The organism is Halonotius pteroides, from assembly GCF_003605635.1.
Lineage (GTDB): Archaea > Halobacteriota > Halobacteria > Halobacteriales > Haloferacaceae > Halonotius > Halonotius pteroides.
The window spans coordinates 1-55,203 of sequence record NZ_QMDW01000004.1 but is presented as its reverse complement, the minus strand read 5'-3'; the positions used below and the strand labels follow the sequence as shown (position 1 = coordinate 55,203).

Below are 55,203 nucleotides of genomic sequence, written 5' to 3'. Positions count from 1 at the left end.
AGCCCGCCTCACCCACGTCAGTAGGCCTCCTCCGGGGTGATCGGGCCGCTGAACGCCGTGTACAACACGACAAAGTAGACGACGACCAGCGGCAACAACAGTCCGGCCCCGATCGTCATCAGATTCAGCGGGAGCGTCGAAACGATGGTGTCGCTCACGGTCGCGCCGGTTGCCGGATCGATCCCCGGATACATGATCCGGGCGACAACGGTGACCAACCCGTAGGTCAGCACGCCCGCGATGCCCAGCGCGATGAGGTTTTGTTCCCGCCGCAGCGCGAGGATGTACCCCGCCGCCAACAGGATGGAGGCAACGACCAAAGCAACGATCAGTGGATCCAACAGCGTCGTGATCCCCTCGGGGAGCCGCACCGCCAACACGGCAAGTGTGGCAACGACCGCCAGCAGGTAGCCGACAACGGCGATCTGCCCGTAGGTCGACACTTCTGGCGGCAGGTCGTGTTGGGCCTTCAGCCGGAGGAACGCCGCGCCCGAAACAACTGTCAACAGCGTTAGCGTCACGCCGACGACGAGACCGATCAGCGAAACCGAGCCCTCGTTGCCGACGAGCCAGTTGCCCGCGAAGACGCCGAGGAAAAACGGCGCGAGAACGCTACCGGCGACGAAGGCGACACTCCAAGCGCGTTGCCACAGGTTGTCGTGTCGCTGTTCGTACATTTCGGGGGCGAGTCCGCGGATGATGAGCGCGCCCAGGATGGCGAACATCAGTAGGTAATGGCGGCTAAACAGCCCGGCGTAGGCCGCGGGAAAGGCTGCAAACAGCGCGCCGCCGAAGACAACAAGCCAGACCTCGTTGCCGTCCCAAAACGGGCCGACAGCGGCGAGTACCGCCTCCCGTTGGCGATCAGTGTCGACGAGCCCGTAGATCGCGCCGGCTCCGAAATCGAAGCCATCGAGGAACAGAAACGTCGCCAGCAGGGCGAACATGAGGCCAAACCAGAGCTCCGGCAGCGGCAGGCCAAACAGCGGCCCCGACGACAGCCCCTCAACGCTAATCATCGTCGGCGACCCCCGTGGCCGGTGCCTCCGGCGGCGTTGGCTCGTGGTTCGTCCGCAGATCGTCACCACTCGGCGGGCCGTTTCGGATGACCCGGGCGATCACGTAGGCATACAGGCCGAGCAAGGCTGCATACAGCCCCACAAAGCCGGCGAATGTGATCGTTGCCTCCGTGCCGGTGAGGCCGGGCGAGACACCCTCTCTTGTTTTCATGATCCCCTGAATCACCCATGGCTGACGGCCCACCTCGGTGACGACCCAGCCGAGCTCAACGGCGACGATCCCGAGTACGGACGACCCCATCAACGCCTTATGCAGCAGAGCGTCCTCAAATAACTCGCCTTTGTACCACCGGTAGCCGCCCCAGAACGACAGCAGAATGAACCAAAAGCCCATCCCAACCATCGCCCGGAACGCCCAAAAGACGATGGCGACGGGTGGTGACTCGGTGTCGAACTCGTTGAGGCCGGTTATTTCGGCTGTCGGATCACCCCCGCTGGCGAGCCACGACGCGCCGCCCGGGATCCCGATCCCGAACAGCTCCTTGGCGCGTGGATCGGTGATCGAATCGAGGCTGGTCGGGAAGGCGACGATGTATTCAGGAACGTAGGAGTCGGTCTCCCAGACGGCCTCCATGGCGGCAAACTTCTGGGGCTGTGTTTCGGCGACGTGGCGGCCGTACATATCGCCGTGGAACGCCTGCAGTGGTGCGGTGATCAACAGTGCGATCAGCGCGATTTTCAGCGTTGTCTCCCAGAAGTCGATGTTCTCGTGATCGAACCCCCAGACGTGGTGCCGCATCACGTAGTAGGCGGCGACACCGGCCATGAACAGTGCGACCGACTCGACGGCGGCGTTCTGCATGTGGACGAACATGTAGCTGAATCGCGGGTTGGCGTACGCCGCGATCGGATCAACCAGATGGACGACCGTTTGGCCGCCTTCGGTGGCGAGTTCGTAGCCACGGGGTGTCTGCATCCAGGAGTTGGCGATCAGAATCCAGACCGCCGAGAGCCACGTGCCAAGACCGACGGCGACACTAGAGATGAAATAGAGCTTGTCGCCGACGCGGTCGCGGCCGAAGACGAAGATGCCGAGGAACGTGGCTTCGAGCATAAACGCCATCATCCCCTCGACGGCGAGTGGGCCGCCGAACAGCTCACCGGCGGCCGTCGAGAAGGCCGCGAAGTTCGTCCCGAACTCGAATTCGAGGACGATGCCGGTGACAGTACCGACAACGAAGGAGATGGCGAAGATCTTGGTCCAAAACCGACGCAACTGTTCGTAGACGGGCTCGGCAGTTCTGATATCCTTCCACGTGAAGTAGATGAGAAAGGGGGCTAACCCCATACTCATCACGGGAAAGATGATATGCACCATTGTGGTGAGGGCGAACTGGGCCCGACTGGCGATGACTGGATCCATGATGACTGACCCCGGAGTCTCACTCCGATGTACAATTGTGCGTTTTACACTCGATTAGTTAAGTGTGTCTCTCCATTTATCACACGCCCCAGACAAACACTAGTTTAATCGACTAAAACGCCTGTTTTCTACGTCCTCGTTCAGGCCAAGATAACGCTGCTTAGATAGTTGAACCACAATTGTTACTAAAACGCACTACTATTCCGATAGAACGACGCAGTACGCATATGGAGACTCGTCACATCGTGCTCGTACTCGTGGTGCTCGTCACCAGTGTGCTTCTCGTCCGTGGTGTGGTTGGGCTGCTCAACGGGGAGATCGGCACTGTGGCCAGACAGGCGGCGATCGGGCTGATCGTTTTCACCTTCGGGATCACGCTCGCCTCCCGTTGGGACGAGGTCGGCTGATCGATCGTCGCTTAGTTCAATACGGCCGTGTTGCCGCGGGTTTCGATGAGATCCGCGTCGACGGCGTCGGCCAACTCGGTTGCCAGCGTCTCGGTATCGTCGCTTCCACGAGCGGCCCGGAGAAACTTCACTTTCACGAGGCGACGATTCTGTAGCTGATCGGCCAACTCATCGGTCACCGACTCGATGCCGTGTTTGCCGACCCAGACCGTGACGTCGAGATTGTGGGCGTCCTTGCGAAGCTCGTCTGAAACCATGGTACGGTATCTATCGGTCGACCGGGTTTCAAGCTTTAGATCGCCGGAACACTCGTCTGAGCGGCCGTGACCGACGCTATCGACCGGAAATAGCCGATCGAAGGGTGGGAGACAACACCCGAAGGGTGTGCCGTTCATCTCGCCGAGTCTGACATAGGTTAATAAACCCAGAGTCCATTCACCCACCAACGTATGGTTTCAGTACTATCTAGTCGGCTTCAGCAGAGTCAACGATGAAACTGGCAACGATCGGCGTGGGCAACGCCGGCAGCAAGGTGATCGACCGGATGGTCGAGTTCGAGCAGGCGACCGGGCGAGATCTCTGCCGGCACACGCTTGTGATCAATACCGCACGAACTGATCTGGCCAAGCCGGAACACGTCCCCGAAGACCGCCGACTGTTGATCGGTGAGACCCACAAGAAGGCGAAGGGCCACGGCGTCGGCGGCGACGCCGCCATTGGCGCGGAGGTGGCACAGACAGAGATCGACGATATCCGTCGCATCTTCGACGATGTGGAGATCCACGAGGTCGACGCGATCCTCGTCGCTGCTGGGCTCGGCGGCGGGACGGGCAGCGGGGCCGCCCCGGTCGTCATCGAGGAACTCCAGAAGATGTACGACGAGCCGGTGTACGGCCTTGGGATGCTGCCGGGCGAATACGAGGGTGGCCGCCCCGCGCTCAACGCCGCACGATCGCTACAGTCGTTTGTCAACAAAGTTGACAACTTCGTCGCCTTCGACAACGACGCCTGGCGATCCCGCGGCCAGACCATCGAGGAGGGCTACGAGGAGATGAACCGCGAGCTGGCAACCCGCATCGTCACGCTGCTTGCGGCCGGCGAGGTCGACGAAAGCGAGGTTGGTGAAAACGCCATGGACTCCAGTGATATCATGCGCACCATGGAGGTCGGCGGCGTCTCCTCGATCGGCTACGCCTCGACCGGCGTCGATACCCCCGACGATGGGCTGCTCTCACGGTTCAGTGAGGAGGAGGTCTCGAATATGGAATCAACCGACGCGGCGAAGATCAAAGGCCTCGTTCGGCGTGCGGTCAACTCTCGGTTGACCGTTCCCTGTGGCGTGGCCAGCGCCGAGCGCGCGCTGATCATCTTCGCCGGGCCACCCGGGGAGATCTCCCGAAAGGGTGTTGAATCCGCCCGCGATTGGCTCGAACAGGAGACCGAAACGGTCGACGTGCTCGCCGGCGACGACCCACGAACCGACTCGGATACCCTCGCGGCCGTTGTGCTGCTGTCGAACGTGACCGACACCCCACGGATTAACGAGATCCAGGATCAGGCTGTCGACGCCCAGGACACGATCCAACAGCAGGAAGCAGTCCGCGAAGAGGAGATCGAGTCGCTAATCACCGACGATGACAATGATCTCGACCCGATCGTCTAACCGCACCTCGCGGGCGACGATCGACAAAGCCGCGCCGGAGGGGCGTGTATGAAGCTGTCGCTGTTCGGGGTCGGCGACGCGGGCACCCGGCTGGTCGACAAGCTGCTGCGGGCGGAAGTCGAGACCGGCCGGAACTTCACCGACGGCAACGTGTTGGCGTTCAACACCGCCGCCGAGGCCTTCGGCGAGACCGACGCCCTCCCCGAAGAGCGACAGATTCTGATCGGCGACACGCATTCGGCGGTCAATCAGTACGTCGAACCGGCTGACGACAGCCCGGATACCGACACCGCCAGCGCGACCGACAGAGACCGCTCACCGGGCGTTGCCGGCGACCCGGAGCTTGGTGCGGAAGTTGCTGACGACGAACTCCCCGAGATCCGTCGCGCCCTTGACCTCGTCGACGACACCGAGGTCGATGCGGCGATGATCGTTGCCGGCTTGGGTGGCGGCACCGGCTGTGGGGTCGGCAGCGTCCTCTTAGCGGAGCTCAAAAGCATCTACGAGATCCCGGTGTACGTACTCGGCGCGTTGCCAGCAGCCGATGAATCAGATGAGCGCGCACACACGGCCGCACGAGCGATCCGAACCTGTGTGCCGCTGGCTGATGCGGTGCTCCCTGTCGATAATGAGGCGTGGGCACGGAGTACGCAGCCACTTACCGAGCAGTACGACGAGATCAACGAGATGGTTGCGACCCGGATGCTTTCACTGTTTGCGGCCGGGGAATCAGAGCCGGCAACGGTTTCGGAGATGCGGATCGATCCGGCCGACGTGATGCGAACGCTGGCTGTCGGCGGGCTCTCCTCGGTCGGCCATGCGACGATCGAGGTCGACACCAGCGACGAGGGGCTGTTTGCCCGACTCATGCAACTGTTGGGCTTGGCGGAGGAGACCCCCGATACGCAAACAGATGCGGCAACGATCAAGCGACTCGTTCGCAGCGCGCTGAACTCGAAGCTGACGCTTCCGTGTGATATCGAATCCACCGATCGGGTGTTGGTGATCCTCTCGGGGCCACCATCAGCTATCTCCAGAAAGGGGTTTGAAACCGGCCGCTACCTGCTTGAAGAAGAGACAGGAACCGTCGAGGTGCTGGCTGGCGATGAACCGCTCCCGAACGCCGGCGAGATCACAGCCACCGTGCTGTTTTCGAATGTAACTGATGTCTCCAGAGTAGACAAACTCCAGAAGCGGGCGGTCGCCTATCAACGCGGGCAGAACGACGAAACAGCCGTGGTCGACACGGCGACATCGACTGATGGGGCGACGACGATCAGTGCCGACGAGAGGGCAACTGACGACGACAGCGACCAACCGTTCGAGTTTCACGAGCCGGAGGCACAGCACGAAAACGGCGATACAAGCGGCGATACCGCAAACACGGCGGATAACAACGTGGCTGGTGAGCCGATGGCGACCGACGACAGTGCGGCCGAGACACCGGCTGACGCCGACACCGATCTGGAGGGCGACGATGCAAACACCGCGGCAGCCACGTCCTCCGACGAACACGAGTAATCGGGTTGCAACTGCGCCCATCACGGGCTGTGTCGTGTTGCTCCGGTAAGCTGATACCCCCGTGGTCGTATTCGCCGGTATGGACGCTCACATCTCGCCGTCGACCGTCTCAGGGACGGCGCGTGCACCCCCCTCGAAAAGCTACACCCATCGAGCGATCTTGGCGGCCGGCTACAGCGACGGGGCGACCGTTTACAATCCGCTTGACAGTGCCGACCCGCGGGCAACCCAGCGGGCGGTCACCGCCTTCGGTGGCGATGTCACACCCGTCGCCGACGGACACGCCCTTGAGATCACCGGCTTTGACGGTATCCCCTATGTGCCCGACGATGTCATCGACTGTGCCAATAGCGGAACGACAATGCGGCTGGTCACCGCAACGGCCGCCCTCGGCGACGGGCTGACAGTGTTGACCGGTGACGACTCGCTGCGCTCCCGGCCACAGGGCCCGCTTTTGACCGCACTGTCGGAGTTAGACGTTCGCGCCGAAAGCACCCGCGGCAACGGACAAGCGCCGCTGGTCGTCGGCGGATCGCTTCCCGGCGGGGCGGTCACAATCCCCGGAGACGTCTCTTCACAGTACATTTCGGCGTTGCTGATGGCCGGTGCGGTCACCAACGAGGGGATCGAGCTTACGCTGACGACCGACCTCAAATCAGCCCCCTACGTCGACATCACGCTGGAAGTACTCGAGGACTTCGGCGTGACAGCCGAGCCGATCGGAACGGCCGGTGAGGGTGGCGTTCGATCGGCTGGTGCCGACGGGTTTGTCGTCGACGGCGGCCAGCAGTATGCGCCAGCGAACGGCGAGTATCACGTCCCCGGTGATTTTTCCTCGATGTCGTATCTGTTGGCCGCAGGGGCGGTCGCCGCGGCTGACGGCGAGTCCGTGGTTGTCGAGGGGGCCCAGCCGAGTGCGCAAGGTGACAGTGCTATCGTTGACGTGCTCAGTCGTATGGGTGCCGATATCACGTGGGATACGGACGCGGGAACGATCACCGTCGGTGCCGCGCCGTTGTCGGGGACGACAGTCGACGTGGGCAACACGCCGGATCTGTTGCCGACGATCGCCGTGCTTGGGGCGGTTGCCGACGGCGATACCGTTATCGACAACTGCGAACACGTTCGCTACAAGGAGACTGATCGGGTGAGCGCGATGGCCACAGAGCTCGAAGCGATGGGGGCCGCGGTCACCGAAGATCAGGCCACGCTGACGATCCACGGCGGGGAGTCAACCCTTGAGGGGGCGTCGGTTGAGGGGTACCACGACCACCGCGTGATCATGTCGCTGGCGGTTGCTGCCCTCGCTGCAACCGGGTCGACGACGATCAGCGGTGCCGAACACGTTGCCGTGTCGTTCCCGAACTTCTTTCGGGTACTGTCGTCGCTGGGTGCCGAGGTCGATCGAACCGAGTAACCCCCGCAGGCTTTTGCCGTCGGTCGTTCTGTGACCTGTATGGCTCGGGCTGTTGTACTGACACCGCTTTCGGTGGGGGTTGACGGAATCCCACAGCCCGCGGATCTCGTTGCGGTCGGCGATATCGTTGTCAGCATCATCGTCGCGATCAGCTATCTGTCGGTCACGCTGTTTGTGGGGGCGATGTTGGTCTCTACTGCCGGTGAGCGAATCCAAACCGTCAGCGACGAGGTACGACAGTACCCGGTCAGATCTGTGGGCTTTGGTCTCGGAGCGGTCATCGCCGGCGTGGGTGGGTATCTCCTCGCGGGCGTCATGGCTGCGGGGCTCGCTGAGCGTGGCGCGCCGCCACAGGTAGGCATTCTTGTGTTGGTACCGCTGGTCGGCGGGGTAATCGGATTGGTTGTTGCGACCGCGCTTGGACAGCTTCTTGTCGGCATCGTCCTGTTAGACCGGGTGAGTGACGATGGGCGACCGAATCTCTGGGCGGCCCTCATCGTCGGCACGGTCGTTCTTGGGGTGGCAGCGATCTTTCCGGCCGGTGATCTGGTTGGCGTCGGCGTCACGGTGGTCGTGATCGGTGGTGTCACCCGCCGGGTGTGGCGAACCAACAGCGACCGCCTTCCGGATCTTCGGGACACGCTGTTGGAGTGATCCCGCAGATGGACTGCAAGGTTCAAATGCTCCGGGGCCCAGAAACCGGTAATGAACGGCAATCAGTTCGGTCGGCTCTTTCAGGTGACGACGTACGGCGAGAGCCACGGGAAGGCGATGGGCGTGACGATCAGCGGCTGTCCAGCCGGTGTTGATCTCGATGCCGAGGCGGTACAAGCGGATCTTGACCGTCGCAAGCCCGGTCAGTCGATGATTACAACCTCTCGTGGGGAGCCCGATGACGTGGTAATCAACTCTGGGCTACAGGAGGGCTTCACGACCGGTACGCCGATCGGGATGGTCATCGAGAACAAGGACGCCCGCTCGGGTAAGTACGAACCCTTTGTCACCGCCCCACGGCCCTCACACGGCGATTACACCTACTCCGCGAAATTCGGCACCCGGAACTGGGGTGGCGGCGGTCGCTCCTCGGCGCGGGAGACGGTCAACTGGGTTGCCGCCGGCGCGGTCGCCAAACAGGTGCTCGCACAAAGTGAGTACGACGTGCAGGTCAAAGCTCACGTCAACCAGGTCGGCGATATCGAGGCTCCCGAAGTCAGCTTTGAGCAGATGCTTAAACACACCGAGACCAACGAGGTACGGTGTGCCCATCCCGACACCGCCGAGGAAATGCGGGAGGCGATCGACGACTACCAGCAGGAAGGTGACTCAATCGGCGGCTCGATCTACTTCGAGTGTCGCGGCGTTCCCCGCGGTCTCGGCGCGCCACGATTTGACTCCTTCGCCTCGCGGCTCGGGCAGGCGATGTTTGCGATTCCGGCGACAACGGCGTTCCAGTTCGGAAAGGGGCGTGACGCCCGAACGATGCGCGGCAGCAACCGCAACGAAGACTGGGCGTTCGACGACGGCGACTCCCACCCAGATACCGTCAGCGACGAGGGCGACCCGGTGCCAGTCGGCAACGACCACGGCGGCCTCCAGGGTGGGATCACAACCGGCGAACCGATCTACGGCGAAGCAACCTGGCACGCCCCAACCAGCATCCCGAAAGAACAGACAACCGCCGACTGGGAGACCGGCGAGCGCAAAGATGTTCAGGTGGTTGGCCGCCACGATCCCGTGTTGATGCCACGGGCCGTGCCGGTCGTCGAGGCGATGCTCAATCTGACGATTCTGGACTTCATGCTACTGGACGGCCGGATCAACCCTGATCGACTCGATGATCAGTCGGGAGAGTATGACACTGATTACCATCCACGTAGCCCGGACAACATGGAGTAATCGACGACGGCTGAAACTATCTGTCTGCTATCAGTAACGCACTTCATGTAAAATGTAGTATGGTATCGGAGCAGTGTCATCCGTGTCGCAGTGAGATTCTCACCGACTCATCTCGCCACGTCGATTCAACAGGCTCCGGCCGCCGAGAAAGGAGGCCGGCGTGATCACGACATCCGGCTTACCGATCGTATAGTGGTAAGTAATACATGTCTGTAAATTGTAAACTATCCCGAATTCAGCTAGCTTATGAACAAATATCCACAATTATAGGTTCTTAATTATCTTTCCTTGCTAATGCATAGCAAACTCTTTTACCCGGGGCTAGCATTTTATTCATACTAGTGGCCCAGTGGGGCCGTGACAGCAACCTATGACTGACAACGAATTCATCTGGCGAATTGCCGGCGGCTCCGGCGACGGGATCGCCTCAACGAGTCAGAACTTTGCCAAAGCGCTGATGCGTTCCGGCTTGGACGTATTCACACACCGACACTATCCCTCCCGGATCCGTGGTGGCCACACCTACACCGAGGTACGTGCCGCAGCGGAACCGGTCAAATCCCGTGGTGACGGCTATAATTTCCTGCTGGCGCTGGGCGACTCCTTCGCTCGCAACCCACAGGAGGATGCCTACTACGGCAACGAGGAGATCAAACCGCTCTCGGAGAACCTCGATGAGCTTCGAGAGGGTGGCGTCATCGTCTACGACTCGGGACTGCTCGATGCCTCCGAGATCGAGGACTTCGACGCCCGTGTCGAGGAAAACAACTGGCACGTCTACGACATCGACCTTCGCAACATGGCCCGCGATGTCGGTCGTGAGGTTATGCGTAACACCGCCGGCGTCGGCGTAACCTGCGCGCTGGCCGGGATCGACCTCCATTGGATCGAGGAGCTCATGTCGGATGCGATGCCCGACAAGATACTTGAACCCAACCTCGATATCCTCAATCAAGCCCACGACATGATGCTTGAGGAGTACGATATCGACGCCGTCGACGTGACGGTGCCGGAGGGCAGCCACGACGAAGAGCAGGTACTCATGTCTGGCTCCGACGCCATCGCCTACGGCTCCCTCGACGAAGGCTGTCGGTTCATCTCCGGATATCCGATGACCCCGTGGACTGAAGTCTTCACGATCCTGAGCCAGAACCTGCCGAAGGTCGGTGGGATCTCCGAACAGGTTGAAGATGAGATCGCCGCCGCGGCACTGGCTGTCGGTGCGAGTCACGCCGGTGCGAAGGCGATGTCGGGCTCTTCCGGCGGCGGCTTCGCGCTGATGAGCGAACCGCTCGGCCTCGCGGAGATGACCGAAACGCCGGTCGTCCTCATCGAGGCGATGCGGGCCGGCCCGTCGACCGGGATGCCGACGAAACCTGAACAGGCGGATCTCGAACACGTCCTCTATACCTCTCAGGGCGACTCTCAGCGTGTTGTCTTCGCGCCCGGGACAGTCGAGGAAGCCTACACCCAGACCCGCAAAGCGTTCAAGATCGCCTACGAGTACCAGATTCCGGCGATCGTCCTCTACGATCAGAAGCTCGGCGGCGAGCTCGTCAGTCTGCCGGCCTCGCATTTCGATGAGGAACCCAACCCCTCGCTTGGCTCGACGCTCACCGAGGCGGAGCTTGCGGAGGCCCCCCACGACGAGAGCGGAAAGTACAGTCGGTTCCAACACGATGTCGAAGACGGCGTCAGTCCGCGGTCGATCCCCGGCCAGAAGGGTGGCCGCTTCCTTGCAACCGGCAACGAGCACACCCCAGAGGGTCATATCGCCGAATCAACAGCAAACCGTGTCGCACAGATGGATCGGCGAACCCAGAAGCTTGAGGCGATTCACGAGGAACTCGCCTCACAGGGCGACACCCATCAGACCCACTACGGCCCGGATGAGGCCACCTACGGTCTCATGACCTTTGGCAGCCAGCAGGGCACCGTTGAGGAAGCTGTCGACATGCTCAACGACCAGGGCTACTCGACAAAGGCCCTTGGTGTCTCGGATATGGCCCCCTACCCGGCCGAGGAGGTGACCGAGTTCATCGAGAGCGTTGACGAGGTGCTTGTCATCGAGATGAACGCGTCCGCACAGTTCCGTGGGTTGACCCAAAAGGAGCTCGGCCAGTACGGTGAGAAGCTGTCGAGCCTCCTGAAGTACAACGGCAACCCCTTCGAGCCACTCGACATCGTCGAGGGGTTCAAAACAACGATCATCGAGGGCAGCGAGCTCTCCGGTGCCGAAACCAAATTCGTTCCAGCAGCAGGTGATTAATCATGAGTGCATTCTCAGCAATCGGTGACGGACAGCCAACTGATCAAGACGATTACACGCCGGAACTCGAACCGCAGGCAACGTGGTGTCCCGGCTGTGGCGACTTCGGTGTCCTCAAGGCACTGAAAGGGGCCGCCGAGGAGCTTGGAAGATCCCCCGAGGAGATGCTGTTGTGTACCGGAATCGGCTGTTCCGGCAAGCTCAACAGCTACTTCGACAGCTACGGGTTCCACACGATCCACGGCCGTTCGCTACCGGTCGCCCGAGCGGCGAAGGTTACCAATCCCGGCGTCGAGGTAATCGCCGCCGGCGGTGACGGCGACGGCTACGGTATCGGTGGCAACCACTTCATGCACACCGCCCGCGAGAACCACGATATGACCTACATCGTGTTCAACAACGAGATCTTCGGGCTGACGAAGGGCCAGACCTCGCCGACGAGCCCGAAAGGGCATAAATCGAAGACACAGCCCTCGGGGAGCGCGAAGGAGCCGCTTCGACCACTGAGTCTCTCGCTGAACGCCGGAGCTTCCTACGTCGCCCGGACGGCCGCCGTTAATCCCAACCAGGCAAAGGAGATCCTCGTTGAAGCGATGGAACACGATGGCTTTGCACACGTTGACTTCCTCACGCAGTGTCCGACGTGGAACAAGGACGCAAAGCAGTACGTTCCGTACATCGATGTCAACGACTCAGACGATTACGAGTTCGATAAAACCGACCGGCGTGAGGCCTCCGATATGATGGCCGAAACCGAAACCGCTCTCCACGAGGGGAAGGTGCTTACCGGTCGCTACTACGTTGACGACAGCCGTCCGTCCTACGGCCAAGAGAAGCGTGCAATCGGCGAGATGCCCGAGGAGCCGTTGGCCGAGCGATACTTCGATGACTCCTACGAGTGGGAGCGATCGGCCGATCTCTTCCTCGATAAACACAAGTAACTGTCACGATAGCCCCGCTGCGGCGTTTACGCAGTCCAAATCGGTTTTTCGGTTCGCAAGGTATTTTTTTATTGGAACAAAAGGTTAGGTATGAGCACGACAGCGACCGAAGACCGGATTCTCTCTGTGTTGGAGGATGATGCCCAGGCCTCCTACGCCGAGATCGCCGATCGGGCCGATGTTTCAAAACCCACGGTACGGAAGTATATCCAGCAGCTCGAAGAGGAAGGGGTGATCGTTGGCTACTCCGCCGAGGTTGATCCGAAAAAGCTCTCCTCACAAAGCATCGCAATGGTCGGCGTTGATGTCGCCAGTGACCTCTATGTGGAGACGACGCGTAATCTCAAAGCATTGGACTCAGTCGAGGCGCTGTACAGCTGCTCCGGCGATCACATGTTGATGGCCGAAGTTCGGGCCCAAGACGGTGACTCCCTTGGCGATGTAATCAGCGACGACATCCTTTGTATCGAGGGTGTCACCGCCGCTCATCCCTCCTTTTTGCAGGAACGACTCAAATAATCGCCTCTCGGATTCTGTTGTTGTCGATCGGTTTCTGGGTAGTGGTATCTCGATAATCTCGTTCAGATATTTGTATAGCAGCATACGATTTACGTGTTTGTGACTGGTCGTATTCGATTACGTTACCTCTCGCATTCCTCGAAATGTTCACATATACACTGTCGCTGAAACCGATATCTCGAAAACGTGGTGATGATACGTTAGTGGGCTTACACAGAGGCTTAGTTCAAACACGCCTCACCGACAGCCATACATTATATTATCATCCGACGTGTCGACGCCGATCATTTGCTGTTGTTGCGTAGTCCTTACTGGATACATCGTTGTGAGCCGTCCAGTTCAAGATATCTCACGGCGTCTGTGTCGCACCTTCGGTCAGTTTGTTCCCCGAGTCACCCCAAATGGACAATGGTCTAGGTAAATGCCATCTGCGACCCATACCGGTCGACATCACATCAAACACAGTCTGACCGTGGCCGAGCCAAATATCTCGCACGTGCTCTGTTATCTTATCGTCGATGCTGCGGTGAAACGGAGCCGCCCGCAAGGGCGTCCGGTCGGATTATAATTAGAAACAGGTTGGTTACTTCAGTTCTTCCCAATAACACACGGGTATACTAATTCCCTTGAGCCACTGAGAGCTGCCAAGCGATCACACTGGCAAAGCGTCATACGGAAATGTACAGACATTTGAGCCCCTAATCATATACTTATACTATTGCTGAAGCCGAGTCCTCTATGCTGCGGGGCGACGAACCGAGGGATGAGCGACGCAGGAAGTGCCATCCAACTACAGTAGCTTCACAATCTTTGGTAGCCCTGGGCAACTAGACGCGACATTGCCTGAGTAATCTTTTCGGCTGTTCTATATACAAAATATATTTTATCGTCTCTCGTATATACACAAATGAGCGAATAAGAGACATAGAACCGAGTATAAGATCCCTTATCAGCTACAGTGTGGGTAGATTCAAGTGGTTGTTTTACCTATCACATTCTATGGCTACCGACGATAAGAACGACCGGGCACGTGTCGTTACCTACGTGTCGACGAATCAAAAAACCGAATGGACGGAACATGCCGACGAGCTCGGTATGAGTCAGGCGGAGTTTGTTCGGACGATGGTGCAAGCTGGGCGGAATGATTTCACACTCGAATCAAGTGCTACTGTGGAACCCGATTCTAACACCGCAGACCCCGGGGGTGGCGACCTCGAAACGCAGGTTCTCGAAGCTCTCGAATCGAACGGCTCGCTGTCCTGGGAACAATTGGTTGACTCGCTATCGGCAGATTTCGAGGAGCGACTCGAAGCCTGTCTTGAGTCACTACAGGCCACCAATCAGATTCGGTACAGTGGTCGAAACGGCGGCTACACAACGATCGACTCATGAGCACGACCGTCGGCACCGACGATCCGGACGACCCGATCGCGTACTTTCTTGAGGATCTCACCTACCACGGCAAAGCCGAGCGGACACGCGACGCCTACGGTCGGGTACTCCGGCGATTTGAGACATTTCTGGCAGATCCGGAGCGAAACCCAAGCGGAAAGACACTGACGCCCTCACAGGCAACCCATCGTGACTGTATGGCGTGGGTTCACACGCTTCGCGGGACGGTCACCGATAGCACCATCGCCAGCTACGCCGCCTATCTACACCGGTTTTACGCGTATATGACACAGGTCGGCGTCTTCGAGTCGAATCCAATGACCCTTGTCGTCGAGGAACTCGATGAAACCATCGAGAAGGATCCCACCCGACGGGAGATCAGTGTTGACCAGATGCGGTCGTTTGTCGGCGATATCAATCATCCGCTTGACCAGGCATTGATCGTCACACTGCTCAAAACCGGCATGCGGGTGGGTGAGCTCTGCAATCTTGATCTGCGTGATCTCGCCGTCGACGACAAGGAGGTGAAAGCCGCATTTGATAGTAGTCCTCGACCGCAGCTTGCAGCGCGACCGAACTCACTGTACATCGACAGCGAGCCCGCAGTTGGCAAGGAGGTCAACGGCGAGAAGCGGACAGCCTCAAATAAACGCAAGCGGGCGACGGTGATTCCGGTCGACGAAGAACTACAGCGCGTACTCAAGCGCTGGCTGGCGATCAGGCCAGACAACCCATCGCCAGCGGAGCCGCTGTTTGTCTACACTGCTGGTGAGTGGGGACACCGACTGACGCCGCGGGCTGTCCGAAACATCGTTACCGAGCATGCCGATGCCGCCGGCTGGTACGACACCGGTGGCGATGCCGCCGACAACGTGACGCCTCACTACTTTCGGCACTTCTTCACAACACACCTCCGAGATCGTACCGGTGACCGTGGCGTGGTAAAATACCTCCGCGGCGACGTAGCTGACGATATCATCGACACCTACACCCACAACTGGGGTGGCCAGGTCAGATCAACCTACGAAACGAATATTTACTCGGTTTTGAAATAAAATAAAGTATTCCACGCATAGGCTGCTGTCTGATTTCGAACGCATAAATCTCATTTTGCTATATGTAATAATTCGGCTGGTTCGGTGACAATGACGGTTTGAACTGGGCCACAGATATTCATGTCTCAAACCCCTCTAATTGTGTGTGAACCAATCATACCGGTGTCTGGACTGTCTCGAAGGGGCGGTCACGCGGAGTTTCGATATCTCGCATCTCAAAACTCAGTGCTCGCGGTGTGGCTCATTCAGCCGGTTCATAAACGAGGCAGTTCTCGACCAATTTCAATCATTTGAGGAGTCACCGCCAGAAACGCTGCAGTGGTCACAGCTCGACCGCAGAGAAAAGCTGATAATCAGCGAACAGGTTGTCCGACGTGGACGGTCGATAGATGAATTTGCTGTTTCGACGTAACTAGCGAGACTGTGCCGGCACTCCGCTGAGTAACAAATCAATTCAAGCCGATTGCGTCCCAACAACGTACCAGATGCTTCCTGCACTGTCAACGGTACCGCCGGTGGTCAGATTTCCGATCGGATTGGTTGCGGCTGGGATTGCCGTCCTCGGCATGGATCGACTGATGGCCCACACGACAGAGGGGATGACCCCGCCGTTTGTCGCAGCAAGTGTACTCACCGAGCGACCGGTGGATGACGCACCGTCTCGCCTCGCGTCGGTGGTACACTACCTCGCTGGGCTTGGCACAGGCCTCCTATTTGCGTATTTTCTCCTTGTCGCAGAGCAACTTACGGGCGTCCTCTCAGCGACGACCATCGTTGGAACAACAGTTGTCCTATACGTCCTGATGGTCGGATTTTTTATACTCATTCCGCTGCCACGAGCAACGGGACTGGATGACACCCGTCGCGCACAGACTGGGATCGCATGGGCGATCGCAGCTGCCGGATACCTGTTTGTGCTGGTACCAGCCACAATCGGGCTTAGTTTGATCGTCGCATAGTGAGTCAGATACGCCCGGGTAGCGTATCCACTGTTGATCCTTCTACACGTTATTGGATGGTCGGACGCTGACGACGATTGTCCCCTCACCCCGAGCGTTATACACTCTCAGCACCATCACGCGATAATGGAGACATACCCGGCGGCGTACAGTCCAACAAGCTACGGGATCCACGATGGCGAGGCGGTGATTCGAACACCCCATGCGACCAAGACGCTACAGGGAGGCGAGCTTGAAGCGATATGTACGCTGCTAGCAACGATGGACGGTACCACAGCGGCCAGCGATCTTATCGCGCAGGTTTCCGAGAGCGACCCTGAGCAGATCGACCGCCTGTATGACGCTGAGTTGGCATACGACGGACAGGCGATGCCGGCTGGACTCTCAGATGCGGGTTGGGAGCGCTATCTTGAGCCGGTTCTGCCAGCGATATCACAACCAACCCAGCAGACGCTTCCCGATCGGTTGTCAGCACACTCGGTCACGGTGTTCGGCGATCACGACCCTGTTTCGGGGGTCTATGACCGACTGCGTGCTGCGGGGGTATCCGTCAACGAGCGGTCTACCACTGATCAACAGAGCTCTCCCGAGGATCCGGACGTAATCCTCCTGAGCGAACAGCTCGAACGAAGCGACTCATGGAGAGCTGCCAACGAGGCGTGGGCCACCTCGTCGGCGACGCTTGTTAAAACGCGGCTCACCGCAACGGGCTGGCGGCTTGGGCCGGTGCTCACAGCGGACGCCCGTGCGTGTCTGAACTGTGTATACACCCGCGTCGATGCGAACAAAGTAGGCGGCCAGCTCTTCGATAAGACTGACACTGGCACCCCTCCATACATGCGAGCGTACACCGACACCGTCACCGAACTCCTGTTTCGCGCGCTGCTTGCACAGCTTCCCCGCTATCTTGACGACCAGTTCGTCGTCTATGACCACTATGGGGGACACAGAGAAACACCACGCGTCTTTGCCAGCCCTCACTGTGAGGTCTGCGACAGTGCGTCGTCTCGACAGGAGAGATTTCGATGACTGATGAGAATGGAATCACTATCACGGCTGCTGAAAGCTCCCCGATTGATGATGCCCCAAGCGACCGTGAACGACTGCAACAGATCAAGGATCCAACGACAGGCATCATTACCGGTGTTCGACGGGTTCCGGTGCCGCCGGGCGAGCCAGCCATCGAGAGCTACATCGTTGAGCGAGAGGATTTCACCCCATTTACCGACGGCAACCAAATGCCTCACGACGAAGGTGGTGCTGCGTTCACCAAGGATGCGGCCCTCGTTGCAACCTACGGTGAGGCGATTGAGCGATACTGTGGCTGTGTCTACGATAACAGTTCATTCCAAACAGCTGCTTACGATGAGCTCACAGAGCCTGCGCTTGATCCGACAGCGGTCGTCAACTTCTCACCTACACAGCGGGACACAATGGCCGACGACACCGACCTCTGCGGCACCGATGACGAACTCACATGGGTTGGCGGTGTCGACCTCAGGTCGGGAGCGACCACACAGATCCCGGCGCAGTTGGTCTATCTGTCGTACCCGCCGACCGCAGACCCATTCATCCGAAATCCGATCTCGACGGGGCTTGCGGCTGGCTCCGATCGGGAGATGGCGATCCACAACGGCCTCGCGGAGTGTCTCGAACGCGACGCGTTCATCATATACTATCTCACGGCGACTGCGTTGCCTGTAATCGATCCCGAGACGCTCCCGCCACGAATCCACCGGTTGGTTGATCGCATCACGGCACAGGGACTTGAACTGACGCTACTAGATGCGACAACCGATTTTGGGGTGCCGATTGCTATCGCGGTGCTGGTTGATCGGACGCGGCGACCGGCCGTAACCGTTGCCGCCGCGGCTGGATCGACGGCGACGGCGGTACTCGAAAGCGCGTTGTCAGAGGTGCTGCAGACGCGATTATCGACGATCCACCGATTGTCATCGACGACCCGCTCGGCCGATGAGATCGACCCCAGCGAAATCGACTCCTTTGTGGATCGCGCACTGCTGTGGGCCGACCATGACCGGCTCGCTGACCTGGATTTCTGGATCGAAAGCAACCGAACAACGACGTTCGATGCGTTCGCCGTCGACGAACAGCCTGATCTCGATCTCGTCGAAGCAGTCACTACCACCGGATACGATGCTTACGCTGTCGATGTCACAACCCGAGATGTTGACTCGGTGGGTGTTACTGTGCAGCGGGTTATCGTGCCGCGGCTCCAGCCACTGTATCTCGTCGAACGTCTCCGCTATCTTGACGGCGACCGGCTGTCGCGCCTCCCGGTCGACATGAGGTATCGAGACACGCCCATCACAGACGCTGCGCTCACCACAGTGCCACACCCGTTCCCATAACCATGACTGAACGGCCTTTCGATGACAGTGTGACCTTCGAGTATCTCTACGAACTGTACCACAAAAATCTCTCATCGGTTGTTTCGGGGTCGGCACTCGAACCCGAGGCATCCTCGGAAGCATCGTCGTCGCCGGCAGATAAGCAGTACCAGCGGGCACCACAGGTGTCACTCCCTCAACCAGACTCCGCAACGGTGCCGACGGCCATCCAGCGGCGAGCATCCTACAGGGAATCCGAGCGGCGGCCGATCACCGCCACCGAGTTGGCGACGCTGCTGACGTATACCTACGGTGAGATCCGTGAGGCCGACGGCGAGCCGCGCCGCCCTGTCGCCTCCGGGGGAGCATGTTATCCATTAGAGCTGTATCCGATCGTGCTTGATTCGCCTGACATCGATGCCGGGATATATCACTACAACGGCGAAGCGGGTGCACTCGAACAGCTTGCTGAGGGCGACTACAGTGACTGGCTCGAAGCGCACTGGACGTGGATCACGTCTGCGGACACCGTTGCTGCGGCCATCGTGATCACGGCACTCCCGGGCCGATCAGCCGACCGCTACGGCGAGATGGGGTATCTCCTCGCCGCCGTTGAAGCTGGCGCAGTCATCCAAAATACCCAACTGCTTGCCACAGAGCTTGATATCGGGAGTCGCCCACACAATGGGATACAGTACCGCGCACTCAGAGAGCAGCTTCGACTCCGCAGCGAGGAATACGTGCTGTCAACTGTCGTATTCGCTGGTACCCCACCGGAGCGCGGGGACTAGCGGTTCATCCACTGTGCGGGTAGTTCCCCAATCGCTTTATTTGAACACACCCAAATATGCACATGGCAAAGGAAACAAACGTTCTCGACGGGATTTCCGAATGGATCCGAAAGCAGATCGGCCCGGAGGCGGCAAACCGAGGTGACGACACCGACGCGAGTGCCGACTCCGAGCCGGACGATGACGACGAGTCATCGAGTGAGTACGACTCGCCGGCTTGTTGTTCAGCCGCCGCCAACAGCGACGTGACGGTGCTTGACCCGTAACTGCTTGCTGTCGGAGTCAACTGCCCCGAAACAGCGATTGTCACGTTCCGATGGGTTTATTCGCAACTGCGGTGTTTTCGGTGGTAGTGAATACTAACTCAGAGCCAAAAATTAATAACTCTGTTATCGGTGGCTCACGGTTCGGATCACTGTCTATCGGCGCGCTGGCTGTCCTCTCGGCAGTCGCGATCGGCGGGATCCGGTATGGGATCGGCGGGATCAACGACTCCGTGTTGAAGGTCGTCGTTATCGGCTGGGTTGCCTGCGGTGCGATGGTCGGCGGCGCGTGGTTTGGCGGTCGCGCGAACGAAACTGACCCCTTCGGACTCGTCTGGGGCTATGGGTTGGCCAGCGGCGCGATGATCATGAGCGCGGCGATGTTTCTGGTACCACAGGCGATCGGGCTTGCAGGGTCGGTTGGAACCCCGCAGTTCGGTGGCATCGGACTTGCAGTCGGTGTGATTCTCGGCTACAGTGCCCACACGATCGGCCACCGGCTGACACATCTTGATCTCTCGATGGATATCACCGCCGCCCAGATCTCGGTGCACGCGCTGTCGGCGGGGGCGATCATCGGGATCGTCTACGGCTCAATGCCGTCGCTCGGCCTGCTGCTCGGTCTCGCTATCGTCTCACACAAAGGGCCGGCCGGCTATGCTGCGGCCCGTCGGCTCCGGCGGGATGGGCGACCGGTGGCAGTGCTCCTGTTTCCAGCAGCGGGCGTCGGGCTCACGGCGATCCCGACTGCCGTGCTACCGATTCCCGAACAGCCGATCATCAACGCGGTTGTGTTCGGTTTTGCGGCCGGGATCTTTCTCCACATCGCCATGGATTTTCTCCCGAAATGTGAGACCGGCAGCGAGATCGATCAGGTGCTCTCGTTGGAAGAAAACTCCCATCACCTCCTTGATCAGCTTCGGACGCATGCTGTTGCCAGCACGCTTGCGGGCAGTTTTGTTGTTGTTGCCGCGTGGTTCGTCGTCGGCTGATCGGATCGGGTGAGTGGGCCTGTTCAGCTCATATCGGCCAGCGGACCGAACTCATCAACCGGCAGCACGGAGTAATCGACTGTCAGCGTGTCCTTTGTCGCCCGAATCTTGCCGACAAACGTCGAGATCTCGTCTACGGAGCCCTCAAGCACGAACAGTTCCATACAGTGGTGGCCACCGACATGGCTGTGGAAGTTTGCGGTAACGATGCCTTCGTGTTCGTGTCGAAGATGCATCATTTTTTCCTCGACACTGGTCGTCTCATAATCAAAGAGCACGGTAACGACACCCATCAGTTCGCGGCCTTCGAGGCGTTTGTCCTCAAACTCGCCCAGCAATGTGCGGCTGGCTTCACGGACAACCTCGCTGCGACCGGTGTAGCCGTGGTCGTCGGCAAACTCGTCGATTCGTTCAAGTAGCTCTTCGGGCATCGAGACGCTGACAACGCTCATATAACAACTAACGCACAGATTGTTAATAACTATTAGTATTCTTGGCGGCTCTGACCGTCACAAGTTGCTACTATCGAACGCGAGAGACAACCAACGTCTCAGGCAACCCTCATACTGCCACCACTGATGATGACCCGCGTGTTGGGATTTCCCGCAACCGACAGCGACATCTTTACCCCATTCTCAACTGTATAAATGCCGATGAGCGATACCGACGATACGACACCGATCACGCTGTATCGGCTCCAGGCCTGTCCGTTCTGTGAACGGGTCGTCCGCAAGCTCTCGGCGTACGACCTCCCCTATACCTCCCGGTTTGTCGAACCGATGCACTCCGATCGCAACGCAGTCAAGCGAATCAGTGGTGCGCGCACCGTTCCCGCGATCGTTGATGAAAACACCGGCGTCACCATGTCGGAGAGCGGTAACATCGTCGAGTATCTCGACAAAACGTACGGAGGGGCCGACTAATGGAGCTTGATTTCGATATCATTGAGCTGCCGGATTCTGACCATCCAACCACCGGCGACACGGCACCCGATTTCACGCGCCCGCTGGTGACCGATGACTACTGGGAGGATGTGTCGTTGTCGTCGTTGCTCGATGACGACCCGCTGTTGCTCGTCTGTTATCCGATGGACGGCGCGTTCCCGGCGACGTACATCTGGAATGAGCTTCGGGATCGCGACTTTGAGGGCTCATACCAGCTCTCGATCGTCGGGCTCTCGATCTCGACGCCGTACGAGCACACGACGTTCATCGAGGAACGCGGAATCGACGCCCCGCTGTTCAGCGATCCGGGCAACGAGGTCGCCGAACAGTACGATATCGCCAACGATCTCGATGGGATGACCGGCATCGCGGAGCCGCGCCCGGCGGTTTTCCTCATCGACACCGATCAGACAGTGCAGTACGCCTGGGTTGCCGGCGAGTGGCCGGCGTTCCCGCCGTACGACCAGCTTGAAGACGCGCTGGCGACCCACTGTGAGATGAAACCACTTGGACAGTAGCGTCCACAACTATCTTTCTGGAGGCGGCCTTACACGCGAGTATGCAGATACGCGATTGGCAGGACATCCTCTCGACGGTCAGCGACAGCAGCCACGACCCAGAGGGGTGGCGAGCGATCGCCGGCCAGCGAGCCACCGGTGTCGGCGAGGACTTCTATCTCGGCCACCCCGACAGCGGGGTGTTCCACCTCAAGACGTACACAAAAAACCCAACCGAACTCCGCGGTGTCGGCACCCAAGTCGCCCGCAAGATCGACGACGAGATCGACCCACTGCTGCCGCGCCGCGGCGACGATCCCGGTCGGTTTGCGATGCAACAGCCACCCGAAGACGAATCCGACGCCGAGGCGATGGCCACACAGCTTGAATCGACGCTGCAACACCACGCCGACGCCGACACCTCCTCGGAGGCGTTTTTCCGGGATGTCATGGACGCCGTCGACAGTCCGGCGTTTGGCCCCATGGAGTACGAACTCAGTGAACGACCTGATCGCTTGGAGGATCTCTCCGACACCTTTGCTGAGGCGGACGAGCTGCTGAACACGGAGCTAGACGAACTCATCGAGGACGACGACGTTGGCCGTGGGTTCCAGTAGGAACGCAAGCGCCACTACCCGACGATGGAGGTGATTCGAGCCAGCAGCCGGCCGATAACTCCGCGTTCAGAGTCAGGTGACGAAAGCGTCCACCCGGCCTGCTCGGCGGCCTCGGAGACGCGGACATACTCCCAGCAGAACATCGTTGCGACCCGCATGTCGTCGTCGCTCGCGCCAACATAGACGTGTCGTGGGGTCGTTGTGGTCTCACAGAGCTCTTCGAGTGCAAACCACCTATCGCGGTCGTGCATGTCGAAATCATCCTGCAGATCATGCTCGGCGACGATCTGTGTGATTCGTTCAGCGTCGTCGTCAATGATGCCGATCGACTCGCTCCACGCTCGGGCATCCGCGAATACTGCACCCGGTGAGTCGAGCCGCTCGATTGCCGACACCGAGAACGCAAGCGTGAGCTCGCCGGCTTCGGCGTCGCTATTGTCGTTCATCTGACCCCCAATCGGTCACCCGGACGACGGGCATGCTGTCGACAGGTGGACAATCGTCGTCTCCGCGGTTCAGTGGTCATAGGTTCACACACCGGCCACCAGCTACTCGATCACCGGGCTGCCGCGTTCCGGCCCGATCGGCACTTGTTTACTCGTCGGGGCTGTAGTTTGGGGCTTCGTCGGTGATCATCACATCGTGAGGGTGACCCTCGGTTTGGCCGGCGGCAGAGACCCGAATGAACTCCGAGCGTTGCTTGAAGCCAGGGATCGTTTCCGCGCCAACGTAGCCCATCCCCGAACGCATCCCGCCAACAAGCTGGTGGAGTTCAGAGGCAAGCGTGCCCTTGTACGGCGTGGCGGCCTCAACACCCTCAGGGACGAACTCCTCGCCGTCCTCGTCGTCTTTGAGATAGCGGTCGCCACCGCCGGATTTCATCGCGCCGACGCTGCCCATCCCGCGGTACTGCTTGTACTTCTTGCCGTTCATCGTGATCACGCGGCCGGGGGCCTCCTCGGTGCCAGCGAAGTACGAGCCGAGCATGACAGCGTCTGCGCCCGCCGCGATCGCCTTGATCGCATCGCCGGAGTAGCGAATCCCGCCGTCGGCGATGACGGGCACGTCTTCGGGTGCGGCCACGTCGGCAACCTCGGCGACCGCGGTGATCTGTGGCATCCCCGCACCGGTGACAACGCGGGTCGTACAGATCGATCCCGGCCCGATCCCGACCTTGATGCCGTCGGCGAAATCGACGACCTCCTCGGCCGCTTCGGTAGTACCGACGTTGCCGACGACCACGTCAGCCGCAACCTCCTGTTTGATCTCGCGGGCGGCCTCGATGACGTTCAGGTTGTGAGCGTGGGCACAGTCGATAAACAGCACATCCGCGCCGGCGTCGTCGGCTGCGGTTGCGCGGTCGGTTTCGAAGGGGCCGACGGCGACGCCACACCGGAGGCGGCCATCGTCGTCGCGGGCGGCGTTTTGGTTTTCACGCCGTTGGAGCAGCCCCTGCATCGTCACGAGGCCGACAAGCGTCTCGCCGTCGTCGACAATGGGGACGCGCTCGATCTTGTACTCGTACATCAGCTCAAGGGCATCACGAGCGTTGATGTCCTCCTCGGCGGTGATGACCTCATCAGTCATCGCCTCCCGGACATGATCGGTCTCGCCGACCTCAAGGAACGGGCGGATGTCGGTGCCGGAGATGATACCGAGAACGGTGTCGTCGTCGTCGACGACTGGCGCACCGGAGACGCCCTCTCGACCCATCATCCGATCGACCTCGGCGATGGTCTGGTCGGGGTTGGCGGTGACGACGTTTTCGCGGTCGATCACGAGCTCGTCGGCGCGTTTGACGCGCTCGATCTCGGTGACGGTTTTCTCGATCTCCATGTTGCGGTGCAGCACGCCGAGACCACCCTCTCGGGCCATTCCGATGGCGGTTCCGCTTTCGGTGACGGTGTCCATCGCCGCCGAAAGTACCGGAATGTTGAGTTCAACGGTTTTTGAGACACGGGTCGACACATCGGCGTCGTCGGGTTCGACACGGCTCTCTTTCGGGCGGAGCAACACGTCGTCGAAGGTCAACGCCTCCGGAACCGCAAGCTTCTGCGAGAAGGGGCTGTCTGATTCCATATAAACCGTCGCCGTGGCCGGTGGAAAAACGTTGCGAGTCACCGTCTCTGTGTGGCCTCGCCACACTCAGGTGGCTATGCTGACCGCTGCCACGGAACGTTTAAGACTGATCCGATGTAAAATGATTATGTATGTACTCCCACGTGAATGCCACGTCGTTTTCGGTTGCACAGCAGCGCGGCGCGTCTGCTGGAACAAATCCGACACCGACGGGCAAGCAGTTTTCGACACCACTGGGAGTCACGTTCGCTGTCGGCGGTCGGCGCGGCGACCGGTTACGACGGGAACACCGTTCGGCCGATGGTGACGGCCCCTAATACCCGATGAGTGTCTCGGAACACCCGGTTGCCCTCACCATTGAGCGACGTGTCGGCGGTGCGACGGCGTTGCTGGCGACGGTGATGGCACTCCCGCTGCTGGATGGGTTGTTTGTCGCGTTGCTACTGGCCGGCACCCTTGAGACGACCGTCGGGATGCTTGAGACCGGTCTGTTGGTGTTCGGTGGGTCGGCGACCGTTGCGGTCATCGTCGCGGAACTAGATGAGGGCCGGCGACCGATGGTGCGGTCAGTGTTGTTGATCGGCGCGGTGCTGATCCCGGTGGCCACGGTGGAAGCCGTAATCGCACCCACTATCGAAAGCGCGCTTGAGTTGGCGATCTTCCAGCGATTCGCGGGGGTGGTGATCCTTGTGATCGCCGCCAGAACGGTCAGCGCGAAGGTCGCTGATTACCTCCCCTCCTCAGGGAGTATTATCCTCCTCGGGCTGCTGGCTAGTGTCCGTCCAGCGGCTCTGACGGTTGAAATCGTCTTCGACAGCAGTCTCATGGCGCGGGCAGCGATCACCGCGGCGATCGGCGTCGGCTTCGCGCTTGCGGTGGCTATCGCCGCACCGGCACTTCGCGGCGTGGTTGATCTTGACCGCTTCCGGTTTGGGAGTGCCGTCGCACTCGGTGTCTTTGCGCTGCCGATAGTCGGCGTGTTCGACACCGACGCACCGATCGCGTTGGCGGTGCTGGCTGTCTCAGCGCTGTTTGCGTACAGTCCCGACGGAAGCGACGATGCCAGCGAGAGGGCTTCGGAGTCGGCGACTGATACCGACTACACGCCGGAAGACAGCTCTCGCGCACCGTGGCTGTAACTGCACACACGGGTATGACCCGTATTCTTTAGTTGTCGCCTGAACGACCCACAGGCGAATGCCGCTCGAATCGATCCCCGGTGTCGGCGAGAAAACCGCCGACGCCCTAACCGAGCTTGACGACCCCGAAACCGCGTTACAGCAAGGGGACGTGCTGACGCTGATGGACGCGCCGGGCATCAGTGAGGGCCGGGCGGCTGCCATCGCCCGCGGAGCGATCCGACAGCGACATGACGACCCCGGCGGGCTGTTGGCGACCACCCAGGCCCGCGATCTGTACGACTCGATTCTCACACTCCTCCAAGAGCGTGCGGTCACCACCTACGCGAAAAAGCGGCTGGAAACGCTGTACCCCGCAACCAAAGCATCCCGAATCGAGGAGGTGAGAGCCATGGTTGACGACGCGCTCACACGGAAGCCAACGCCCGAGCTTCGGGCGGCATTGGCCGATGTCGCCCCCCTTGACTCACCGTCGGCGCTGCGCGTCCGCGAGCGGTGTCTGGCGACGACCGATGCCGAACGCTACGCCGCCGCCCGCGAGGCGATCCCCGAACTCTCCGCGGAGGTCGTTGACGATGGCCACGACATCGAGGAGTTAGCTCGATCGTATTCGACGGTGATCGTGCTGGATGAGGCCTTCGCCGGCGGTGATTTCAGCGGCGATGTGCGGGTACAACCGACTGCCTTGGAATCACCGGCGGATGTCGTCCCCGAACGACTGTTGGCCTTCTTTGCCGAGAACCGCGAGACGCTGCTGGCGGCTGTTCGTGTCCATGAGGCAAGCGAGTTAGAGCCACCGCTGGATTGTGACGCGCTCACCGAGAGCCTCTCGCGGGTCGACGAGGACGGCACCATCGTCGGCGACGAGGAACTACAGCGGTTGGCCACCGCTGTCGACGATCTCGACGCCGCCGTTGGGACGGCCGAATCCGTCGCCAACGACCATCTCCGGGCGGCGATCAAGGAACGCGACGTGACCATCGAAGGGCAGGATTTCCTCTCGTTGGTCGAACAGGGGGCTCGCGTCGACTCCCTGCTCGCCCGAGAGCTTGATGACGCTTTCGGTGCCGCCCTGCAGAAGGCCCACGATCACCTCACTGAAAGCCTCGCGCTCACCGGCCACGAGGCCGAGCTGGCCGAGCATATCTTCGGCGGCGAGCCGACCTTTCCCGTCTCGCGGCGCGACGATGCGGTCTCGCGGCTTAAGACTGAACTCACGAGTGCCCGCGACCGACGGTCGGCCGAACTGAAAGCCAACCTTGCCGACGACCTTGCAGCGCTCAAAACGCCCGCGGAGGCGTTAGTTCGGAACGCGCTTGAACTCGATGTTGAGTTGGCGATCGCCGCCTTCGCCCGCGACTTCGACTGTACGATGCCGGAGTTCGTTGACGATGCTGTTGCCGATGATGGTACTGATGACGATGGTGACACCGGTGGTAATAATGGCACCGCGTCCACGCCGGGCTTTGTAATCGAGGGTGGGCGATCGCCGATTCTTGATGTCGACTTCGAGGCTGTCGAGGCTGTCGACTACAGCGTTGAGGGGGTGACGCTGTTGTCGGGCGTCAACTCAGGCGGCAAGACCTCCCTGTTGGATCTGGTTGGGCTGATCGTTATCGCCGCCCAGATGGGGCTGCCGGTGCCGGCTGAAACGGTTCAGCTGTCACGGTTCTCTGAGCTGCACTACTACGCCAAATCACAGGGCACGCTCGATGCCGGTGCCTTCGAGAGCACGCTTCGTGACTTTGGCGATCTTGTCGCCGGTGCTGATGGGCGACTCGTTCTTGTCGACGAGCTGGAAAGTATCACCGAGCCGGGGGCAAGCGCAAAGCTCATCGCCGGCATTCTTGAAGCGCTTGACCAACAGGCGACCGCCGCAGTCTTCGTCTCACATCTGGCGCGTGAGATCCGCGAGGCTGCCGCCATCGATGTCGCTGTCGACGGGATTGAGGCCGTCGGGCTTGTTGACGGCGAGCTGGAGGTGAATCGTTCGCCGGTCAAAGAGCACCTGGCGCGGTCGACACCGGAGCTCATCGTCGAGAAGCTGGCTGCCGACGATGACGGGGAGTTCTATGAGTCGCTGTTGACAAAGTTTTGAGCGACAGCGAGGATATCGCCCCGGATCGAGTGATCCTTGCCGCTGGAGCCGCCACCCGATTGCATGGAATCGGTCACCACAGCGGACGGCACCGAGATCGCCGTCGAGCGCTACGGCGATGGCCCACCACTGATCGCTCTACACGGGAGCGCCGCCACCGGTGGGAGTCTCCAGCCGATCGTCTCTCAGCTCGCTGCCGACTACACGGTCATCGTTCCGGATCGCCGCGGCCGCGGAGCCAGCGGCGACGGCGACGACTACCACCTCGATCGAGAGATCGGTGATCTACAGGCTATCGTCGCCGCCATCGACGGCGACCCGGTGGTGGTGGCCCACTCCTTCGGCGGGTTGGTCGCGCTGGCGGCCGCGCCAACGCTGGATATCCGTCGCCTCATTCTGTATGAACCGGCGGTCACAGTCGGTGACGGAGCCGATCCACCGCTGTCTGCACAGGTGCGATCGAAAGTCCACGCGGGCAACGAAACCGAGGCGATGCGGCTCTTTTTCGAGGCCGGCAGCGGGATCTCCGATGTGACAGCGATGCCGTGGTGGCCCGAGCAGATCAACATGGCCTGGATTGACACGGTGATTCGGGAGCTACAAGCGATCGAGGCCTTTGAGCTGTCGTCGCTTGATTTCGACACCCCGATGCTGTTGTTGATCGGTGAGCATGGCCCGGATCATCTCGCTGAGGGTGCACATGCTGTCGAGGACGCACACGCGAAGAGTCGGCATGTCGAGATCGACGGGGTTGGTCATCTTGGCCTCCTGTCGAAGTCAGAGCGTGTGGCTGAACTGGTGGCGACGTTTGACGACGATCCGGCGGCTGTCGGTCGGTAGGAGTCATGGTTACACTCACTGATGCCGTACGGGCGTCATCAACGGTTGGCTGGCCGGTCTCCAGTGCGTGGTTCTCACGTCGACAACCAACGATACGGGAAAATGTTAGGTAACACACGGTCATATTGCTACGTGTGGGAACAACAGCTGACGACCGGGGGCGGATCTACCTGCCGAAGGATGTCAGGGATCGCTACGGGGATCGCTACCGGATCGTCGAACTCCCGACACACGTCGTGTTGCTACCGGTTGACGACGATCCAATCGAAGGAATTCAAGACGCCGTCGGCGATGCGTTGGCGGACATCGACCCCGAGGATATCGAGGACGAATCGATTGCGACTGCGAAGGCTGAGATAGACGCCGAGATCGACGACCGTGACCGGCAGGCGTCCGAATAGCGGAATGTACGTCGAAACCGATTTTCTGATCGGACTAGCGAAGCAGGATGACTGGCTGCAGGATGCCGCACTCGATGCACTGGACGACTACGAGGATATTCACACGTCGATTGCTGCCTATACCGAATTTTTCATGCTTACATACGACCCCGAGACCGCCGACTACGGTATCGATATCGGGCGTGTCGTTGCCGACCTCGTCGAGTTAGTCCCCGTGCAACCGCCCGAACACGAGGAGGCGGTGCTCACTGCTGCGGTGCTCGCCGCTGAGCAGGAATTCACCCCGTTCGACGCGATCCACGCCGGGATTGCGATTGTCAGCGACGAGTCGGTGCTGACGACCGAGCAGGATTACGATGCTATCGAACTCGACCGCGTCCCGCTCGATAAACTCGGCTCGTAATCGAGTGGTATCATCCTAACCGAGATCGATTCGGTGATCGTTCTTCTGATTTTGCGACACTTTTGATTGCGATCGTACTCCGTTCAGTAATGCCACGGGAAGTCGTCGAAATCTGGCTCTCGATCCTCTAGAAAAGCATCCCGACCCTCTTTCGCCTCGTCGGTCATATACGCCAGCCGCGTTGCCTCGCCGGCGAAAACCTGCTGGCCCATCATCCCGTCGTCGGTCGCGTTGAACGCAAATTTCAACATGCGCATCGCCGTCGGACTTTTCGCCGTCATCTCCTCGGCCCACTCCAGCGCCACATCCTCAAGCTCGTCGTGCGGGATCGCCTCGTTGACCATCCCCATATCGGCGGCCTCCGCAGCGGAGTAGGTCTTCCCGCGGAAGAACACCTCGCGGGCCTTCTTCTGGCCGATCTGTTTGGCGAGATACGCCGAGCCGAACCCGCCATCGAAGGAGGCCACATCGGGGTCGGTCTGGAGAAAGTTGGCATGCTCGTCGCTGGCGAGCGTCAGATCACAGATCACGTGCAGCGAGTGGCCGCCGCCGACAGCCCACCCCGGCACCACGGCGACGACGGGTTTCGGCATCGTGCGGATGAGCCGCTGCACCTCCAAGATGTGGAGTCGACCCGCCCTAGCCTGCTTCACTGCGGGGTCGTCGTCCGCACTCGCCTCGTCGTCATCGCGGTACTCATAGCCGGAGCCGCCACGCACCGACTGGTCGCCACCCGAACAGAACGCCCAGCCGCCATCCTCGGCGGGGCCGTTACCGGTCAGTAGCACACAGCCGATATCGGCCTGTTTCCGGGCGTGATCCAAAGCGGTGTAGAGTTCGTCGACCGTGCCGGGCCGGAAGGCGTTGCGAACCTCCGGGCGGTCGAAGGCGATCCGCACCGCGGGTACGTCACTGCCGCGGTGGTAGGTGATGTCGTCGAATGCGAAGTCGTCGACCGCCTTCCAGCGGTCGGGATCAAAGAGAGCCGAAACCATACCGACAGGTGGGGCGGCGGCAACAAAAACCCAGCCGATCGGTCGAGTCCTGCACAGAGACACAGGATCGTCGCCACTGCGATTACCGATACATGCGGTAACGCGTTCTTGATTGCCGAGTATCGTGCGTGCACGCTCCGCCACGTCACCGCCGCAAACCGGTCGTGGAATCGACGTAGCGTGCAGCGATCGTTACGACGGCTGTCGTCAGCTACCGCTGTCGCGGTCGGTCTCACCACCTGTGTCCATCGATGGTGTTTCGGGAGCCAGTCGCCGGCCACACCGTCGGCAGTATCGGTCGCTGTCGGCGACAGTCGTGCCACAGCGAGGACAGCCGATGTCGCCCTCTCAGCCGTTGATTGGCGAAGCCGGGTCGCCTGCCACGGAATCAGGACAAATCCGACCAACACGGTGATCCACCGACCGGCGGCGGTTACCGGTATAATATCGCCAAAGCCGACGGACGAACACCGTGTTCAACGCATAGAGGACGGCGTTGGTCGCTCGGCCGGCCGGCGTTGACTCATCGCGGAGTAGAAAGGCGATCCGGTCAACGAGAACACCGGTGTCGACACGGGTTGAGTATCGCTGCGGGACTACCTGATTGTTGTGGCTACACTGGTGTTGTGAGGAGCCAGTCGTCTTTGTGCTGTTGTCGCTCAGCTGTCGTCAGATAGCTTCGTATCACTGGATTCGCTGTCGGAGGCACCAGCCACTGGTTGATCTTCCGGTGGTTCGACCAAGCTGTTGTCGCCTTGGGCGCGGATCATCGCTTCCTGAAACACCTCGCCGCTGTCGCGGTTGGCCGCGGTGACTCGGTGATCGACCGTCCATCCCTCGTCGTAAACGGCGACGATCGCCGCGGATTCAGTCTGTACCAACACCCGTTCGGAGACCTCTCGGCTCCCGTGTGTCACAGCCGTGATCGGGATCGCCGTTAGGATCGCCTCGTGGCGCTCTAAATCAGCTAGGGCGGTCGTCGGCACCGGGCTGTCGGGAAACGTATCGAGTACCGCGCCCTCATCGAGCATAGCGGTGGTGTTTTGTTGGGTAGAACTCAAATCCTGTGGATGCTATCGGTTGCCTGTGGTCGACTGATGGGTACTATTGCTCCACGGTCGATGACGGATCAACGGTGGTATGTATCTTGATCTCATCGGCGACATCCGCCAACAGGTCGCCTTTTACCTCGGCGGTTCGGGTTTCGATCTCCGCAACGAGCTCCGGGGCAAATTCCTCGCGGACGCGGGTGAGGCGCTTAGATTCGGTCTCGATCCGATCACGAAGATACTGCGCGCCACGGCCGGATTCATCCTCATCGGGGGCTGGCGTCAGCTTGTTGGCGACAAGCCCACGAACCGACAGATCGCTCTCTTCGAGATCGCTGATCGCCCGCGCTGTTTCGTTGAGTGAGAGCTCATCAGGATTGAAGACAAGAAAAAAGGCCGCATCCGACCGAAGCGTCTGGCCGGCAAACTCGAAGAAGGATTTTCGCTCCTGTAACTGTGCCAACACGGGATCGCCATCCATGACGCGTCGCGGCTCGTTGTTGCCGACGGCTGCTTTCTCAAACAGATCGATACTGACCTTTCGTTTCTGCATCAGTCGATCGATCCAATCTTCCAGCAGCTCCGGCAGCCCGAGCAGCCGAAGCGTGCTCCCGGTCGGGGAGGTGTCGAAGACAACACGATCGTACGGCTCGGCGTTCCGCATCACCTCAACGAACCGATCAAAGAGGGCTGCCTCGTAGGCACCTGGTGTTCCGTGGGCCATCTCCAGTTGCCGGTTGATCTCCGAGACCATCGCTGTTGACACCTGTTCGGACAGCTGTTGTCGGAGCTCGTCGAGATGTCGCGTTACCTCATCCTCAGGGTCGATCTGCATCGCCCAGAGGTTCTCAACGCCGTCAACCGGGGTAGCATCGTCGCCGAACGATTGATCGAACACGTCGCCGACCGAGTGTGCTGGGTCGGTTGAGACCACCAGCGTGTCGTAGCCGTCACGGGCACACTTCAGCGCGTAGCTGCTGGAGATGGTTGTCTTGCCGACGCCGCCTTTCCCACCAAAGAAGACAAACGGCTCCATCAGAAGTGGTACTGCTGGCCCTTTCGTTCGACATACGAGTCACGATCCCACAGCCGCCGTTCCCAGCCCTCAAACTCGGATTCGAGATACGGAAGCAGCTCGGCGGTGTAGTACGACACCGGCGACGGAATGCCAAAGGCATCAGGAAAACACGCCAGCATGAACGCGTCCTCCGTGTCTTCGGCCTCATTTTCAACCTTCTCGTAGGCGGGATGGGTGATCATCCCGTGATAGAGGCCACGAAGCCACCGTTTCAGCGTCGTCCGGAACTGATCGATTCGTTTGGCGAGTTCCATACCCGATACCATAACAAACATCAAGTAAAGTCTGGTGTGGATCACCGGCTATCGGACACAACACCCAACGAGAGCACATGGAGTTGGGTGAACGTTAACGGGATCGGTCTGCTACGACGCTGCATGAGCGACGTGACTCCGGTGACACTCCTCTCCGGGAGTCTTGGCGCGGGGAAAACAACGCTGGTCAATCACCTGCTGTCAACAGCCGACGACACCGATCTTGCGGTGTTGGTCAACGATATGGGCACTGTCAACGTTGACGCCGAACTCGTCGCCGACGGCTCGGAGCTCGACGTTGACGACGGCGTCGCGGAGCTATCGAACGGGTGTATCTGCTGTGAGCTCCAGGATGATCTTGAAGCCGCGGTCGTCAGGCTGGCCCGCGATCGCTCGTTTGATCATCTCGTGGTTGAGCCGTCGGGAATCTCCGAGCCAGCCCCGATCGCACGGCTGTTCACGACCGAATCACGCGTCGCCGCGCTGTACGACGTTGACGCCGTTGTCACTGTCCTCGATACCCCGCTGTTTCTCGATCAGTTCAGCGACACCGAGACGCCGGAACGCCGCGGCACCGACGGCGATCGACCCCTTTCGGATCTGCTGGTCGAGCAGGTGGAGCTGTCGAACGTCGTGCTACTGAACAAGGCCGACCAGTGTACCGACGACGAGCTAACCCGCGCGCGGTCGCTGGTTGGGGGACTTCAGCCAGACGCCACGGGGATAGAAACCACGTTTTCGGCCGTTGAGCCGGATCGACTGCTCGGAAGTGATCGGTTCGACGCCACCGCCATCGAGGAGCTCCCAGGGTGGAAACGTGCACTGTCCGACGATGCCGTCGAACACGACAACCACACCGAGGATCACGACGCTCATACCCATCCTGACGAGGTGTACGGCGTCTCGTCGACAACCATCTGTCGCCACCAGCCGGTGTCGCCGGCACAGTTTGCGTCGTTTCTTCGCGGGTTGCCAACAACCGTGATTCGCGCCAAAGGAACCGTCTGGATCGCCGGCAACGACAACCGAATCACGGTCAGTCAGGCAGGGCCGTCGATCAGAGCCACCACCCAGGGGCCGTGGATCGCCACCCTTCCCGCAGTTGATCGCGAGATGTACCGCTCAAATCGGCCAGACTTACCGTGGCACGAGGAACACGGCGACCGCCGGACTGAACTCGTGTTTATCGGCACCGATTACGATGAGACAGCGATTGAGACGGGGATGGCCGATACATTCGCTGACGCAGACGCAGCAGATTCCCCTGAGACACACCCGTTTCCGACCGACGACGGCGAGGAGGTCATTATCAAAGCGCCCTAATCAGCAGGCACAGTCACGCCCGGTGGCCCGCTCAAATCGCATCTCCGCGCCACAGTCCGGACAGACCGGCTCGCCCTCCAGTTCGACATCACGAACGCGATTGGCGCAGTCGTCACACCAGTACGCCCCCTTCGAGCCGTCGTCGGGGCGATCTGCGGGCGATGGCGAGGAAAACGCGTCGGTCAGTGAGTCAATAAGTCCCATGTCCACACCGATAGCAGTCTACACATACAATCATACGGGTGTTGTGTTAGTTTGTCGCACAACCGGTGGGGGCGTGGCCGCGATCAGACAACCAGTGGGATCGCAAGCCCGACGAACACGACCGCAAGGATGATCATCAACTCAAAGAGCCGCTCGGCGCGCAGCCTGACCGACGATCCACGGGTGACGGCTGGCTGGGCTGTCCAGATATGTCGGTAGTAAGCGATGACAGCCGCCACAACGGTCAATCCGGCCGAAGCCGACAGCGCGGCCGACAGCGAGACACCGATAGCTTGGCCGTACAGCGGCCCAAACGACAACAACATCAGGGCCGCAAGCCCAAACACAACGACAAACGGAACCGGATCGACGGCAACGCCGTCCCGGTTGTGTGGGCGCATACCATACGTAGGTGTTGCGGCAACAAAAACTAAGTGTCAGATAAAAGATTATGTGGTATGAGTGCTGATGATGGCGGATTTGGGGATGGAGTCGCTACATCTGACGGTGATCCCCGCGTCCTGCTTGGGCTTAACGCTATCCTATCGACGCTACTCGGCTGGACGATCATCGGCGGACTCTCGATTATTGACGTAGCGGCGTTTTCGCTTCTCAACGTCGCAACGGCAGCGATCATCGTGTTCGCACTAACGTACGCGGTGACGATGCGGTGAAGAGAGGTTGCTACCGATCGTAGGTCACCCGTCGGGCAACCGCATTGAGTCGCGCCGTCACCCGACCGAGCCACGCCCCGGGAGCGACACGGCTGAGGGCGGCCTCGGAAACCTCGATCCGGTCGCCGTCGGTTGGGTCACGACCTCCGGATGTCTCGTCGGCAACGGCGTCGACAACAGTCGACATCGAACATCGACCGCATGCCTCGGTCTGTTTCTCACTCATTACTCATAATTTATGACCGGCGGACACTTAAATATCCCCGCGGGATTTTTGTATCTACTTCCTGTGTAACTGGCTGTGAGCAAGGAGGCCGAAACCGTGCCAGCGGCGATCCGCGAGGGGGTTCCCGAGTGGGACGATCAGTATCTCTCGTCAGTTGCCGAACGGCTACTGTACAACTACGACCTCGAACGGGAATATCGGGCGGCCGGCAGACGCTGGACGCTCTACGGAGCGTTTCGCGCCAAAACCCAAAAGCAGTTTTTTCATCCGGCCTTGAGCTATGCCGATCACGAAACCGAAGAGCACCTTCTCGTCGAACACACCGATCGGCCGACCGTCCAGATGGTTGAGACACTCGTCGATGATGGCCACGACCTTGCGGATTCGTGGATCGATCCAGACGAGGAACATTACGGAACCGATATTACGTTTGTCGTCATTGCCGACAGTATCCCGGAGTCGGTCGCCGACTACGTTTCGGGGTTCCGGGATCGCACCCTGTTGAAGTTCGGCTACTACGGTCACTACGAGATAAATCTCGTCGTGGTTGCACCCGACAAGCAAACCTGTATCGCCAGCCAGACGGCCGATGTCGCGGCGGCTTTCCGGCTTTGGGATGATGTTTCCGAATCGGACGATGGGTTGCTCTCCCGGGTCGCAAAGCGGTTTTGGCGATAAAAAAGCGGAGACAGCTTAATCGTCGCTCGGATTGACCGCGGCTCGGTCGGCGTCGGATCGCACCTCCCGGATGTTCTGATAGCCGATGCGCACCAACAAGAGCGCGAGCGTAATCAACACCAACCCGAGGATCGCCTGTACCGCCGAGGAGGCGATTGCCTCAGCGGCAAGCGGCTCCGCAAGCCCGCCGGTAAAGTGGAGATAGAGGTTGCTGTAAAGGTTCTCGTAGAACACGAGCCAGGCGAGTCCGAGAACGGTGATAGTCACCATCAGTGCCATCGGAACACCGGTTGTCGCCAGCTGTTTTGTCGCATCCCAGTTGGCGAGCCAGACGGTTCCCGTCAACAGAGCGAGGGCAGCCAACAGCTGGTTGGCACCACCGAACAGTGCCCACAACGTCACCCACTGGCCGGAGACGACAAGCAGGTACGCCGGGATGGTTTGTACCAGCGGGTTTGTGTAGCGGCCACGAGCGATCGAGCCGATACTTCCGTTGAGCCCCGTATCAGTCTCGCCGGCTGGGAGCCCAACGATCTCTTCCATCATATACCGGCCGAGTCGAACCGCTGTATCGGTTGAGGTGAGCAGGAAACTCACGAGGACGAGTGCCATAAAGACAGCACCGACTGTTTCCGGGATTCCAAGACTCGTCAGGATGATTCCACCGCCGGAGGCGAAGTTCGGAAGTGCGGCACCGATCCCACCGGCCGGATCCGCAAAGCCCCACACGGCGAGTGCCGACAGCGCGACTGATGCCAGCAGGCCCTCACCGAGCATCCCACCGTAGCCGATCAGCCGGGCGTCGGTCTCCTTGTCGAGCTGTTTGGCTGTCGTTCCCGAGGAGACAAGCGAGTGGAACCCGCTGATCGTCCCACAGGCAATGGTCACAAACAACAGTGGGAACAGCGGCAAAAAGACGCCCTCAACGCCCCAGAAGCCGTTGAACGCACCGAGCGAGGAGTCGATCACGAGCGGATCAGTTGCGGTGCCGAGCAGCGTTCCCACGATGATCGCCACGACTGACCCACCGACACCCGCGTACAGCAGGAACGATGAGAGGTAATCTCGCGGTTGAAGCAGCGTCCAAACCGGCAGCGCGCTGGCGATCGCGGCGTACACCATCACAACCGGAATCCACGCCGCCGTATTGGCTCCGAGCGATGCCGCACCGGGCACCCACTGACCGGAACCGCTCAACAGGACAGTCACACCGAGTTCTGCCGTTCGTTCGGCGGTCGGCTCAAACAGTGCGATCGGGTACTCCATCCCGACCCACACGGCCGCAAACACACCTCCAACAAAGACCACTGTTCCGGGGATGAATGGGCCATCAAACTGGTAGAGATAGAGACCGAACAGGAGTGCTAATCCGATGTAGACACTAGAGGCTGTTGACACCTCGGGGTAGGCGTTGAACACGATCCCAACGACGAGTGCGAAGACGGCGACGACGAGGATGATCGTCAGGAATGCGAACCACAGCAACATCTGTTTGCCACGCTCGCCGACGTACTCGCCGATGATGTAGCCGATCGACTTTCCTTCATGCCGGAGCGACCCGGACAGCGAGATAAAGTCATGAACGGCACCCATCAAGGGGTTGCCGATCGCGATCCACAACAGCGCGGGTACCCAACCCCACACCGCCCCGGCCGTGATCGGGCCGACGATGGGGGCCCCGCCGGCGATACTTGAGAAGTGATGGCCAAGCAGCACCGGCTTTTTTGAGGGGACATACTCTTGTCCATCCTCGTACTTGTGTGCCGGTGTTTCTGTCTCTTCGTCCAGCTCAACGAACTGTGACAGATACCGTGAGTATCCCATATACCCGACGGTGAACGTTGTGAGTGCCGCGACGATAATCCAGATTACCTGTGTCATTTGATAACACCAATAACATACATAGATTATCATTACTTAGTCCTTACCCAAATTTAGATAATTAATAGTTTCAGAATAAAATTAAGACCCGAATTTTAATCGATACTTCAGAATCGTGTTAAAATACCTATGTGAAATAACTGTAAGTCTCTAGAAAAATCATCTAACCCCGACCGTTGAGTGCACTAATCGGCGTTACAGTCAGTACAGTGATAGATCTCCGGTCACCGAGTCGACAAGCGACCCCTCGCCGGGACCGACCGCCAGCGTCGTCGCCGTCCCCGAATCGAGTTGCGTATGGCCGGCGTCGCGGATCACCGCGTTCGGCAGTCCCTCGATCCGGGCTTTCTCAGCCAACTCAAACAACGCGGATTCGCCGTCAACTTTCACAACCACCTTCTTTTGACCGCCACCCTTCCACGCCTTCCGCGTTTTCGGGTTGGTGTCCTCGTATGCCGACAGCGAGGCGTGGGCGACCTGGGCGGCGAGTTTGCCCTGACCCATCCCGAGATCGGTGCGGGCGGCGATTACCTGTTTCATACCCCCTTTTGCGACGGAGCCGGCAAGAGGCTATGGATCGACGGCGCGAGCGATGACTGCTGACGGATTACGCTGGTTTTTAGCCGGCTGGCCGTTCTCTGAGAGGCATGATCCTCTCGGATACCGATCTTCTTGAACGACTGGGTGAGGGCGACCTTGTCGTCGAACCGCTCGACGACCTCGATACACAGGTTCAGCCGGCCAGTATCGATATGCGGCTTGGCTCGGAGTTCCTTGAATTCCAGCGCACCAACATCCCCTGTATCCACCCCGACCGCGCCGACGAGGTCGACGAATACGTTCGGGAAACCTACGTCGAAGAGGGCGAGGAGTTTATCCTCCACCCCGGCGATTTCGTCCTTGGGACGACGAAGGAACGCGTCGAGATTCCGTCCGATCTCGTTGCGACTGTTGAGGGCCGCTCATCGCTGGGCCGACTTGCGGTTGTGGTGCACGCGTCGTTGCCGTACGACGAGGAGGTGTTCCTCTGGACGCCGGCCGACGGCTTCGGGTTCTACGAGATCGGCGATATCGTCGAGAATGAACAGCCCGCACACGCCGTGTCGTTCGATCCGCAGACGCTACGCGTCAGCACCCATCGCGTCTCCGACTACATCGAGAACCCGACGAAACGTATCTACCGCGTCGAACTCGAATCCGGCCGTGAGGTGCTGGTCACACGCGACCACAACCTGTTCACGCTCGACGAACACGGCGGCGTCACGCGGATCGAAAGCGAAGCCGCCGAGGGCGAACTCGTGATGACGCCCGGCGAACTCCCCGAACCCGAGACCGAATCGCCGACGATTGACATTCTTGACCGCCTCGACAACGACGACCTCACCGTCTACGCGTCCGACGGCCTCGGTGCGGTTGACTGGGACGCGGTGCCGCAGGGGTCGGAAGACCACTACCAACAGCAGTCGAGCGCGCCGGCAACCGCGGTCGCGCCGACGGCTGCACCCGACGATCTCGATGTCGCGTTCAAACAGAGCACGCTCCGGCTTCCTCGCCAACTGCCTATCACCGAAGAGTTCGGCTGGTGTCTCGGCTTCTACATCGCCGAGGGGTACGCCCGCCGGAAACAGGTCGTCGTCAACAACCAAGCCGAGGCCTACGTCGAGCGGTTCGCCGACTTCTTCGCGTCGTGGGACGCCTCGCTGTCGTGGGACGAACACGACAGCGGCGTGACCGCCGTCACCATCTGTTCGGCCCTCTGGTCGGCGGTCGTCCGCGACCTCTGCGGCAGCGGGGGCGAGAAGACGATCCCGGAGGCCGCCTGGGACTGGCCGACGCCCGTGCTCGAAGCCCTCTACGAGGGGTTGATCGACGGCGACGGCAGCCGGCGTGAGCATCGGGATACCCTCTATACGGCTAACGCCGAGTTGGCGAACCACGCTGCGTATCTCGGCACGCGACTCGGCTACGATACCTCGCTGTACAGCCGCGACCGCGAGATGTACATCGAACCGAGCGACTGTCACAACGAGATGACCGAGTGGTGTGTTGATTTCTCGATGGACGCCCACAAACGCGGCCAGTACGTCCCGACGCCGAGCGCGCTACTCCGGGAGTACCGCAACGAGGCCGGGCTCACGATGGCCGACGCAGCCGACGCGATGGGCTACAGCTCGAAATCGAGCATCTCGAACGTCGAGAACCGTGAATACGAGTCGGTCAAACGGGAAACGCTTGAGCGGTTCCGCGAGGTCTATACCGACGCTGGCGTCGATACGTCTCGCCTCGATGACCTGCTCGACGGCGACATCGTCTTCGACCGCGTGGCCGCCGTTGAGAACACCGACCGCGTCGAGCCGACCTACGATCTCGAAGTCCAACCGCGTGGGCGGGTTATCGAGAACTTCCTCGGCGGCCGTGGCGGCGTCTTCCTCTCGAATACCGCCGGCTTCGTCGACCCGGGGTACCGGGGGCAGATCACGCTGGAACTCTCGAATCTCGGGGCCGCGCCGGTCGCGCTCTCGCCGGGAATGCGAGTCTCCCAACTCGTCTTTACTGAGCTGAAATCTGAATCGACCCGACCCTATGGAACCGAACGCGGCTCGAAGTACCAAGATCAGGATGGGCCGAAGGCCTCGAAGATTCAGGATGATCCCGAATTCGAGCACTGACGCCCGAACGGACGACAAACCACGACACTGATATCGGTTGCCCATCCTACACTGAGTATGAAATTCATCGAGGAGCTGGTCGTCGAGGAGTTCCTACCGACGATCCGGTCGCTGTTAGCGGAGGCACTTCGTGATCGTGGCCTGACCCAACGGGAGGTCGCCGACGGGTTGGGGATCAGCCAGTCGGCCGTCTCAAAATACGCTCACGGCGAGGTCGCTCACAACGAGGCCATCGCGGCTGACGACCGCGTTGTCGAGTTGGTTGAACGCGTCGCCGACGGGTTGGCGACCGGCGACATGAGCCGAGTGCAGGCACTCGTCGAGATTGAGGTGCTGATCCGCCAGCTCGAAGACGGCGACCTGTTGGCTGAGGTGCACGAGGACGCCATGCCGGAACTAGCGGACGCCGACATCGATTTTTCCGTTCATGATCCGGACAGCCGCATCCGACAGAGTGAACAGGTGCGCTCCTCGGTTCGTCGTGGGCTGCGTACGCTGACGAGTATGAGTGGGTTTGCAACGCTGATCCCAAACGTCGGCTCAAATCTCGTTGAGTGCCTGCCGGAGGCGACAACGGTTGACGACGTGGCTGGTGTGCCGGGGCGTATCTTCGATATCAAAGGCCGTGCCACCGTTCCTGCGGAACCAGAGTTCGGCGTCAGCGAACACGCCGCCTCGGTGCTGCTGGCAACCCGGGGCCATGAGGGTGGCGTGGCAGCTGGGCTCAACATCGCCTACGACGCCAATCTGATCGAAAGCTTCGACCGGGCAGGCTACGGCACCGTCGAGTTTGACTCCGAGGCCAGCGAGGAGTTGACGGCGACTATCGGCGATGCAGTCACCGACACTGACCTCACTGAAACGTTCGTTCTGTATCAGACCGGAGGCTTCGGGATTGAGCCGATCTCGTATGTACTCGGCCCGGATGCCCCGACAGTCGCCAGCGTCGTCCGCGACGTGGTGTAGCAAGCTGTTGGTGGAGACGACTGGCACTATCGAAGCCAACAAAAAGCCTGCGTGGGATGTTCTGTGGGTGTGCTGACGCCACTTCGTGGGCCGCAACAGCCCTCGACAACGACGTTAGTCGTCGGCGGGCGTCGGCGACGTCGAGAAGTCGACAGCAGCACCGTCTTTGCCGAGTTCGTCAAGCGCGGCCGAGGCGGCGCGTTTGCCTGACAGCAGCATCGCGCCGAAGGTCGGCCCCATCCGTGGAAGGCCGTGGGTCGTCGCCGTTGCGAGACCCGTCGCGATCACGCCGTCGTGTACTTTCCCGGTCTCCTCGACGACAACATCCTCGCTCTCGGTGACCCACATCGAGTCGTGGCCGGGCGAATCGTGGCCGGGCGCGCCGTACTCGCCCTCGGCCGACTGATCCATATCGGTGTTGTTCTCCTTGGCGTGTTCGATGCCGGGTGCGTCGAGAACGCCGCGTTCTTCGAGTTTCGAGACGACAACCGCCTCGTGGCCCGTCGCGTCGATGACAAGATCGCTCTCAACGGCGATAGGGTCGACGCAGGTGAGCTCTCGGGGCAGGGCGTGAACCGGCGTCCAGTTCATCACGATCCCGGCGACACGGTGGTTCTCGCGGACGACGATATCCGTGAACTCGGTCATGTTCTGGATCTTTGCGCCCGCGTCACAGGCCGCGTTGATGAGTGCGGAACAGGCGTGTGGCCCCTTGGCAGTGTGGAGGCCGTCGACCTCCTCGCTTTCTTGGTGGGGCACGTCGAGTTCGTCGAGGACCTCGTCGGCTGGCTCGCGGACGGTGAGTGTGTTCATCAGGAAGCCACCGAGCCAGAAGCCGCCGCCGAGATAGTTGTTCTTCTCGACGACCATCACCTTGACATCCTGCTCGGCGAGTTCCTTTGCGGCCATCAGTCCGGAGGGGCCGCCGCCGACGATAATCACGTCGCTTTCGGTGAAATCCATGAACTCGTCGCTGAACTCTTCGGTGATCGCGCGGGTCACTTCGGCTTCGCCGGCATTGCTGAAACCGCTGAACTCTGTTTCGGACATACCACTTGGTGATATCTGCTGGTGGTACAAATCGGTTCCGGTCGACTGTCACCGCCGAGTGACGAGCAAAAACAGTGTATTTGAGCCGGTAACACCCGTGTCACCCTCGCGAACGCTTTTGCCCGTTGCCCCCGTTGTACAACCACTATGAATATGCTCGTCGACGGTGAGTGGCGAACCGACACGTTTCAGACAACCAACGACGACGGGGCCTTCGAGCGGCAGACGACCCCCTTCCGGAACTGGATTGCCGGCAGCGACGTGCCCGCCCACATCGACGCCGAGCCGGACGAGCGATTCGAGGCCGAGGCCGGCCGGTATCATCTCTACGTCTCGTATGCCTGTCCGTGGGCCCACCGGACGCTGCTGGTGCGCGCGCTGATGGGACTGCAAGACGCGATCGGTGTTTCGGTTGTCGACCCCTACCGCGGCGACGATGGGTGGCAGTTCACACCCGACAAAGCGGGCTGCACCGAGGACAAGCTCTACGACAGCGACTATCTCCGCGAACGCTACGTCGAAGCCGACCCCGACGCGACCTGCCGGGTGACGGTGCCGGTGTTGTGGGACACAATGGAGGAGACGATCGTCAACAACGAATCCCGGGAGATCATCCGCATGTTGACGACCGGGTTCCGTGAGATCGCCGAGCGGGATATCGATCTCGCGCCGGAGGCGAACCGCGAGCGGATCGATGAGGTCATCACCGACATCTATGAGCCGATCAACAACGGCGTCTATAAGGCCGGCTTCGCGACCGAGCAAGAGCCCTACGACGCGGCCATCGACGAGCTGTTTGACGCGCTTGATCACTACGATGAGTTGCTGGCCGACCAGCGGTTCCTCGCTGGCGATCAGCTCACCGAGGCCGACATCTGTATGTTTACCACCCTCATTCGGTTCGATCACGTCTACCACACGCACTTCATGTGCAACGTGCAGTACATCCACCAGTACGACAACCTCTGGCCGTATCTCCGCGACGTGTACCAACAGCCCGGCGTTGCCGACACGGTCGATATCGACCACATTAACGAACACTACTACACAACCCACCCCGACGTGACACCACACGGCATTGTCGCCCGTGGCCCGGAGCTGAATTTCGACGCCACACACGACCGCGAACGACTCAGTAGCGCGGCAACACCGCAGTAACCGCCGTTTCGCGGCTGACTCCAGTTCTACATATCTGTTTTCAGCATCTCACGATCCGTAGAGAGCTGATTGTGTATCTAACTCTCAACGGCATTTGAACTGCTGTTTGTCCGGCTAGAGGTAGTATTATTACTATACCGTCGCTTAACTGATGTATGCCAACTTGTCCTGAGTGCAACCACAGCGAGGAGCCGTCAGGCGCGTGGCTCACCGAGATTCTCGACGATGAAAAACGCCATCGCGGTCGTACCATCTGTCTGATCACCTGCCCGGACTGTGAGGCGGTGCTCGGGGGCACCGACTCGGAGTGGGTCGCCGCCTACTGAGCGTGTCAACACCGCGCGCCGTAGACTTTTCAGGCGGTACTGAATAGGACAAGCTATGTATCATAACGGACGTGCCGGCCACCGATGGCAACGCGCCCTCGTCGACCGGCAAGCCGCGACAGCGGGGTGGTCGTGATGGCGACCAAACGCGAACTCGAAGGCCAACTCGCCGTCGTCGCCGGCTTCGAGGATCCACAGGCCGCCCTTGAGCAGTATCCAACGCCGCCGGCGTTGGCCGCCCACGTCATTCATCTGGCTGATCTCCACGACGACATCGAGGGTCGCACCGTCCTTGATCTGGGAACCGGCACCGGGATGCTCACGCTTGGCGCGGCGCTCCGCGGCCCGGCTCGCGTCATCGCCGTCGAACTCGATGACGGGCCGCTGGCGACGGCCGTCGAGAACCGCCGCCGGGTCGGTACCCGAACACCGATCCACTGGCTACAGGCTGATGCGACGCGGCTCCCCTTGTCGATTCCTGAGCCTGTCACCGTCGTCATGAACCCGCCGTTTGGGGCCCAGGATGGCCAAGCGGGTGCTGACCGCGACTTTCTGTCGGCGGTCGGGGAGATGGCCTCGGTGTCATACTCGGTACACAACGCCGGCAGCAAGGGATTTATCGAGGCGTTTGCCGCCGATAACGGTGGTGAGGTGACCCATGCATTCAGCGCGGCGTTTGCGGTCGACAACCAGTTCGAGCACCACGACGAGGAGCGCAGCGAGATCGATACCGAGGTGTATCGGATCGAGTGGAACACCTGACGCAACGTCGTGGGCGGGAAGCTGGCGTAAATCGGGATCGAGTCAGCCGACCTTGTTGGCGACCCGAACCGCCGTTTGGGTGCGGTTGTTAACGGCGATCAATCGACCGTCGCGCCGGCGTAGCTCAAGTCGGCCGACGCGTACCGATTCGTTCTGTGCTGGGAGGTCACCGAGTTCGTCGTCGACGCCGACGCGGAACCCGGTGTCTGTCGCATCGAGTGACACCTGCTGACCGGCAACAATCGGCTCGGCCTCAACAACGCCGGCGTTGTACAGCGGTCGGCTCTGATTGTCGTGGCTGAGCGTCACGCGATAGGTGGTGTCGCCGCCGACAGCCTGCCAGCCGGTTCGACTCGCGGTGACCGTCTCTTCCCAGGTGAGCCCGCCGAGACGGATAGCTGCCTCGCCCTGATTCGCCAGCTCAGATTTGCTGACCGCTGTCGACCAGATGTGGCGGTCGGTGTTGCGGACGATCACCCCCGAGGTATTGAGCCGGGTCGACTCGCCGGCCCCCTCGATGTCGATGACGTTGAGTTGGCCGTTGGTGACGTTCTCACCGTAGGTGAGCTCATACCCCCGCATCTCGATCGGCTCGCCCGGCAGATCGCCGTCGGCGGCCGTCGTCGCGTTGGTGGCGATGGCGGGGGCGATGAGGATAGCACAGGCAGTCACCAACAGCAACAACCCGACCTGCCGGCTTGAGACCGTCGTGAGATCGGTGAGAAACGTTGTTGGGTTGTCGACCGCAACCTGGTGAAAAAGCGGGGTATCGTCGGCAACAACCGCGTAGGTGACCACCGATGCGAGCACGAAGACGAGCCCGAGGCCAACCGCCCGATAGAGGACGTAGCTGTTGTTGCCACGATACCAGTAGACGGCCCACAGCGATCGCTCAACGGCAAACAACAGGACAGCAGCCCACAACACCCCAGCCGAGGGCCGCTGTCGGCGCGTCATCCGCTGGTAGCCAACGCCCAGAAGAACGCCGACGAGCAGGCCGACCGCATGGCCCTGAATCGCGATCGAGGCAAACCACGGCGTTGAATAGGTCGTCCCGCTGGTGGCAACCTGCTGCGGCGTTTGGATCGCAGCAAGCAAACGGCGCAGGACACCCTGGCTCACACTCGCCAGAATGGTGACCACCGGCGCTTGGACGAGCGTGAACCCTGCGAAGGCAAAGACGACCATCGAAAAGCCGATAATCGGCCCCAACGCGACGAGCGCGCCGAGTACCGATAACAAGATCCCCGCCGCCGGGAATATAAGTACGGCGCGGACGACAGGCTGTGTCCACGCCGCATGGAGTCGGGTTGTGGTTCGGCGGTTGGTGTGGTGGCCCCAGAGTGATTCCGTCACCGAGCCAAGCAGCAGCGTACCGAGAAGATTGCCGATCAGATGACTCGTGTTCGCGTGTGCGAGACCTGCAACGACCATTCCGACCGGGTCAAGATAGCTCCACGCCCGAAACGGCAGGACGATCGGATCGGCCGCACCGAAGCCGTCCTGCAAACCACCGTACACCGCGAGCAACACAGCCATCAGCACAACCGTTCCCCACGGCATCCCAAACAGGAGGCGATCGGTGAGACGGCGATACCAATCACGCGGCCGACTCATGGCTGCAAGCCCAGCAAGGGCGACGACCAAGCCGACGCCCAACAGCAGGCGACCCAGTAGTGGGCCGGTAACTGCGTTGCCAAGGCCAGCGAGGGCGAGAAAGACCGGTGTGGCCGTCATCCCGCGTTATCGTTGGGTCGGTTGCGGCTGTGGCTGTCGGCGCACGTCAGATCTTGCCCTCGGCGTCGTCGGCGAGTTCCTTCATCCGCTTGCCGACGCGGCCGGCATTCGAGAACTCGTCTTCGCTCATGGCTGTCGCCAACGCGTTGCCAAGGACAAACACCGCGTGTTTGTGCTCGCTTTTCGACTTGTGAACGTGATCCGGTTCCACATCGAGTTCGTCGTAGGGATCAAACAGGGTACCGTCGACGGATTCCTGCTCCCGGAAGTACTGCATAATCAACACCATCTGCTCGTGTAATTCGAGCAGCTCGTCTTTGTGCATACCCCGCCTATGGACGGTTCGGATTTAAGCGTTGTTGGGATGCGACTGTTGTGGTGGGTGAGAACGGTGAAAAACGAGCGAAGCAGCTACCGATTGAAACGCCCGTGAGGGAACCGAAACCGGTGAGCGGCTGGAATACGGTGGGTCGATGCTGCGGTTGGTTAGAAGACGTACTCGTCGTCGTGGCCCATCATTCCGTCATCGCCCATTACCCCATCGTCCTCAAGATCGGCGTCGTCGTCCATCGGGCCGCTGGTTTTGTAGGCTTTCAGCCCCGTTGACAGCAGGTTTTCGATAGCTTCCTCACGGTTGATGAACTCGCCTTCATCGACCAGCTGGGTGATCTGCATTTCGAGGTGTTCCGGGATGTTGATCTCGACTTTCGGCATTTGAACATCCGGTGGTTGCGGGGGTGCCTATTTAAAACTGCCGCCGAATCCCGACCGGTGGTGGCACCGTCAACATGACCCCAAACACGGTGGGTGGATAGTCACCCTCAAGGGCGATGGGCCCCTTCTCAGTGGTATGGAGTCGCCGCGTGCCGCCGACCGGCCGAGGCTGGTGAGTCGGTCGATTCCCCTTGCTGACTCAGTGCCGTCGTTTCGAGCGCTGGTCGATGAGATGGAGCCCCCCCGGACGGTCTGGAACGCGGCCGACGAGGCGCGTGTGGTCGCCGGCGGCGCGGCGGCGACGCTGACCGCCGATGGCCCCGATCGCTTCAGGCAGATCCGAACCGCGGCCGAGCGGCTGTTCGAAGCCGGCGATGTGCACGCCGGCACCGAAGCCGCCTGTCCGCGGCTGTTTGGTGGGTTTGCCTTCCACAGCGACGGTGCCGCCGCCAGTGAGACTACTGATAACGGGGATCACACGTCACCGTGGGCTGAGTTTCCGGACGCCAGATTCGTTTTCCCGCGCGTGCAGGTCACACAGACAGAGGGTGGCCCGTGGTTGACGGTCAACGCGGTCGGGCCGTCGGCGACACCGGCCGCCGTCGAAGCAAAACTCGACGACGAGCGAGAGCGCCTGCTATCTCGCGCTGCGACCGCAACGGCCGCGCCGCGACCAGGGATCACCGACCGTCGGCGGACGACAACCCCGACCGGGTGGCGGACGGCGGTTCGGAACGCCGTCGAGCGGATCGACGCCGGGACACTCCGGAAGGTCGTTCTCGCGCAAGCGCTTGAAGCCGATCTCGGCGGCAACCTCGCGGTTCCGGATATCCTCGACCGGCTGAGCGAGAAGTATCCCGACTGTACACGGTTCCTTATCGAACCCGACAGCGAGCCGCCGGCGGCGTTTTTTGGTGCGACCCCAGAACGGCTGGTCTCGTTGCGGGGCCGCACGGTTGAAACCGGCGCGCTGGCTGGGACGACCGGCCGCGGGGAGACGCCGGCCGAAGATGAGTGGCTGGCCGAGGAACTGCTGGCCGACGAAAAAAACGTCCACGAACACGAGTTGGTCGCCGAAACGATCCGCGAGCAGCTGGCCCCCTTTGCGGCGTCAGTTTCGGTCGGTGAGCGCGGGATCAAGCGGCTGGCGACAGTTCAACACCTCCATACACCGATCACCGCCGAGCTGACCGAGGATACCCACGTGCTCGATGTTGTCGAGGCGTTGCATCCGACCCCAGCTGTCGGCGGGTTGCCGCCGGATCGGGCGCTTGAGACGATCCGGGAAACCGAACCCTTCGACCGCGGCTGGTATGCCGCCCCGGTCGGCTGGATCGACGCCGCCGGCAACGGCACCTTCGCTGTCGGGCTTCGGTCGGCGGTGGCGACCCAACGACGGGCGACGCTGTTTGCGGGTGTCGGCATCGTCGACGACAGCGATCCCGACGCCGAATGGGATGAGGTTGAACTCAAGTTCCGGCCGATTCTCGACGAGCTGGAAGCGTAACCGCCCCACCGGGAGCAGTCGCGTATGACTTACGTTGTGTGGATATATCACTTTGACTGAAACTACGGTTAGATACACCTTCTATCCGAGTATAAAATGTCATAAATGTTTTACACAAGCGTGGCTTTGTTAACATATAGGTAATGACAGTGTTTCGCAGACACTGGCTCCCACAAACTGATTCCGATGACCGACCAGATTTCCACGCCGTCGAGCGGTTCAGCTGACCTGCCGCCGGGCGTTGATGAACAACAGCTCGAAGTGTTTGTCCGCCGCGCCAACGCCGGCGTCTACGACAACGCCGAGCTAGAGGGTCTCACAGCAGCGGTGACCGTCATCGAAGCGATGCTCGATGGATCGTCGACAGCACCAACTGAGGTCGAAACGGTTCCAGCGGCGAGTAAATGGGCGAAAGCAGCTGGCTACGAACAGAACGCGACTGACGACAGCTAGCCGCTTTACCTACGGATCGACTGCCACGCGTCGATATCGACGGTTGCTGTCCCGCACTGATCGCCCGCTTAGCCGGCCAGTTGGCCGTCGGCCCGCGTCTGTTGCCAGTTGTGGCGGTGTTCGATCGCTTGAAGTGCCGTTTCAGTCAGTGTGTAGGAGTTCGTTCGTTTGTCGATAGCTGATTTTTCGAGGTAACCCTCCTCAACAAGCGTGCTGAGGTTCTGGTAGACCCGTCCGGTGTTGACCTCTTCGCCGTAGTACTCCTCTAAGCCATCCTTGATACCGAGGCCGTAGGATGTCTCAAGATCCGACACGACATACAGGATGTCGCGTTGGAACGCCGAGAGATGTTTGACGGTCGCGCTCATTGTTGCTCCTCCCCGTCAAAGACGGTTGCAAAGAGCTTCCGTTGGGCGCTCCGGAGGTGCTGTGTGAACGTTGCGCGAGCGATGCCAAAGCGGTCGGCGAGCTCCGTCGCGTTGATCGCCCGTGGCTCCTCGAAGTAGCCGGTACGGTATGCCTGCGAGAGGATCTCTCGTTGGCGGGTGGTGAGTGGGTCAAGTAGCTGTGCGGTCGTCGTGGTGGTTGCCCGGGATTGTGTCATAGCTGAGGTTACGCGTGTGAGGGTTGTGTGTTCGAACGCCGATCTGAGATCGGCCAACAGATTCGGCACGACACTGTCCGTCGAGAGATAGCCGGTGATCGTCCGAAGCCCGTCGTCGACCGTTATCGTCTCGAACTGCATCCCGTACTCACGGGCGATGCTTTCCGGTGTTGGTGGGGTGACCAGAAAGCGATAGGTATGGCTGTCGGCCGTTTCTGTGGTGTCATACGGCTCGATGTAGTCGGCAGCAGTGATGTGTTCCTGACAGTCGTCCGGTACCGAACCGGTGACTTCGACGGTGTACAGGAGCTTGCCAGTCTTGTGCTCGGCGACAGAGCTGATCGAGAACTCGATGCTGGTAGACAGCTGATCGGCAAACGCGATGAGTGGTTCGGTTGGGGCGTCGACTTCAATCTCCAGTGTCACCGGCTCCTCGGCGATCAGCGATTCCGTCCACTCGTCGGTGCGGACGGTGTAGCTGATCAGGCAGGCGAACTCTCGGAGCAGGTCACGCTGCTCGTCGGTGATCGGTGTCTGGGCTGTGTAGGCACCGAGCACGCCAAACTGCATGCGGTCATCGCCGATGGGGAGCCCGATACCGGCCTCAAAGTCGAACCCGGTGGTTGCTGCTGTCCACTGCTCGGCCCACGGGTCAGCGTTGTCGACGGCGGCGACGGAGACGGTGTCGGTCTCTAATGCGCGGATCGCCGGATCGAACCGGTCGTTCCCGTTGCCTGCGAGATCCAGCGCCTGGACGTAGGTCTCACAGCCGCTGATCGCCCGTGGGATGATCCGGCCGCCCGCGCCGATGGTGCCGATCCAGACGCCGCCGTAGCTGTAGTTGTCCCGCAACAGCGCGCAGAACTGGCGGTAAAGATCCTGTTGGTTCGACACTGTCGTCAGCAGGTCGACAGCTGTCGTCTTGAGCTCTCGCTCCTGTTGCAGCGCGCGCCGATCCCGATATGAGCGAACGGCCTTCCGGAGCTGGGTGCCGAAGATTGACTCATCGGGATCATCGAAGTCCTCGTTGATCAGCTCCTTGGGGATGTAATCGGTCACCCCTTTGTTGATCGCATCGGCGGCAACCGACTCGTCGCCGTGGCTTGTCACGAGCACAAATGGAAGCTCTGGGTGGGATGCCCGCACCGTTGAGAGGAGTTCAAGACCCGTGCCATCCGCCAACCGATAATCACAGACGACACAGTCGAACGCCGATTCGGTGAACTGCTGTCGTCCGGTGGCGAGGCTTGTCGCCGTGACCACATCGAAATCCGGTGCTGTCTCCGCCAGCAAGTCACTCGTCAACGAGAGCCACTGGGTGTCGTCATCGATCAACAGGAGCTTCGCTGGTGTCGCCAAGGAAGCTGTCCCGGCGTGCTGTGTCGCGTTGGTGCCCATTGTGTCCCGGTTAGTTCCGCGTGCGTTCGCTGCCCGTCGATTGTGCCCGGCTGTTGATCATTCCAGTCCGCAATCTAGTTAACGGGATAACCCCTTATTAATTCTATACCGGCATATGCAGGTGTGATGTGACTCGAACTACCGACGCCGATCGATCTTCGACGAACAGGTGACGCATGCCGCTGACGGTACCGGCTACAGGCTGGCGATCGTCCGGGACATCGCCGCCGCCCACGGCTGGACGAGTATCGTCACTGACAGCGAATCCGGCGGCGCGCGCTTCGGTGTCACCGGCGTTGCCTCTGGGGCAGCTTCGTCGACAGCGGCAGCCGATCGCGAGCAGGCCGTGGAGTAAGCGTCCCAACACGCCGGACATATCAGCGTCGATCCCGACACATCGGCCATGACTGCACCCAACCGGAACACGCTGTGGGGGCGGGCGATCGCCGCTGAACTCGCCCGTAGCGGCGTTCGGACGGTCTGTGTCTCGCCGGGGAGTCGTTCGACGCCGCTGACAGCCGCCGTCGACGAACATGAGGAGCTACAGACGATCTCCGCACTCGACGAGCGGTCGGCGGCGTACTTTGCGCTCGGACGGGCTCGCCGGACGGGCGAGGTGACGCCGCTGATCTGTACCTCCGGGACGGCCGCCGCCAACTACCATCCCGCCGTTGTCGAAGCGAATCAGGCGCGGGTGCCGCTGCTGTTGCTGACGGCCGATCGGCCACCGGAGCTGCGAGACTCAGGCGCAAACCAGACCGTCGATCAAGAGCAGCTCTACGGCGACGCCGTCCGGTGGTGCAAAAATCTCCCCGAGCCCGCCCCGCGGGAGCGCGCACTACGATCACTGCGAACCGATATCTGTCGGGCGGTTGGAACGGCCGAGGGAACGCCCGCCGGGCCGGTGCATTTGAACATCCCCTTCCGGAAGCCGCTGGAACCAACCCCGGTCGAGGGCGACGTACCAGCCGATCTCGACCCGTTGGCGGCACTTGGTCGCGGTGAGGAGACGCCGTTTGTGCGGCGAACGAGCGGGGAGCCACAGCTTGATGACCGCGATTTGCGGCAGCTCGCGGAGACGCTGTCGGTCGATCGAGGGCTACTCGTCGCTGGCCCGGCTGATCCGCCGGGGCTCGACCCCGAGGCGGTGACAGCGTTTGCGCATGCCAGTGGGTTTCCGATCCTCGCCGATCCGCTCTCAGGGCTGCGCTTTGGCGGTCACACCCGTGTCGCGCCGGTGATCGGCGGCTACGATGGGTTTGTGAACACCGCAGTGACCGACGACTGGCCCGACCCCGAGGTCGTGGTGCGGCTGGGTGCGTCGCCGACCTCAAAGCCGCTGCGACGGTATCTCGCTGGTGTCGATGCGCGGCAGTTGGTTGTCGATTCCGCGGACGCGTGGCGCGAGGCGGCGTTCACCGCAAGCGATCTCGTGGTGGCTGATCCCGACCGGCTCTGTGGACAGCTTGCACAGGTACTCCGGGGCGGCGGGTCAGCCGAGTGGCGCGGTCGCTGGGAGAGCGCCGAAAAAGCCCACAGTGCGGTCGCGGAGGACGCCGCCGACCGACTTTTTGAGGGCGGGATCGTCGCCGATGTGGTCGCCGGGCTGCCCGATCCGGCGACGCTTGTCGTCTCCAACAGCATGCCGGTGCGGGATCTCGATCGGTTTGGTGCGGCCGGGACAAAATCGGTCACCGCGCTGGGCAACCGTGGCGCGTCGGGGATCGATGGGATCGTCTCGACGGCGTTGGGGGCGGCTCACGGAACGACCGACGACGTGACGCTGGTGATCGGCGATCTCGCCTTCTATCACGACCTGAATGGGCTGTTGGCCGTCGGGCGTGCTGAGGTTGACGCGACGGTCGTCGTCATCAACAACGACGGCGGCGGCATCTTCCATAAGCTGCCGATCGAGAACTTCGAGCCGCCGTTTACGCGGCAGTTCAAAACGCCCCATGGGTTGGACTTCGAGCCCGCCGGCGAGCTCTATGGGCTTGGCTTTTCCCGCGTCGAGAGCCGCGACGGATTCCGGGAGGCCTACGCCGCCGCGACCGACCGCGAGGGTAGCGAAATTATCGAGGTCGTTGTCGACGCCGAGGACAGCCACACGGTTCGAGATGAGCTACAGGCCGAAACGATTGACCGATATCAGGGTGAGTAAACTGGTCAGAATCCGGTTCGGATACATCAGGCAAACAGGCGGGTCGACCGGTCGATTGGCCAGATCCCTGGCGGACTGAAAGGGCGAAGCAGAGTCGGCGAACCCGGACGACGCAAGCACTACAGGAGTGAGCGTAGCGAACGACGAAGCGCGCAGCGAGTCCCGGGAGCCGAGTCTGCTGAGGGCTTTCTATACAAATCCATCTTTTCTAACAGAAACTCTAGCTTTGATATAGCAAACAAATCCGATTTTGCAGACAACAGCTTATCATCGGTCAGCCACAACCGACTGTATGGACGCGACGGAGACAATCTACGAGGGCGAGACGGGATCGGTACACAGCTCGGCGGATGTCTCTGTGTATCTTCCGGATTCGTTGTCGATGCCGACTCCGAAGGCGATCCCGCAGGCGGTCAGTCGGAGCTTAGAGACCCCCGATGGCGCGGTGCGGCTGGCAACTGAGCCCGAGGCCGCCCGGTCGCATCCGATCCGGGCGACGCTGTTGGCGGTGCTCTTTGAGCGGCTGCCGGCGTTTCGGTTTCGGCACGCGGATGCGTCGGCGACCAGCCCCACAACCGCGCGGGTGCCGGTACAGGTCGCTGCTGCGGGCGATCGGCCGCTGGCCTGTTATCTCGCCGTTCAGGGGTTCAGCGACGCCCAGATCGCGGAGATGATGGGCATCGATGAGTCGACGGTGGCGACCGCGATCGACGAGATTCACGAGCACGCGAAGTAGCTATATTGTGATTTTGCGATCGATTGACGGAGCCGTCATTCGGCGTGAGACGAATCGATAACAGGGCGGTCAGGGAAGCAGTATCAGGGCGACAGTTCTATTAGAGGGAGACGTTGCCAAAGCTACCGAGCGGATTCCCAGAGACAACTACAACAATCTGTCTAAGATTACTGGAAGAGAATCAGCAAGCTCAGACGCTTGTAGAATTCGAATCGTATCTTGATCTTCAATTGGTGCTGTTGATCGACTTTCGAAATCTTGGATTACGAGAACACCGTTCCAACCCGATCCAAATGGGGTATCAGGGTCAAACACTAATTCGTTTTCTTGGCGTAGGAATGCGAGATATTCGAGTGTCTCGGTTACGCCTTTTTTGACTGTTTGCTCGCTGGTAGAGTTTTTGACCTCAGTAATCAAGTATTCGTATCCTTCCTCATGTTGTACTTCGAGTATGATAATATCAGGTCGGTTGGTTTGCAGTTGGAACCCTTTGTCAGTGAAATAGTTCTCAGCGATTTCTCGAGCCTGACGGTCTATCTGTTCTGACCGGGTCAGTTCGGCATCCTGTTTTTCTATTGGTTCGGGAACAAACGAGAGATTTCGGTCATTGGCAGAGCTATCGTGGTACAACACGACATCGGTACCATCCTCAGTCGATCACATTGAGAAGTTCACTGTCTCCGATAGTGGAGGCTAAATCGGTA

The 55,203-nt window shown here is 60.6% G+C and carries 63 protein-coding genes and 2 pseudogenes (1 of these 65 only partly in view); 40 read left to right on the top strand and 25 right to left on the bottom strand.

Features of this window, described 5'->3' with window-relative positions:
• The 3 genes in view from DP106_RS04100 to DP106_RS04090 are tightly spaced (at most 1 nt apart) and all read right to left on the bottom strand, a layout consistent with a single transcriptional unit that may run on beyond the window.
• A protein-coding gene (locus tag DP106_RS04100; RefSeq protein WP_120083590.1) for a hypothetical protein crosses the window boundary here: on the bottom strand, window positions 1-16 show its 5' end (the start). The gene continues 197 nt to the left of window position 1, outside the view; only the first 16 of its 213 coding nucleotides appear in the window; the start codon lies at window positions 14-16; its stop codon lies beyond the left edge, outside the window.
• 1 nt (window position 17) lies between these two features.
• Complete coding sequence (locus DP106_RS04095) at window positions 18-1,019, bottom strand: cytochrome d ubiquinol oxidase subunit II (protein ID WP_120083589.1); 1,002 nt, start codon at window positions 1,017-1,019, stop codon at window positions 18-20.
• The gene (locus DP106_RS04090) at window positions 1,012-2,445 is read right to left on the bottom strand and encodes a cytochrome ubiquinol oxidase subunit I (RefSeq protein ID WP_120083588.1); all 1,434 of its coding nucleotides are present in this window, start codon (window positions 2,443-2,445) and stop codon (window positions 1,012-1,014) included. Before DP106_RS04090 ends, DP106_RS04095 begins: the two co-directional genes overlap by 8 nt.
• Before the next feature lie 224 nt (window positions 2,446-2,669).
• On the opposite strand from DP106_RS04090, the gene DP106_RS04085 reads away from it, so the two are divergent.
• The gene (locus tag DP106_RS04085) at window positions 2,670-2,849 is read left to right on the top strand and encodes a hypothetical protein (protein WP_120083586.1); all 180 of its coding nucleotides are present in this window, start codon (window positions 2,670-2,672) and stop codon (window positions 2,847-2,849) included.
• A gap of 11 nt (window positions 2,850-2,860) precedes the next feature.
• Here DP106_RS04085 and DP106_RS04080 read toward each other — a convergent pair whose 3' ends face one another.
• Entirely contained in the window at window positions 2,861-3,106 is a 246-nt protein-coding gene (locus tag DP106_RS04080; protein WP_120083706.1) for a YhbY family RNA-binding protein, read from the bottom strand.
• Between the two features lie 233 nt (window positions 3,107-3,339).
• Here DP106_RS04080 and DP106_RS04075 point away from each other — a divergent pair, with 233 nt between their 5' ends.
• The 16 genes from DP106_RS04075 (at window position 3,340) to DP106_RS03995 (ending at window position 20,878) form a co-directional block, all read left to right on the top strand.
• On the top strand, window positions 3,340-4,512 hold the full coding sequence (locus DP106_RS04075) for a tubulin/FtsZ family protein (RefSeq protein ID WP_120083585.1): 1,173 nt from the start codon (window positions 3,340-3,342) through the stop codon (window positions 4,510-4,512).
• Window positions 4,513-4,560: 48 nt separating this feature from the next.
• Window positions 4,561-6,033 carry a cell division protein FtsZ gene (locus DP106_RS04070; protein WP_120083584.1) on the top strand — a complete coding sequence of 491 codons (1,473 nt, stop codon included), beginning with the start codon at window positions 4,561-4,563 and terminating at the stop codon, window positions 6,031-6,033.
• A gap of 79 nt (window positions 6,034-6,112) precedes the next feature.
• A complete protein-coding gene (aroA, locus tag DP106_RS04065; protein WP_120083583.1) occupies window positions 6,113-7,450 on the top strand; it encodes a 3-phosphoshikimate 1-carboxyvinyltransferase in 1,338 nt (445 codons plus the stop codon).
• 39 nt (window positions 7,451-7,489) lie between these two features.
• Window positions 7,490-8,104, top strand: a complete 615-nt coding sequence (locus DP106_RS04060; protein ID WP_120083582.1) for a hypothetical protein — start codon at window positions 7,490-7,492, stop codon at window positions 8,102-8,104.
• Window positions 8,105-8,155: 51 nt separating this feature from the next.
• Window positions 8,156-9,346, top strand: coding sequence for a chorismate synthase (gene aroC / locus DP106_RS04055; RefSeq protein ID WP_120083580.1), 1,191 nt, complete (start codon window positions 8,156-8,158; stop codon window positions 9,344-9,346).
• Between the two features lie 370 nt (window positions 9,347-9,716).
• The gene (locus DP106_RS04050) at window positions 9,717-11,615 is read left to right on the top strand and encodes a 2-oxoacid:acceptor oxidoreductase subunit alpha (RefSeq protein WP_120083579.1); all 1,899 of its coding nucleotides are present in this window, start codon (window positions 9,717-9,719) and stop codon (window positions 11,613-11,615) included.
• Between the two features lie 2 nt (window positions 11,616-11,617).
• Window positions 11,618-12,556, top strand: coding sequence for a thiamine pyrophosphate-dependent enzyme (locus DP106_RS04045; protein ID WP_120083578.1), 939 nt, complete (start codon window positions 11,618-11,620; stop codon window positions 12,554-12,556).
• A 90-nt stretch (window positions 12,557-12,646) separates the two neighbouring features.
• Entirely contained in the window at window positions 12,647-13,075 is a 429-nt protein-coding gene (gene lrpA1, locus DP106_RS04040; protein ID WP_120083577.1) for an HTH-type transcriptional regulator LrpA1, read from the top strand.
• Window positions 13,076-14,074: 999 nt separating this feature from the next.
• On the top strand, window positions 14,075-14,467 hold the full coding sequence (locus tag DP106_RS04035) for a DUF5805 domain-containing protein (protein WP_120083576.1): 393 nt from the start codon (window positions 14,075-14,077) through the stop codon (window positions 14,465-14,467).
• Complete coding sequence (locus DP106_RS04030) at window positions 14,464-15,522, top strand: tyrosine-type recombinase/integrase (RefSeq protein ID WP_120083574.1); 1,059 nt, start codon at window positions 14,464-14,466, stop codon at window positions 15,520-15,522. The genes DP106_RS04035 and DP106_RS04030 overlap by 4 nt, the downstream gene beginning before the upstream one ends.
• 485 nt (window positions 15,523-16,007) lie before the next feature.
• Window positions 16,008-16,481 (top strand): hypothetical protein, encoded by a 474-nt coding sequence (locus DP106_RS04020; protein ID WP_120083572.1) that lies wholly within the window; start codon window positions 16,008-16,010, stop codon window positions 16,479-16,481.
• A gap of 126 nt (window positions 16,482-16,607) precedes the next feature.
• Window positions 16,608-17,510, top strand: a complete 903-nt coding sequence (locus DP106_RS04015) for a hypothetical protein (RefSeq protein WP_120083571.1) — start codon at window positions 16,608-16,610, stop codon at window positions 17,508-17,510.
• Window positions 17,507-18,853, top strand: a complete 1,347-nt coding sequence (locus DP106_RS04010) for a YcaO-like family protein (RefSeq protein WP_120083569.1) — start codon at window positions 17,507-17,509, stop codon at window positions 18,851-18,853. Before DP106_RS04015 ends, DP106_RS04010 begins: the two co-directional genes overlap by 4 nt.
• Window positions 18,854-18,855: 2 nt before the next feature.
• Window positions 18,856-19,623 carry a SagB/ThcOx family dehydrogenase gene (locus DP106_RS04005; RefSeq protein WP_120083568.1) on the top strand — a complete coding sequence of 256 codons (768 nt, stop codon included), beginning with the start codon at window positions 18,856-18,858 and terminating at the stop codon, window positions 19,621-19,623.
• Window positions 19,624-19,685: 62 nt separating this feature from the next.
• Complete coding sequence (locus DP106_RS04000) at window positions 19,686-19,889, top strand: hypothetical protein (RefSeq protein ID WP_120083567.1); 204 nt, start codon at window positions 19,686-19,688, stop codon at window positions 19,887-19,889.
• 86 nt (window positions 19,890-19,975) lie between these two features.
• On the top strand, window positions 19,976-20,878 hold the full coding sequence (locus DP106_RS03995; protein ID WP_240625317.1) for a ZIP family metal transporter: 903 nt from the start codon (window positions 19,976-19,978) through the stop codon (window positions 20,876-20,878).
• A 23-nt stretch (window positions 20,879-20,901) separates the two neighbouring features.
• Here DP106_RS03995 and DP106_RS03990 read toward each other — a convergent pair whose 3' ends face one another.
• A complete protein-coding gene (locus DP106_RS03990; RefSeq protein ID WP_120083566.1) occupies window positions 20,902-21,330 on the bottom strand; it encodes a CopG family ribbon-helix-helix protein in 429 nt (142 codons plus the stop codon).
• Window positions 21,331-21,531: 201 nt separating this feature from the next.
• Here DP106_RS03990 and DP106_RS03985 point away from each other — a divergent pair, with 201 nt between their 5' ends.
• Genes DP106_RS03985 through DP106_RS03975 form a run of 3 tightly spaced genes read left to right on the top strand, consistent with a single transcriptional unit; the run spans window position 21,532 to window position 22,936 of the window.
• Window positions 21,532-21,801 carry a glutathione S-transferase N-terminal domain-containing protein gene (locus tag DP106_RS03985; RefSeq protein ID WP_120083703.1) on the top strand — a complete coding sequence of 90 codons (270 nt, stop codon included), beginning with the start codon at window positions 21,532-21,534 and terminating at the stop codon, window positions 21,799-21,801.
• A complete protein-coding gene (locus DP106_RS03980; RefSeq protein WP_120083565.1) occupies window positions 21,801-22,340 on the top strand; it encodes a redoxin domain-containing protein in 540 nt (179 codons plus the stop codon). Before DP106_RS03985 ends, DP106_RS03980 begins: the two co-directional genes overlap by 1 nt.
• A gap of 41 nt (window positions 22,341-22,381) precedes the next feature.
• Entirely contained in the window at window positions 22,382-22,936 is a 555-nt protein-coding gene (locus DP106_RS03975; RefSeq protein WP_120083563.1) for a hypothetical protein, read from the top strand.
• A gap of 14 nt (window positions 22,937-22,950) precedes the next feature.
• Here DP106_RS03975 and DP106_RS03970 read toward each other — a convergent pair whose 3' ends face one another.
• Together DP106_RS03970 and guaB are read right to left on the bottom strand one after the other, a co-directional pair.
• Entirely contained in the window at window positions 22,951-23,382 is a 432-nt protein-coding gene (locus DP106_RS03970; RefSeq protein WP_120083562.1) for a DUF7124 domain-containing protein, read from the bottom strand.
• Between the two features lie 148 nt (window positions 23,383-23,530).
• On the bottom strand, window positions 23,531-25,015 hold the full coding sequence (gene guaB, locus DP106_RS03965) for an IMP dehydrogenase (protein ID WP_120083561.1): 1,485 nt from the start codon (window positions 25,013-25,015) through the stop codon (window positions 23,531-23,533).
• Between the two features lie 131 nt (window positions 25,016-25,146).
• Between guaB and DP106_RS03960 the strand changes: the two genes are divergently transcribed.
• The 6 genes from DP106_RS03960 to DP106_RS03935 all read left to right on the top strand — a co-directional run bounded on the left by DP106_RS03960 (window position 25,147) and on the right by DP106_RS03935 (window position 29,896).
• The gene (locus DP106_RS03960) at window positions 25,147-25,332 is read left to right on the top strand and encodes a hypothetical protein (RefSeq protein ID WP_120083560.1); all 186 of its coding nucleotides are present in this window, start codon (window positions 25,147-25,149) and stop codon (window positions 25,330-25,332) included.
• Window positions 25,333-25,338: 6 nt separating this feature from the next.
• A complete protein-coding gene (locus DP106_RS03955) occupies window positions 25,339-26,154 on the top strand; it encodes a DUF5794 domain-containing protein (protein ID WP_120083559.1) in 816 nt (271 codons plus the stop codon).
• A gap of 58 nt (window positions 26,155-26,212) precedes the next feature.
• Window positions 26,213-28,252 (top strand): helix-hairpin-helix domain-containing protein, encoded by a 2,040-nt coding sequence (locus tag DP106_RS03950; RefSeq protein ID WP_120083557.1) that lies wholly within the window; start codon window positions 26,213-26,215, stop codon window positions 28,250-28,252.
• A gap of 63 nt (window positions 28,253-28,315) precedes the next feature.
• Window positions 28,316-29,092: an alpha/beta fold hydrolase gene (locus DP106_RS03945; protein ID WP_120083556.1), complete on the top strand. Its 777-nt coding sequence runs from the start codon at window positions 28,316-28,318 to the stop codon at window positions 29,090-29,092.
• A gap of 134 nt (window positions 29,093-29,226) precedes the next feature.
• On the top strand, window positions 29,227-29,493 hold the full coding sequence (locus DP106_RS03940) for an AbrB/MazE/SpoVT family DNA-binding domain-containing protein (RefSeq protein ID WP_120083555.1): 267 nt from the start codon (window positions 29,227-29,229) through the stop codon (window positions 29,491-29,493).
• 4 nt (window positions 29,494-29,497) lie between these two features.
• Window positions 29,498-29,896 carry a PIN domain-containing protein gene (locus tag DP106_RS03935; protein WP_120083553.1) on the top strand — a complete coding sequence of 133 codons (399 nt, stop codon included), beginning with the start codon at window positions 29,498-29,500 and terminating at the stop codon, window positions 29,894-29,896.
• 83 nt (window positions 29,897-29,979) lie between these two features.
• On the opposite strand, the gene DP106_RS03930 is transcribed toward DP106_RS03935, so the two are convergent.
• The 6 genes and pseudogenes from DP106_RS03930 to DP106_RS03910 form a co-directional block, all read right to left on the bottom strand.
• Complete coding sequence (locus tag DP106_RS03930) at window positions 29,980-30,891, bottom strand: 1,4-dihydroxy-2-naphthoyl-CoA synthase (RefSeq protein WP_120083552.1); 912 nt, start codon at window positions 30,889-30,891, stop codon at window positions 29,980-29,982.
• A 207-nt stretch (window positions 30,892-31,098) separates the two neighbouring features.
• The gene (locus DP106_RS16465; protein ID WP_321167544.1) at window positions 31,099-31,230 is read right to left on the bottom strand and encodes a zinc-ribbon domain-containing protein; all 132 of its coding nucleotides are present in this window, start codon (window positions 31,228-31,230) and stop codon (window positions 31,099-31,101) included.
• Window positions 31,231-31,283: 53 nt separating this feature from the next.
• Window positions 31,284-31,346: pseudogene (locus DP106_RS16505) on the bottom strand (hypothetical protein); the annotation flags it as partial.
• Between the two features lie 204 nt (window positions 31,347-31,550).
• Window positions 31,551-31,922: a hypothetical protein gene (locus DP106_RS03920; RefSeq protein ID WP_120083551.1), complete on the bottom strand. Its 372-nt coding sequence runs from the start codon at window positions 31,920-31,922 to the stop codon at window positions 31,551-31,553.
• Window positions 31,923-31,995: 73 nt separating this feature from the next.
• Window positions 31,996-32,976, bottom strand: coding sequence for an ArsA family ATPase (locus DP106_RS03915; protein WP_120083549.1), 981 nt, complete (start codon window positions 32,974-32,976; stop codon window positions 31,996-31,998).
• Window positions 32,976-33,272, bottom strand: a complete 297-nt coding sequence (locus DP106_RS03910) for a hypothetical protein (protein WP_120083548.1) — start codon at window positions 33,270-33,272, stop codon at window positions 32,976-32,978. The genes DP106_RS03915 and DP106_RS03910 overlap by 1 nt, the downstream gene beginning before the upstream one ends.
• 123 nt (window positions 33,273-33,395) lie before the next feature.
• On the opposite strand from DP106_RS03910, the gene DP106_RS03905 reads away from it, so the two are divergent.
• A complete protein-coding gene (locus tag DP106_RS03905; protein WP_120083547.1) occupies window positions 33,396-34,595 on the top strand; it encodes a CobW family GTP-binding protein in 1,200 nt (399 codons plus the stop codon).
• Here the strand turns inward: DP106_RS03905 and DP106_RS03900 are convergent, their stop codons facing one another.
• Both DP106_RS03900 and DP106_RS03895 read right to left on the bottom strand, forming a co-directional pair.
• On the bottom strand, window positions 34,596-34,799 hold the full coding sequence (locus tag DP106_RS03900) for a hypothetical protein (protein WP_120083546.1): 204 nt from the start codon (window positions 34,797-34,799) through the stop codon (window positions 34,596-34,598).
• Between the two features lie 83 nt (window positions 34,800-34,882).
• On the bottom strand, window positions 34,883-35,200 hold the full coding sequence (locus DP106_RS03895; RefSeq protein ID WP_120083545.1) for a hypothetical protein: 318 nt from the start codon (window positions 35,198-35,200) through the stop codon (window positions 34,883-34,885).
• 57 nt (window positions 35,201-35,257) lie between these two features.
• Between DP106_RS03895 and DP106_RS03890 the strand changes: the two genes are divergently transcribed.
• Complete coding sequence (locus DP106_RS03890) at window positions 35,258-35,473, top strand: hypothetical protein (protein WP_120083543.1); 216 nt, start codon at window positions 35,258-35,260, stop codon at window positions 35,471-35,473.
• Window positions 35,474-35,483: 10 nt separating this feature from the next.
• Here the strand turns inward: DP106_RS03890 and DP106_RS03885 are convergent, their stop codons facing one another.
• A complete protein-coding gene (locus tag DP106_RS03885) occupies window positions 35,484-35,699 on the bottom strand; it encodes a hypothetical protein (protein ID WP_120083542.1) in 216 nt (71 codons plus the stop codon).
• Window positions 35,700-35,774: 75 nt separating this feature from the next.
• On the opposite strand from DP106_RS03885, the gene DP106_RS03880 reads away from it, so the two are divergent.
• Window positions 35,775-36,377 carry a hypothetical protein gene (locus DP106_RS03880; RefSeq protein ID WP_240625316.1) on the top strand — a complete coding sequence of 201 codons (603 nt, stop codon included), beginning with the start codon at window positions 35,775-35,777 and terminating at the stop codon, window positions 36,375-36,377.
• 15 nt (window positions 36,378-36,392) lie between these two features.
• Here the strand turns inward: DP106_RS03880 and DP106_RS03875 are convergent, their stop codons facing one another.
• Together DP106_RS03875 and pth2 are read right to left on the bottom strand one after the other, a co-directional pair.
• Complete coding sequence (locus tag DP106_RS03875) at window positions 36,393-38,258, bottom strand: carbon starvation CstA family protein (protein WP_120083540.1); 1,866 nt, start codon at window positions 38,256-38,258, stop codon at window positions 36,393-36,395.
• A 201-nt stretch (window positions 38,259-38,459) separates the two neighbouring features.
• The gene (gene pth2, locus DP106_RS03870; RefSeq protein WP_120083539.1) at window positions 38,460-38,798 is read right to left on the bottom strand and encodes a peptidyl-tRNA hydrolase Pth2; all 339 of its coding nucleotides are present in this window, start codon (window positions 38,796-38,798) and stop codon (window positions 38,460-38,462) included.
• Window positions 38,799-38,905: 107 nt separating this feature from the next.
• On the opposite strand from pth2, the pseudogene dcd reads away from it, so the two are divergent.
• From dcd to DP106_RS03855, 3 genes and pseudogenes are all read left to right on the top strand, one after another.
• Window positions 38,906-39,259 (top strand): annotated as a pseudogene (gene dcd, locus DP106_RS16210) (dCTP deaminase); the annotation flags it as partial.
• The gene (locus tag DP106_RS16205) at window positions 39,245-40,927 is read left to right on the top strand and encodes a dCTP deaminase domain-containing protein (RefSeq protein WP_394343449.1); all 1,683 of its coding nucleotides are present in this window, start codon (window positions 39,245-39,247) and stop codon (window positions 40,925-40,927) included. The pseudogene dcd and the gene DP106_RS16205, both read left to right, overlap by 15 nt.
• A gap of 57 nt (window positions 40,928-40,984) precedes the next feature.
• The gene (locus tag DP106_RS03855) at window positions 40,985-41,893 is read left to right on the top strand and encodes a thiamine-phosphate synthase family protein (protein ID WP_120083538.1); all 909 of its coding nucleotides are present in this window, start codon (window positions 40,985-40,987) and stop codon (window positions 41,891-41,893) included.
• A gap of 114 nt (window positions 41,894-42,007) precedes the next feature.
• Here DP106_RS03855 and DP106_RS03850 read toward each other — a convergent pair whose 3' ends face one another.
• A complete protein-coding gene (locus DP106_RS03850) occupies window positions 42,008-42,943 on the bottom strand; it encodes a sulfide-dependent adenosine diphosphate thiazole synthase (RefSeq protein ID WP_120083536.1) in 936 nt (311 codons plus the stop codon).
• 147 nt (window positions 42,944-43,090) lie between these two features.
• On the opposite strand from DP106_RS03850, the gene DP106_RS03845 reads away from it, so the two are divergent.
• The 3 genes from DP106_RS03845 (at window position 43,091) to DP106_RS03840 (ending at window position 45,189) form a co-directional block, all read left to right on the top strand.
• Complete coding sequence (locus tag DP106_RS03845) at window positions 43,091-44,101, top strand: glutathione S-transferase family protein (protein WP_120083535.1); 1,011 nt, start codon at window positions 43,091-43,093, stop codon at window positions 44,099-44,101.
• A 155-nt stretch (window positions 44,102-44,256) separates the two neighbouring features.
• Entirely contained in the window at window positions 44,257-44,427 is a 171-nt protein-coding gene (locus DP106_RS15765) for a hypothetical protein (protein WP_165857815.1), read from the top strand.
• Window positions 44,428-44,562: 135 nt separating this feature from the next.
• Window positions 44,563-45,189: an METTL5 family protein gene (locus DP106_RS03840; protein WP_120083534.1), complete on the top strand. Its 627-nt coding sequence runs from the start codon at window positions 44,563-44,565 to the stop codon at window positions 45,187-45,189.
• A 42-nt stretch (window positions 45,190-45,231) separates the two neighbouring features.
• Here DP106_RS03840 and DP106_RS03835 read toward each other — a convergent pair whose 3' ends face one another.
• From DP106_RS03835 to DP106_RS03825, 3 genes are all read right to left on the bottom strand, one after another.
• Entirely contained in the window at window positions 45,232-46,926 is a 1,695-nt protein-coding gene (locus DP106_RS03835) for a rhomboid family intramembrane serine protease (protein ID WP_120083533.1), read from the bottom strand.
• A 46-nt stretch (window positions 46,927-46,972) separates the two neighbouring features.
• Window positions 46,973-47,251 (bottom strand): UPF0058 family protein, encoded by a 279-nt coding sequence (locus DP106_RS03830; RefSeq protein ID WP_120083532.1) that lies wholly within the window; start codon window positions 47,249-47,251, stop codon window positions 46,973-46,975.
• Between the two features lie 161 nt (window positions 47,252-47,412).
• A complete protein-coding gene (locus DP106_RS03825; protein WP_120083530.1) occupies window positions 47,413-47,640 on the bottom strand; it encodes a ribbon-helix-helix domain-containing protein in 228 nt (75 codons plus the stop codon).
• Window positions 47,641-47,776: 136 nt separating this feature from the next.
• Between DP106_RS03825 and DP106_RS03820 the strand changes: the two genes are divergently transcribed.
• Both DP106_RS03820 and DP106_RS03815 read left to right on the top strand, forming a co-directional pair.
• Window positions 47,777-49,147, top strand: a complete 1,371-nt coding sequence (locus tag DP106_RS03820) for an isochorismate synthase (RefSeq protein WP_120083529.1) — start codon at window positions 47,777-47,779, stop codon at window positions 49,145-49,147.
• Between the two features lie 186 nt (window positions 49,148-49,333).
• Window positions 49,334-49,600: a hypothetical protein gene (locus DP106_RS03815; RefSeq protein ID WP_120083528.1), complete on the top strand. Its 267-nt coding sequence runs from the start codon at window positions 49,334-49,336 to the stop codon at window positions 49,598-49,600.
• A gap of 68 nt (window positions 49,601-49,668) precedes the next feature.
• Here DP106_RS03815 and DP106_RS03810 read toward each other — a convergent pair whose 3' ends face one another.
• A complete protein-coding gene (locus DP106_RS03810; protein ID WP_120083527.1) occupies window positions 49,669-49,968 on the bottom strand; it encodes a helix-turn-helix transcriptional regulator in 300 nt (99 codons plus the stop codon).
• Window positions 49,965-51,602 (bottom strand): helix-turn-helix domain-containing protein, encoded by a 1,638-nt coding sequence (locus tag DP106_RS03805; RefSeq protein WP_120083526.1) that lies wholly within the window; start codon window positions 51,600-51,602, stop codon window positions 49,965-49,967. Before DP106_RS03805 ends, DP106_RS03810 begins: the two co-directional genes overlap by 4 nt.
• A gap of 169 nt (window positions 51,603-51,771) precedes the next feature.
• On the opposite strand from DP106_RS03805, the gene DP106_RS03800 reads away from it, so the two are divergent.
• The 3 genes from DP106_RS03800 (at window position 51,772) to DP106_RS03790 (ending at window position 54,499) form a co-directional block, all read left to right on the top strand.
• Window positions 51,772-51,957, top strand: a complete 186-nt coding sequence (locus DP106_RS03800; RefSeq protein WP_120083525.1) for a hypothetical protein — start codon at window positions 51,772-51,774, stop codon at window positions 51,955-51,957.
• 48 nt (window positions 51,958-52,005) lie between these two features.
• Window positions 52,006-53,763 (top strand): 2-succinyl-5-enolpyruvyl-6-hydroxy-3-cyclohexene-1-carboxylic-acid synthase, encoded by a 1,758-nt coding sequence (gene menD / locus DP106_RS03795; protein WP_120083522.1) that lies wholly within the window; start codon window positions 52,006-52,008, stop codon window positions 53,761-53,763.
• A 292-nt stretch (window positions 53,764-54,055) separates the two neighbouring features.
• A complete protein-coding gene (locus tag DP106_RS03790; RefSeq protein WP_120083521.1) occupies window positions 54,056-54,499 on the top strand; it encodes a helix-turn-helix domain-containing protein in 444 nt (147 codons plus the stop codon).
• Window positions 54,500-54,646: 147 nt separating this feature from the next.
• Here DP106_RS03790 and DP106_RS03785 read toward each other — a convergent pair whose 3' ends face one another.
• Window positions 54,647-55,132 (bottom strand): hypothetical protein, encoded by a 486-nt coding sequence (locus DP106_RS03785; RefSeq protein ID WP_120083520.1) that lies wholly within the window; start codon window positions 55,130-55,132, stop codon window positions 54,647-54,649.
• Window positions 55,133-55,203: the final 71 nt, after the last annotated feature.

Coding starts and splice junctions, on each gene's coding strand:
- DP106_RS03885 (WP_120083542.1), bottom strand. CDS start 35,699: ATGAGTGAGAAACAGACCGAGGCATGCGGTCGATGTTCGATGTCGACT.
- DP106_RS04035 (WP_120083576.1), top strand. CDS start 14,075: ATGGCTACCGACGATAAGAACGACCGGGCACGTGTCGTTACCTACGTG.
- DP106_RS03825 (WP_120083530.1), bottom strand. CDS start 47,640: ATGCCGAAAGTCGAGATCAACATCCCGGAACACCTCGAAATGCAGATC.
- DP106_RS03950 (WP_120083557.1), top strand. CDS start 26,213: ATGCCGCTCGAATCGATCCCCGGTGTCGGCGAGAAAACCGCCGACGCC.
- DP106_RS03850 (WP_120083536.1), bottom strand. CDS start 42,943: ATGTCCGAAACAGAGTTCAGCGGTTTCAGCAATGCCGGCGAAGCCGAA.
- DP106_RS03835 (WP_120083533.1), bottom strand. CDS start 46,926: ATGACGGCCACACCGGTCTTTCTCGCCCTCGCTGGCCTTGGCAACGCA.
- DP106_RS03815 (WP_120083528.1), top strand. CDS start 49,334: ATGACCGACCAGATTTCCACGCCGTCGAGCGGTTCAGCTGACCTGCCG.
- DP106_RS03840 (WP_120083534.1), top strand. CDS start 44,563: ATGGCGACCAAACGCGAACTCGAAGGCCAACTCGCCGTCGTCGCCGGC.
- pth2 (WP_120083539.1), bottom strand. CDS start 38,798: ATGAAACAGGTAATCGCCGCCCGCACCGATCTCGGGATGGGTCAGGGC.
- DP106_RS03915 (WP_120083549.1), bottom strand. CDS start 32,976: ATGGAGCCGTTTGTCTTCTTTGGTGGGAAAGGCGGCGTCGGCAAGACA.
- DP106_RS03810 (WP_120083527.1), bottom strand. CDS start 49,968: ATGAGCGCGACCGTCAAACATCTCTCGGCGTTCCAACGCGACATCCTG.
- DP106_RS04060 (WP_120083582.1), top strand. CDS start 7,490: ATGGCTCGGGCTGTTGTACTGACACCGCTTTCGGTGGGGGTTGACGGA.
- DP106_RS04030 (WP_120083574.1), top strand. CDS start 14,464: ATGAGCACGACCGTCGGCACCGACGATCCGGACGACCCGATCGCGTAC.
- DP106_RS03855 (WP_120083538.1), top strand. CDS start 40,985: ATGAAATTCATCGAGGAGCTGGTCGTCGAGGAGTTCCTACCGACGATC.
- DP106_RS15765 (WP_165857815.1), top strand. CDS start 44,257: ATGCCAACTTGTCCTGAGTGCAACCACAGCGAGGAGCCGTCAGGCGCG.
- DP106_RS04005 (WP_120083568.1), top strand. CDS start 18,856: ATGACTGAACGGCCTTTCGATGACAGTGTGACCTTCGAGTATCTCTAC.
- DP106_RS03830 (WP_120083532.1), bottom strand. CDS start 47,251: ATGCACAAAGACGAGCTGCTCGAATTACACGAGCAGATGGTGTTGATT.
- DP106_RS03805 (WP_120083526.1), bottom strand. CDS start 51,602: ATGGGCACCAACGCGACACAGCACGCCGGGACAGCTTCCTTGGCGACA.
- DP106_RS03960 (WP_120083560.1), top strand. CDS start 25,147: ATGTACTCCCACGTGAATGCCACGTCGTTTTCGGTTGCACAGCAGCGC.
- lrpA1 (WP_120083577.1), top strand. CDS start 12,647: ATGAGCACGACAGCGACCGAAGACCGGATTCTCTCTGTGTTGGAGGAT.
- DP106_RS04010 (WP_120083569.1), top strand. CDS start 17,507: ATGACTGATGAGAATGGAATCACTATCACGGCTGCTGAAAGCTCCCCG.
- menD (WP_120083522.1), top strand. CDS start 52,006: ATGACTGCACCCAACCGGAACACGCTGTGGGGGCGGGCGATCGCCGCT.
- DP106_RS03905 (WP_120083547.1), top strand. CDS start 33,396: ATGAGCGACGTGACTCCGGTGACACTCCTCTCCGGGAGTCTTGGCGCG.
- DP106_RS03980 (WP_120083565.1), top strand. CDS start 21,801: ATGGAGCTTGATTTCGATATCATTGAGCTGCCGGATTCTGACCATCCA.
- DP106_RS03990 (WP_120083566.1), bottom strand. CDS start 21,330: ATGAGCGTTGTCAGCGTCTCGATGCCCGAAGAGCTACTTGAACGAATC.
- DP106_RS04095 (WP_120083589.1), bottom strand. CDS start 1,019: ATGATTAGCGTTGAGGGGCTGTCGTCGGGGCCGCTGTTTGGCCTGCCG.
- DP106_RS04080 (WP_120083706.1), bottom strand. CDS start 3,106: ATGGTTTCAGACGAGCTTCGCAAGGACGCCCACAATCTCGACGTCACG.
- DP106_RS04000 (WP_120083567.1), top strand. CDS start 19,686: ATGGCAAAGGAAACAAACGTTCTCGACGGGATTTCCGAATGGATCCGA.
- DP106_RS03895 (WP_120083545.1), bottom strand. CDS start 35,200: ATGCGCCCACACAACCGGGACGGCGTTGCCGTCGATCCGGTTCCGTTT.
- DP106_RS04020 (WP_120083572.1), top strand. CDS start 16,008: ATGCTTCCTGCACTGTCAACGGTACCGCCGGTGGTCAGATTTCCGATC.
- DP106_RS03900 (WP_120083546.1), bottom strand. CDS start 34,799: ATGGGACTTATTGACTCACTGACCGACGCGTTTTCCTCGCCATCGCCC.
- DP106_RS04075 (WP_120083585.1), top strand. CDS start 3,340: ATGAAACTGGCAACGATCGGCGTGGGCAACGCCGGCAGCAAGGTGATC.
- DP106_RS03890 (WP_120083543.1), top strand. CDS start 35,258: ATGAGTGCTGATGATGGCGGATTTGGGGATGGAGTCGCTACATCTGAC.
- DP106_RS03970 (WP_120083562.1), bottom strand. CDS start 23,382: ATGAACGACAATAGCGACGCCGAAGCCGGCGAGCTCACGCTTGCGTTC.
- DP106_RS03985 (WP_120083703.1), top strand. CDS start 21,532: ATGAGCGATACCGACGATACGACACCGATCACGCTGTATCGGCTCCAG.
- DP106_RS03930 (WP_120083552.1), bottom strand. CDS start 30,891: ATGGTTTCGGCTCTCTTTGATCCCGACCGCTGGAAGGCGGTCGACGAC.
- DP106_RS03955 (WP_120083559.1), top strand. CDS start 25,339: ATGAGTGTCTCGGAACACCCGGTTGCCCTCACCATTGAGCGACGTGTC.
- DP106_RS04045 (WP_120083578.1), top strand. CDS start 11,618: ATGAGTGCATTCTCAGCAATCGGTGACGGACAGCCAACTGATCAAGAC.
- DP106_RS03935 (WP_120083553.1), top strand. CDS start 29,498: ATGTACGTCGAAACCGATTTTCTGATCGGACTAGCGAAGCAGGATGAC.
- DP106_RS03875 (WP_120083540.1), bottom strand. CDS start 38,258: ATGACACAGGTAATCTGGATTATCGTCGCGGCACTCACAACGTTCACC.
- DP106_RS04070 (WP_120083584.1), top strand. CDS start 4,561: ATGAAGCTGTCGCTGTTCGGGGTCGGCGACGCGGGCACCCGGCTGGTC.
- DP106_RS03820 (WP_120083529.1), top strand. CDS start 47,777: ATGGAGTCGCCGCGTGCCGCCGACCGGCCGAGGCTGGTGAGTCGGTCG.
- guaB (WP_120083561.1), bottom strand. CDS start 25,015: ATGGAATCAGACAGCCCCTTCTCGCAGAAGCTTGCGGTTCCGGAGGCG.
- DP106_RS03790 (WP_120083521.1), top strand. CDS start 54,056: ATGGACGCGACGGAGACAATCTACGAGGGCGAGACGGGATCGGTACAC.
- DP106_RS03910 (WP_120083548.1), bottom strand. CDS start 33,272: ATGGAACTCGCCAAACGAATCGATCAGTTCCGGACGACGCTGAAACGG.
- aroA (WP_120083583.1), top strand. CDS start 6,113: ATGGACGCTCACATCTCGCCGTCGACCGTCTCAGGGACGGCGCGTGCA.
- DP106_RS04085 (WP_120083586.1), top strand. CDS start 2,670: ATGGAGACTCGTCACATCGTGCTCGTACTCGTGGTGCTCGTCACCAGT.
- DP106_RS03920 (WP_120083551.1), bottom strand. CDS start 31,922: ATGCTCGATGAGGGCGCGGTACTCGATACGTTTCCCGACAGCCCGGTG.
- DP106_RS04015 (WP_120083571.1), top strand. CDS start 16,608: ATGGAGACATACCCGGCGGCGTACAGTCCAACAAGCTACGGGATCCAC.
- DP106_RS03845 (WP_120083535.1), top strand. CDS start 43,091: ATGAATATGCTCGTCGACGGTGAGTGGCGAACCGACACGTTTCAGACA.
- aroC (WP_120083580.1), top strand. CDS start 8,156: ATGAACGGCAATCAGTTCGGTCGGCTCTTTCAGGTGACGACGTACGGC.
- DP106_RS03945 (WP_120083556.1), top strand. CDS start 28,316: ATGGAATCGGTCACCACAGCGGACGGCACCGAGATCGCCGTCGAGCGC.
- DP106_RS03975 (WP_120083563.1), top strand. CDS start 22,382: ATGCAGATACGCGATTGGCAGGACATCCTCTCGACGGTCAGCGACAGC.
- DP106_RS04050 (WP_120083579.1), top strand. CDS start 9,717: ATGACTGACAACGAATTCATCTGGCGAATTGCCGGCGGCTCCGGCGAC.